General features: G+C 72.0%; 52 protein-coding genes, 2 tRNA genes, 1 other RNA gene and 1 riboswitch (1 of these 56 cut by a window edge). Of the genes, 27 read left to right on the top strand and 28 right to left on the bottom strand.

Annotation, left to right across the window (positions count from 1 at the left end; translation table 11 throughout):
- The 12 genes from IG84_RS0100270 to IG84_RS37570 all read right to left on the bottom strand — a co-directional run.
- Nucleotides 1–4,165 carry the 5' portion of a putative T7SS-secreted protein gene (locus IG84_RS0100270; RefSeq protein WP_031049629.1) on the bottom strand. Its footprint begins 764 nt before the window's first position, so the window shows 4,165 of its 4,929 coding nt (coding positions 1–4,165); its start codon is at nt 4,163–4,165; its stop codon lies off the left edge, out of view.
- Complete coding sequence (locus IG84_RS37575) at nt 4,165–4,878, bottom strand: hypothetical protein (protein ID WP_051861195.1); 714 nt, start codon at nt 4,876–4,878, stop codon at nt 4,165–4,167. The genes IG84_RS0100270 and IG84_RS37575 overlap by 1 nt, the downstream gene beginning before the upstream one ends.
- The gene (locus IG84_RS41755) at nt 4,875–5,561 is read right to left on the bottom strand and encodes a hypothetical protein (protein ID WP_063761723.1); all 687 of its coding nucleotides are present in this window, start codon (nt 5,559–5,561) and stop codon (nt 4,875–4,877) included. The genes IG84_RS37575 and IG84_RS41755 overlap by 4 nt, the downstream gene beginning before the upstream one ends.
- Nucleotides 5,562–5,629: 68 nt before the next feature.
- Nucleotides 5,630–5,866, bottom strand: coding sequence for a hypothetical protein (locus tag IG84_RS40400; protein WP_031049620.1), 237 nt, complete (start codon nt 5,864–5,866; stop codon nt 5,630–5,632).
- Between the two features lie 575 nt (nt 5,867–6,441).
- Nucleotides 6,442–7,269: an RNA polymerase sigma factor SigF gene (locus tag IG84_RS0100250; RefSeq protein WP_031049617.1), complete on the bottom strand. Its 828-nt coding sequence runs from the start codon at nt 7,267–7,269 to the stop codon at nt 6,442–6,444.
- Between the two features lie 212 nt (nt 7,270–7,481).
- Nucleotides 7,482–8,285 carry an RNA polymerase sigma factor SigF gene (locus tag IG84_RS0100245; RefSeq protein ID WP_030259822.1) on the bottom strand — a complete coding sequence of 268 codons (804 nt, stop codon included), beginning with the start codon at nt 8,283–8,285 and terminating at the stop codon, nt 7,482–7,484.
- A gap of 383 nt (nt 8,286–8,668) precedes the next feature.
- Entirely contained in the window at nt 8,669–8,962 is a 294-nt protein-coding gene (locus IG84_RS0100240) for a Dabb family protein (protein ID WP_031049615.1), read from the bottom strand.
- A 194-nt stretch (nt 8,963–9,156) separates the two neighbouring features.
- Nucleotides 9,157–9,321 carry a hypothetical protein gene (locus IG84_RS41445; RefSeq protein WP_169749849.1) on the bottom strand — a complete coding sequence of 55 codons (165 nt, stop codon included), beginning with the start codon at nt 9,319–9,321 and terminating at the stop codon, nt 9,157–9,159.
- A 380-nt stretch (nt 9,322–9,701) separates the two neighbouring features.
- Nucleotides 9,702–9,788 (bottom strand) — tRNA-Ser (locus IG84_RS0100230).
- Nucleotides 9,789–9,968: 180 nt separating this feature from the next.
- Nucleotides 9,969–10,526, bottom strand: a complete 558-nt coding sequence (locus IG84_RS0100225) for a nucleoside deaminase (protein ID WP_051861192.1) — start codon at nt 10,524–10,526, stop codon at nt 9,969–9,971.
- Nucleotides 10,527–10,608: 82 nt separating this feature from the next.
- On the bottom strand, nt 10,609–11,142 hold the full coding sequence (locus IG84_RS0100220; RefSeq protein WP_031049606.1) for a tRNA adenosine deaminase-associated protein: 534 nt from the start codon (nt 11,140–11,142) through the stop codon (nt 10,609–10,611).
- 243 nt (nt 11,143–11,385) lie between these two features.
- Entirely contained in the window at nt 11,386–11,763 is a 378-nt protein-coding gene (locus IG84_RS37570) for a hypothetical protein (protein ID WP_157848796.1), read from the bottom strand.
- A 242-nt stretch (nt 11,764–12,005) separates the two neighbouring features.
- On the opposite strand from IG84_RS37570, the gene upp reads away from it, so the two are divergent.
- Nucleotides 12,006–12,641 (top strand): uracil phosphoribosyltransferase, encoded by a 636-nt coding sequence (gene upp, locus IG84_RS0100210; protein ID WP_030259840.1) that lies wholly within the window; start codon nt 12,006–12,008, stop codon nt 12,639–12,641.
- Nucleotides 12,642–12,749: 108 nt separating this feature from the next.
- Here upp and IG84_RS0100205 read toward each other — a convergent pair whose 3' ends face one another.
- The 4 genes from IG84_RS0100205 to IG84_RS0100190 all read right to left on the bottom strand — a co-directional run bounded on the left by IG84_RS0100205 (nt 12,750) and on the right by IG84_RS0100190 (nt 15,879).
- On the bottom strand, nt 12,750–13,394 hold the full coding sequence (locus IG84_RS0100205) for a LytR C-terminal domain-containing protein (RefSeq protein ID WP_078648513.1): 645 nt from the start codon (nt 13,392–13,394) through the stop codon (nt 12,750–12,752).
- Between the two features lie 170 nt (nt 13,395–13,564).
- Nucleotides 13,565–13,861 carry a type II toxin-antitoxin system VapB family antitoxin gene (locus IG84_RS0100200; RefSeq protein WP_004943146.1) on the bottom strand — a complete coding sequence of 99 codons (297 nt, stop codon included), beginning with the start codon at nt 13,859–13,861 and terminating at the stop codon, nt 13,565–13,567.
- 206 nt (nt 13,862–14,067) lie between these two features.
- Nucleotides 14,068–14,598, bottom strand: a complete 531-nt coding sequence (locus IG84_RS0100195) for a DUF4232 domain-containing protein (RefSeq protein WP_031049597.1) — start codon at nt 14,596–14,598, stop codon at nt 14,068–14,070.
- Nucleotides 14,599–14,829: 231 nt separating this feature from the next.
- Nucleotides 14,830–15,879, bottom strand: coding sequence for an NAD(P)-dependent alcohol dehydrogenase (locus tag IG84_RS0100190; protein WP_031049595.1), 1,050 nt, complete (start codon nt 15,877–15,879; stop codon nt 14,830–14,832).
- Between the two features lie 176 nt (nt 15,880–16,055).
- Between IG84_RS0100190 and IG84_RS0100185 the strand changes: the two genes are divergently transcribed.
- Both IG84_RS0100185 and nicT read left to right on the top strand, forming a co-directional pair.
- Nucleotides 16,056–16,949: a helix-turn-helix domain-containing protein gene (locus IG84_RS0100185; protein ID WP_031049592.1), complete on the top strand. Its 894-nt coding sequence runs from the start codon at nt 16,056–16,058 to the stop codon at nt 16,947–16,949.
- Nucleotides 16,946–17,161: riboswitch (cobalamin riboswitch) on the top strand. It overlaps the preceding gene by 4 nt.
- A 32-nt stretch (nt 17,162–17,193) precedes the next feature.
- Nucleotides 17,194–18,309, top strand: coding sequence for a Nickel transporter NicT (nicT, locus tag IG84_RS0100180; protein ID WP_031049587.1), 1,116 nt, complete (start codon nt 17,194–17,196; stop codon nt 18,307–18,309).
- A 46-nt stretch (nt 18,310–18,355) separates the two neighbouring features.
- On the opposite strand, the gene IG84_RS0100175 is transcribed toward nicT, so the two are convergent.
- Nucleotides 18,356–18,943, bottom strand: coding sequence for an HhH-GPD-type base excision DNA repair protein (locus IG84_RS0100175; RefSeq protein WP_031049584.1), 588 nt, complete (start codon nt 18,941–18,943; stop codon nt 18,356–18,358).
- Between the two features lie 71 nt (nt 18,944–19,014).
- Between IG84_RS0100175 and IG84_RS0100170 the strand changes: the two genes are divergently transcribed.
- Complete coding sequence (locus IG84_RS0100170; protein WP_031049581.1) at nt 19,015–19,812, top strand: PTS sugar transporter subunit IIAB; 798 nt, start codon at nt 19,015–19,017, stop codon at nt 19,810–19,812.
- 18 nt (nt 19,813–19,830) lie between these two features.
- Nucleotides 19,831–21,408: a PTS ascorbate transporter subunit IIC gene (locus IG84_RS0100165; protein WP_031049577.1), complete on the top strand. Its 1,578-nt coding sequence runs from the start codon at nt 19,831–19,833 to the stop codon at nt 21,406–21,408.
- Between the two features lies 1 nt (nt 21,409).
- Here the strand turns inward: IG84_RS0100165 and IG84_RS37565 are convergent, their stop codons facing one another.
- From IG84_RS37565 to IG84_RS0100145, 4 genes are all read right to left on the bottom strand, one after another.
- A complete protein-coding gene (locus IG84_RS37565; protein ID WP_157848795.1) occupies nt 21,410–22,450 on the bottom strand; it encodes a PP2C family protein-serine/threonine phosphatase in 1,041 nt (346 codons plus the stop codon).
- 185 nt (nt 22,451–22,635) lie between these two features.
- Nucleotides 22,636–23,682: an ATP-binding protein gene (locus IG84_RS37560; RefSeq protein ID WP_051861189.1), complete on the bottom strand. Its 1,047-nt coding sequence runs from the start codon at nt 23,680–23,682 to the stop codon at nt 22,636–22,638.
- Nucleotides 23,683–23,814: 132 nt separating this feature from the next.
- Nucleotides 23,815–24,408, bottom strand: coding sequence for a GNAT family N-acetyltransferase (locus tag IG84_RS0100150; protein ID WP_031049568.1), 594 nt, complete (start codon nt 24,406–24,408; stop codon nt 23,815–23,817).
- A gap of 20 nt (nt 24,409–24,428) precedes the next feature.
- Nucleotides 24,429–25,922 carry an alpha/beta fold hydrolase gene (locus IG84_RS0100145; protein WP_245659177.1) on the bottom strand — a complete coding sequence of 498 codons (1,494 nt, stop codon included), beginning with the start codon at nt 25,920–25,922 and terminating at the stop codon, nt 24,429–24,431.
- A 157-nt stretch (nt 25,923–26,079) separates the two neighbouring features.
- Between IG84_RS0100145 and IG84_RS0100140 the strand changes: the two genes are divergently transcribed.
- From IG84_RS0100140 to IG84_RS42535, 10 genes are read left to right on the top strand one after another with little or no spacing between them, the layout of a single operon-like run.
- Entirely contained in the window at nt 26,080–27,336 is a 1,257-nt protein-coding gene (locus tag IG84_RS0100140; RefSeq protein ID WP_031049561.1) for an ATP-grasp domain-containing protein, read from the top strand.
- Entirely contained in the window at nt 27,333–28,199 is an 867-nt protein-coding gene (locus tag IG84_RS0100135) for a Rossmann-like domain-containing protein (protein WP_037798905.1), read from the top strand. The genes IG84_RS0100140 and IG84_RS0100135 overlap by 4 nt, the downstream gene beginning before the upstream one ends.
- Nucleotides 28,196–29,281, top strand: a complete 1,086-nt coding sequence (locus IG84_RS0100130; protein WP_031049557.1) for a PLP-dependent cysteine synthase family protein — start codon at nt 28,196–28,198, stop codon at nt 29,279–29,281. Before IG84_RS0100135 ends, IG84_RS0100130 begins: the two co-directional genes overlap by 4 nt.
- Entirely contained in the window at nt 29,278–30,378 is a 1,101-nt protein-coding gene (locus IG84_RS0100125) for a dipeptide epimerase (protein ID WP_031049555.1), read from the top strand. Before IG84_RS0100130 ends, IG84_RS0100125 begins: the two co-directional genes overlap by 4 nt.
- The gene (locus tag IG84_RS0100120; RefSeq protein ID WP_031049553.1) at nt 30,375–31,640 is read left to right on the top strand and encodes an MFS transporter; all 1,266 of its coding nucleotides are present in this window, start codon (nt 30,375–30,377) and stop codon (nt 31,638–31,640) included. Before IG84_RS0100125 ends, IG84_RS0100120 begins: the two co-directional genes overlap by 4 nt.
- Before the next feature lie 20 nt (nt 31,641–31,660).
- The gene (locus tag IG84_RS0100115) at nt 31,661–32,452 is read left to right on the top strand and encodes a class I SAM-dependent DNA methyltransferase (protein WP_031049549.1); all 792 of its coding nucleotides are present in this window, start codon (nt 31,661–31,663) and stop codon (nt 32,450–32,452) included.
- A gap of 60 nt (nt 32,453–32,512) precedes the next feature.
- Complete coding sequence (locus IG84_RS0100110; protein WP_031049543.1) at nt 32,513–34,105, top strand: ABC transporter substrate-binding protein; 1,593 nt, start codon at nt 32,513–32,515, stop codon at nt 34,103–34,105.
- A gap of 32 nt (nt 34,106–34,137) precedes the next feature.
- On the top strand, nt 34,138–35,115 hold the full coding sequence (locus IG84_RS0100105) for an ABC transporter permease (protein ID WP_031049538.1): 978 nt from the start codon (nt 34,138–34,140) through the stop codon (nt 35,113–35,115).
- Entirely contained in the window at nt 35,112–35,975 is an 864-nt protein-coding gene (locus IG84_RS0100100) for an ABC transporter permease subunit (RefSeq protein WP_031049534.1), read from the top strand. Before IG84_RS0100105 ends, IG84_RS0100100 begins: the two co-directional genes overlap by 4 nt.
- Nucleotides 35,972–37,603, top strand: a complete 1,632-nt coding sequence (locus IG84_RS42535) for an ABC transporter ATP-binding protein (RefSeq protein ID WP_063761721.1) — start codon at nt 35,972–35,974, stop codon at nt 37,601–37,603. Before IG84_RS0100100 ends, IG84_RS42535 begins: the two co-directional genes overlap by 4 nt.
- Here IG84_RS42535 and IG84_RS0100090 read toward each other — a convergent pair.
- Both IG84_RS0100090 and IG84_RS0100085 read right to left on the bottom strand, forming a co-directional pair.
- Nucleotides 37,527–38,408 carry a DUF72 domain-containing protein gene (locus tag IG84_RS0100090; protein WP_031049526.1) on the bottom strand — a complete coding sequence of 294 codons (882 nt, stop codon included), beginning with the start codon at nt 38,406–38,408 and terminating at the stop codon, nt 37,527–37,529. The two genes, IG84_RS42535 and IG84_RS0100090, sit on opposite strands and share 77 nt — an antisense overlap.
- An 18-nt stretch (nt 38,409–38,426) precedes the next feature.
- A complete protein-coding gene (locus IG84_RS0100085) occupies nt 38,427–40,373 on the bottom strand; it encodes an elongation factor G (protein ID WP_051861185.1) in 1,947 nt (648 codons plus the stop codon).
- A 214-nt stretch (nt 40,374–40,587) separates the two neighbouring features.
- On the opposite strand from IG84_RS0100085, the gene IG84_RS0100080 reads away from it, so the two are divergent.
- On the top strand, nt 40,588–40,797 hold the full coding sequence (locus tag IG84_RS0100080) for a hypothetical protein (RefSeq protein WP_157848794.1): 210 nt from the start codon (nt 40,588–40,590) through the stop codon (nt 40,795–40,797).
- Nucleotides 40,798–41,096: 299 nt separating this feature from the next.
- Here the strand turns inward: IG84_RS0100080 and IG84_RS0100075 are convergent, their stop codons facing one another.
- Nucleotides 41,097–41,435 carry a MerR family transcriptional regulator gene (locus tag IG84_RS0100075; protein ID WP_031049520.1) on the bottom strand — a complete coding sequence of 113 codons (339 nt, stop codon included), beginning with the start codon at nt 41,433–41,435 and terminating at the stop codon, nt 41,097–41,099.
- 228 nt (nt 41,436–41,663) lie between these two features.
- On the opposite strand from IG84_RS0100075, the gene IG84_RS0100070 reads away from it, so the two are divergent.
- Nucleotides 41,664–42,038, top strand: coding sequence for a hypothetical protein (locus tag IG84_RS0100070; RefSeq protein ID WP_031049515.1), 375 nt, complete (start codon nt 41,664–41,666; stop codon nt 42,036–42,038).
- A gap of 143 nt (nt 42,039–42,181) precedes the next feature.
- Here the strand turns inward: IG84_RS0100070 and IG84_RS0100065 are convergent, their stop codons facing one another.
- The 4 genes from IG84_RS0100065 to IG84_RS0100050 form a co-directional block, all read right to left on the bottom strand.
- Nucleotides 42,182–42,490: an SCO5918 family protein gene (locus IG84_RS0100065; protein ID WP_031049511.1), complete on the bottom strand. Its 309-nt coding sequence runs from the start codon at nt 42,488–42,490 to the stop codon at nt 42,182–42,184.
- Between the two features lie 50 nt (nt 42,491–42,540).
- Nucleotides 42,541–44,094 carry a DEAD/DEAH box helicase gene (locus IG84_RS0100060; RefSeq protein ID WP_031049508.1) on the bottom strand — a complete coding sequence of 518 codons (1,554 nt, stop codon included), beginning with the start codon at nt 44,092–44,094 and terminating at the stop codon, nt 42,541–42,543.
- 310 nt (nt 44,095–44,404) lie between these two features.
- Nucleotides 44,405–44,608 carry a cold-shock protein gene (locus IG84_RS0100055; protein WP_031049505.1) on the bottom strand — a complete coding sequence of 68 codons (204 nt, stop codon included), beginning with the start codon at nt 44,606–44,608 and terminating at the stop codon, nt 44,405–44,407.
- A 512-nt stretch (nt 44,609–45,120) separates the two neighbouring features.
- Nucleotides 45,121–45,208 (bottom strand) — tRNA-Ser (locus tag IG84_RS0100050).
- Between the two features lie 130 nt (nt 45,209–45,338).
- Between IG84_RS0100050 and ffs the strand changes: the two genes are divergently transcribed.
- From ffs to IG84_RS0100005, 10 genes are all read left to right on the top strand, one after another.
- An RNA gene (gene ffs, locus IG84_RS39215) (signal recognition particle sRNA small type) lies at nt 45,339–45,437 on the top strand.
- Between the two features lie 90 nt (nt 45,438–45,527).
- The gene (locus IG84_RS0100045; RefSeq protein ID WP_037798903.1) at nt 45,528–48,236 is read left to right on the top strand and encodes a DNA polymerase III subunit gamma and tau; all 2,709 of its coding nucleotides are present in this window, start codon (nt 45,528–45,530) and stop codon (nt 48,234–48,236) included.
- Nucleotides 48,237–48,431: 195 nt separating this feature from the next.
- A complete protein-coding gene (locus IG84_RS0100040) occupies nt 48,432–48,791 on the top strand; it encodes a YbaB/EbfC family nucleoid-associated protein (protein ID WP_078600555.1) in 360 nt (119 codons plus the stop codon).
- Nucleotides 48,792–48,957: 166 nt separating this feature from the next.
- Nucleotides 48,958–49,557, top strand: coding sequence for a recombination mediator RecR (recR, locus tag IG84_RS0100035; RefSeq protein WP_030259945.1), 600 nt, complete (start codon nt 48,958–48,960; stop codon nt 49,555–49,557).
- Complete coding sequence (locus tag IG84_RS0100030) at nt 49,550–50,209, top strand: DUF5063 domain-containing protein (protein ID WP_031049499.1); 660 nt, start codon at nt 49,550–49,552, stop codon at nt 50,207–50,209. Before recR ends, IG84_RS0100030 begins: the two co-directional genes overlap by 8 nt.
- Nucleotides 50,210–50,704: 495 nt before the next feature.
- Nucleotides 50,705–51,976: an aspartate kinase gene (locus tag IG84_RS0100025; RefSeq protein ID WP_030259949.1), complete on the top strand. Its 1,272-nt coding sequence runs from the start codon at nt 50,705–50,707 to the stop codon at nt 51,974–51,976.
- Complete coding sequence (locus tag IG84_RS0100020; RefSeq protein WP_078648512.1) at nt 51,973–53,154, top strand: aspartate-semialdehyde dehydrogenase; 1,182 nt, start codon at nt 51,973–51,975, stop codon at nt 53,152–53,154. The genes IG84_RS0100025 and IG84_RS0100020 overlap by 4 nt, the downstream gene beginning before the upstream one ends.
- A gap of 520 nt (nt 53,155–53,674) precedes the next feature.
- A complete protein-coding gene (locus IG84_RS0100015) occupies nt 53,675–54,250 on the top strand; it encodes a SigE family RNA polymerase sigma factor (protein ID WP_031049491.1) in 576 nt (191 codons plus the stop codon).
- On the top strand, nt 54,247–55,659 hold the full coding sequence (locus IG84_RS41955; protein WP_245659176.1) for a DUF4232 domain-containing protein: 1,413 nt from the start codon (nt 54,247–54,249) through the stop codon (nt 55,657–55,659). The genes IG84_RS0100015 and IG84_RS41955 overlap by 4 nt, the downstream gene beginning before the upstream one ends.
- A gap of 145 nt (nt 55,660–55,804) precedes the next feature.
- The gene (locus IG84_RS0100005) at nt 55,805–56,698 is read left to right on the top strand and encodes an SURF1 family protein (protein WP_078648510.1); all 894 of its coding nucleotides are present in this window, start codon (nt 55,805–55,807) and stop codon (nt 56,696–56,698) included.
- The last annotated feature ends 63 nt before the right edge of the window (nt 56,699–56,761 follow it).

Raw genomic sequence — 56,761 nt, 5'->3', positions numbered from 1 at the left:
TTTCGGATTGGGGGGCATCGGATGCGGAGATGCGTTCGGTTTGAGTGATAGGGGCCAGGCCGTTGTGGTCCCAGGTGAGGGTGATGGAAGGGGCAGGCCCGTCACCTGAGGTGGTTTGTTCGGTGAGGGTGGTGCCGTCCCAGGTGAAGTCGATCTGTTCCAGGACGGCAGTACCGTCCGGGGAAACGCGCTGCTTGGATGTGCGGCGGCCCAGGGGGTCGTAGCGGTAGTGCCAGACCGTGCCGTCGGGGGTGGTGACCGAGGTCAGGCGGTCTTCGGTGTCCCAGGTGTAGTGCCAGGATTCGCGTTTGCCGGAGAGGTGGCGTTTCTGGCGCAGGGTCAGGCGGCCGGCGGGGTCGTGTTCGTAGCGGATGCGGCCGGCCTGGGTGAGGCGGGTGCCGTTGTAGGTGCGGGTGCCGGTGGCTTCCGAGTTGGCGTGGGCGCCGGGCCATTCCGCGGAAGTCTGGTTGCCGGCCTCGTCGTAGGCGTAGGTCTCGGTCCAGTTGTGGGCGGAGACCGCAGTGACGCGGCCGACGGGGTCGAGGGCGAAGCGGCGGGGGCCGCTCAGGAGGTCGTCGATGCCGGTGAGGTAGCCGTCGGGGCGGTAGGTGTACGACCGGTGCTGAAGCGGGGTCGTGTGTGTGGTCGCGCCTTCCGCGGAGGTCTCCGATGCCGTCGTCGCGCCGTACAGAGCCTGGGACGACAGGCGGCCCGCCGGGTCGTATGACTGGTGGAGGGTGATCAGGCCGTCCGTGAGGGAGCGGGTGATCTCCTGGCCCGTGGCGTCGTGGGTGAAGTCGAGGGTGCGGCCGGACGTGGTGAGGGACGTGCGGCGGCCGGCGGCGTCGTAGGCGTACGACGCTTCGGCGCCGGTGGGCGTACGACGGTGGGTGCGGCGGCCGAGCGTGTCGTACGCATAGGAGATGGTGCGGCCGTTGACCGTCTCGGCGGTGATACGACCCAGGGGATCGCGGGTCCACGCCACCTCGCTGTCCGGCGCTGTGGCGCGGAGGAGGCGGCCGCTCGGGTCGTGGGTGTAGCGGGTGGTCACGCCGTCGGCGGTGCGCTTGGCCGTCGTACGACCGAGCTTGTCGTACTGGTAGACGGTCGTGTGGCCCAGCGGGCTGGTGCGGGCGGCGAGGCGGCCTGCAAGGTCCCGTTCGTACGTCACCTGGCGGCCGTCGAAGTCCGTCTCGGCGGACAGCAGGCCGGCCGGGTCGTATGCGTACGACCACTCCAGGCCCTGCGGGTTGGTGACCTTGGTCAGCTGGAGCTTTGTGTCATACGTGAAGGTGTAGCGGACGCCGTTCGGCTCGATTCGTGCGACCAACTGGTCGAAGTGGGTGTACTCGTACTGCGTCACGCCGCCGGCGGCGTCCGTGTGCGTGAGGCAGTTGCCTTCGCCGTCGTACGTCCAGGTCTCGGTCGCGCCGTCGGGTGCGACGCGGCGGGCGAGGTGGCCCTCGACGGTCCAGGTGTAATGGGTGGTGGCGCCGAGAGGGTCGGTATGGGCCACGACGCGGCCGAAGGCGTCGCGTACGTACTTCGTCACGCCGCCCAATGGGTCGGTGATCTCGGTGGGCAGTCCGGCCGCGTTGCAGCGCATGCGGGTTGTCTGGCCGAGCGCGTTGGTCACCGCGGACAGGTGCCCGCGGGCGTCGTAGGCGAAGGTCGTCGTCGCCCCCGACGGGTCGGTGGCGGAGATGCGGCGGCCGTCTTCGTCGTAGGTCTGCCGCCAGACCGCACCGTCCGGTTCGGTGACCTCGGTCGGCAGGCCGAGGGCGTTGTACGTCGCGGTGACGCGGGTGTCGTCGGGGCGGATCACCGCCGTGATGCGGCCGACCGCGTCGTACTCGAAGGCCGTGGTGTGCCCCAGCGGATCGACGGCGGTCATGACGCGGCCGAGGTGGTCCCGTTCGGTACGGGCAACCGCGCCGGTCGGTCCGATCGTGGCGACGATCTTGTACGCGTCGTTGACCAGGTGGCGGGTGGTGTGCCCGAGAGAGTCGGTGAGCGCGGTGATGCGGTGGCCGGTGGCGGGGTCGGTCTCGTCGTAACTGATGCGGACCGCCATGTGACCTTCGGTCCCGCCCTCGGCGATGCAGCGGTTCCGGTCGTCGTAGACGTAGTCGTACCGGCGGTCGTTGGTGTCGGTCCAGCAGACGACGCGGTACCGGTCGTCGTACTCGAAGCGCAACGGCAGGTCGGAGGAGTTGGTCACCGAGGTGAGGTTGCCGTCGGTGTAGCCGTAACGGAGGAGTACCTGATCGGTGCCGTCCTCGGCCCCGCCCGCCAGGTGGAGGGCGGTGATGCGGCCTTCCTCGGTGGTGAACGTGAGGTGGTAGCCGCTGGAGTGGACGATCCCGGTCGGTGTGCCGTCCGGATCGTGGTCGAAGGTGATCCAGTGGTCGCCGTTGCGATCGGTTATCTGCTCCAGGCGGGCGATGCCGTCCCCGGTCTCGTCGTCACCGGCGGGCGGTGGTGAGAAGTGGCGTATATGCCCGGTGCCGGGATCGGTGAGGGTGTAGCCGCCGTCGGGGGTGCGTTCGAGCGGGTGGCGGGGGCCGGACTCCGGGAGTGTGGGCACGCCCGGGGCTGGGTGGGGGTAGGACAGCAGCAGGCCGTCCTCGCCGACGAAGACGACGCCTTCGACGTCGATCTCCAGCCGCTGGTCCGCCGTGCTCGCCCAGGAAGGCCCGAACCACTGGCCTGTTGTACGGCCTGACTCCAGCTGTCGGGTAAAGGCCAGCGGCAACGCACCGGGGAGCACGATGTCGGTCTGCGGCAGGTACATCCTGCCGGTGGCGAGGTCCACCGGGTCCGAGCCCTCGGACTCTCGTTCCGAATTCTTCGTGTCCGACTGATGGTGACCGTCCTCGTGCAGATGGCGGCGCGCGGAGCCTTCGCCTGCCTCCTCCATCCCCTCGCGCAGCGCGCGGTTGCCGGCGTGTTCCATGGCGTCCTCGCCGAGGCGGGCCACCCTGAACGTCCGGGTCCCCGCGCTAGCCGCCGCCCCCGCGCCGCCCGTGGCGACGTCCAGGACAACGTCGAAAAGCAGGCGGCCCTTGGCCTCCGACGCGTCGTGGCTCCAGCCGGTGCCGACGACGGCCGCGGGGAGGCGCTCCGGGTGGTTCGCCATGCCGACCAGCCCCGCGGCCGTGGAGTTCAGCGTCATCGCGTACTCGGCCGGGTGGGAGACGTTGTACGAGTCCATGGGGCTGACCGAGCGGGCGAAGGACATCACGCCGAATGCGCCCTTCGTGAAGCCGCCCACCGTGTGCAGGAGCTCCGTCGGCGCTCCCTGGATCTTGTCGTACGCCTCCATGCCGAGCCGGTCGGTGAACTCCGGCTTGGCGGGGGCGTGGGCCAGGGCGGCGTCCACGTGGGTCACTGCGTGGGCGCCGGACGTGTTGCGCTGCTTGCGGGCGTGCTTCAGCTTGTCTCTGGCGCCGTTGCGCAGCGCCTCGCCGGGATCATGAGTGAAGTCGCCCGGGTCGGTGGGGCGCTTGCCCGGGTCCTTGCCCGCGTCCTGGGCGTCCTTGTAGGTCTGGAGGTCCTTCGCGTACGCGGTCACCTCCTTCGCGTGTGCGGCCCGCGCCTTGTCGGTCGCCTCCTGGCCCTTCTTGTACTCGTTGATCGCCACCTGGGCCTGCTGCTGCGCCCAGTCCACGGTCTCGGCGAAGTCGGACAGGGCCTTCGACGCCTTTTCGCAGGCGTCGGCGGCGTGCGCCCACTTCGTCGGGTGCATGGCGAATTTCTTGCGGAAGGCGTCAGCGGCCTGGCCGCGCCACTCGCCCGAGTCGAGCTGCCGCATCCCGGAGGCGACCTTGTCGAACGCCTTCTGGAAGTCGCTGAGGTTCTTGGCCGTGGCGCGGATCTTGTCGGGGCTGCCGTGCACCAGCTTCTTGGGGTCCTCGGTCTCGCCCAGCTCCCACTCCTCGACCTCGGCGCCGAGATGGTTGGCGACCGAGTCGCCCTTGCTGCGGACCCAGTCGGCGCCGCTGTCCCAGCCGGCGCCGTCCATGGCGTCCGCCAGCCGGCCGCTGTAGTGATCGATGCCCTGGCCGATCGCCTTCTGGCCGTCCTCGTACGCGTCACCGACCTTGTCGGCGACATCGTTGACACCGTCCTTGACGCCGTCCGGTATCCAGTCGTCCCAGCCCATCAGCCCTTGCTTCCCCCGTGCTCGGTGCGGCCCTCGCCGCGCTTGCCGCTCTCCCCGTGTGCGCCGCCGTCATCGGCCTTCTGGTCAGGGCCGAAGGCGTCGTCCATCGCTGCGTCGTACTCGTCCCCGTAACCGGCGACCTTGGCGTACGAGCTGTACTGGCCGCCGATCATCCCGTCCGTGGTGAGGTCGTGCGCCGTCGCCTTCCAGAGGTCCTCGGCGTCCTGGCCGGCCTGCAGCATGGACTTGGCGCTGTAGTCGGGGTTGGCGAGGTTGTGGATCGGGTTGTCCTCGAGGGTCCGGCCCCAACTGCGCTTCTCGACGTCCTCCTCGGACAGGTGGGGGTTGCCCATCGCCGCCGTCCAGCCGACCTTCATCGTGCCCTGGACATAGCCGTCCGCCTCGTGCATCAGGCCCGCCGAGAGGCCCGCCCCCTCGGCGAAGTCGAGGGCCTCCTTCACGAGGGAGCGGACGCCCCACTCCCAGCGCTCGCAGAACGTCTCGAACTTCGCGGTGAGGTCCGCGTAGCCGGTTTCCATGCCGGTCAGGGCGAGTTCGGAGAAGCCGCGGCCGACCTCGGCGCCGCCCGCCTGGCCGATGGCCTGCAGCTCGTCGATGGCACCGTTGATGCCACTGGTGATCTTCTTGATGGCCGACGGCGAGACATGGAGGTCCTTGAGCTCGTCGCTCATCTCGGGCTGCTCGCCGCTCACGCCGTCGCCTCCCCCGGGGCCGGGCCTGTGCCCGGGGCCCGATCCTCTGCTGGGCTCTCTTCCGTCGCCCTGTCCGCCGCTGCCGTCGCGAGTGCCTCACCGTTGGCGCCGTCCACGGCCGCCTCGTCGGGGACGATGCCGAGTACGGGTGGGAACATCACGCAGCCGCCCGTCTCCGCGTCCGCGACGTCCAGGGCCACGCCCGTCGGCTCGCCGGCCGCCGGGACCACCACGTCCAGCAGCCGGGCGCCGTACACGGTCAGGAATTCCAGGCCGTCCGCGGGCGGCGGCTCCCATCCGGCGGCGACGGCGAAGCGGGCGAGGGCGGGCCTGTCGCTGAAGGCGTAGATCCAGCGGATGCCGCCGTAGGTCGCGGTCATCAGGTCGCCGTCGAGCGTTGGGACGATCACGGCCGTACGGCGGAACTCGCCCAGCCGAGCGGCGAACGCCCGCTTCTCACGGGCGATTACGTCCTCGGGGGCAGGGGTGATGGCAGGGGGCGTGTCAGGGTCGGCCGGTGTCGCCGCCGGCGGCGTCTCGTCCGCACGGTCCGCTCGCCGTTCGCTCGCCTGCCGCTCCCGTGCTGCCGCCTCGGCGTCGGCCTGCCGCAGCAGGTCCTCCAGGCGCGGACGGCCGTCCGCACGCGCAGCACCCGAAGATTCCCCCGCCCCACTGGTACTCATGCCTCACATATTCGCACTCGCGTCTGACAGCAAGCCAGGAGTACCTGGACAGGGCGGGCTTGGGGCCTTCACTTCCAGGTGGCGGCGGCGCCCTTTGTGGTGATGTGCATGCCCAGCGGCACCCGCCAAGCGTCCACGCACACCTTCCACGTGTGCGTCTTCGTCTCGCCGCCGGCGATCGGGACGGGTAGCTCGCGGGTCGACTTCCGTGTGTCCCAGTCGATTCCGAGCCCGCCGATGATGTGGGTGGCGAAGGTGATGGTGCCGTCCGTCACCGGTCGGCCGCCGGTGTTGTGGAGCTTCACGGTTACTTGTTCGCACCAGCGCACGTCGGTCTTGGTGAGGAGCGGGGCGCCGACTTTCAGGAGGGCGGGGGTGTTGTCGGTGGGAGTGGGTGTGGGGGAGGGGGCTGGGGCGCTGTCGGCCGGTGTGGCTGGGGCGGTTCTGGAGGGCGGCTGAGGGCTACCCGAGGCATCTGGCGTGCCAGCAGGGGAGAGGGGGCTGGATGTCGCGTCGCCAGAGCGTTCGCCGGTGTTGGCGGCGGGGGTGCTGGGGCCGGCGGAGGAGTGAGAGCCGTCCAGCGGGGTCAGGGTGACATCGTCCGTAGGGGCGACGAGCTTGTCCGGAGCGCGGTCGTTCGCTGGGCCCGACGCGAGGTAGCCCGGGGCCTCAGTGGTGCCGCAGGACGCCAGAAGGGTGGCCAGTAACGCCAGTACACCCGCCGATGCGCCAACCGTCGTCCGTCGCATGGGGGCAGTGTGGGTGACGGGGCGTCAGGTGTACAGGGCGTACGACGGGGAACCGGGCGGGAGTGCGCATGTCGAAGCCCCGGGCCAGGTGATCGCTGGTGGCGCCTGGGGCCCGGGGGTGCGTCGCGTCGTCAGTCCGTGGTGAGGCCGTCGCGGAGTTGGGCGAGCGTGCGGGTGAGGAGGCGGGAGACGTGCATCTGGGAGATGCCGACCTCCTCGCCGATCTGGGACTGGGTCATGTTCGCGAAGAAGCGGAGCATGATGATCTGCCGTTCGCGCGGCGGGAGTTTGGCGAGCAGGGGCTTGAGGGACTCGCGGTACTCCACGCCCTCCAGCGCGGTGTCCTCGTAGCCGAGGCGGTCCGCGAGGGAACCCTCGCCGCCGTCGTCCTCGGGGGAGGGGGAGTCGAGGGAGGAGGCGGTGTAGGCGTTGCCGACGGCGAGGCCGTCGACGACGTCCTCCTCCGATACGCCGAGGCACGCGGCGAGTTCGGCGACGGTGGGGGAGCGGTCGAGCTTCTGGGACAGGTCGTCGCTGGCCTTCGTGAGGGCCAGCCGCAGCTCCTGGAGGCGGCGCGGGACCCGTACGGACCAGGACGTGTCGCGGAAGAAGCGTTTGATCTCGCCGACGACGGTGGGCATGGCGAACGTCGGGAATTCGACGCCTCGTTCGCAGTCGAACCGGTCGATCGCCTTGATCAGACCGATCGTGCCGACCTGGACGATGTCCTCCATCGGCTCGTTACGGCTGCGGAATCGGGCAGCGGCGTAGCGCACCAGCGGGAGGTTCAGTTCGATGAGCGTGTCGCGGACGTACGTACGCTCCACGCTGTCCTTGTCGAGTGTGGCCAGCCGCAGGAACAGGGAGCGGGAGAGCGTACGGGTGTTGAGGGCGTCGTCGTCGTGCACGTGCGGTGCTGGTGCGGGAAGCACCTTCGAGCTGCCCAGTTCTACGGACATGCCACCCCCTTGAGGTCGCGGTCGGGTCGCCGCTGCGTCTCTTGCGCCCCATGCGGAGCGAAGAGTTCAGCCTCCACCTGAATACCGGAGGCGGCGCCACGGCAAACGCGGTTCCTGCAGAATGTCACATGTCGGCAACACGCTGTAGCGCCATGTCGACATATCCCTGCAGGAAGGAGTGGTGGGCCCTTGGTGGCCGTACCTCGTCCTGGTTAGGCGTCGATCCTGTTTGCGGATCTGAGCCTGGCGAAACTCCGCGAGAGCAGCCGGGAGACGTGCATCTGGGACACGCCGAGCTCCGCACTGATCTGGGACTGCGTCAGGTTGCTGTAGTAACGGAGCAACAGGATGCGCTGCTCGCGTTCGGGCAACTGTACGAGCAGATGGCGGACGAGGTCGCGGTGTTCGACGCCGGCCAGCTCCGGGTCCTCGTACCCCAGGCGGTCCAGGAGGCCGGGCAGGCCGTCACCCTCCTGGGCGGCTTCGAGGGACGTCGCGTGGTACGAGCGGCCGGCCTCCAGACAGGCGAGCACCTCCTCCTCGCCGATCTTCAGGCGCTCGGCGATCTCCGCGGTGGTGGGGGACCGGCCGTGCAGCACGGTCAGGTCCTCGGTGGCGCCGTTGACCTGTACCCAGAGCTCGTGGAGGCGGCGCGGGACGTGGACCGTTCGCACGTTGTCGCGGAAGTACCGTTTGATCTCGCCGACGACGGTCGGCATCGCGAAGGTGGGGAACTGCACGCCGCGGTCCGGGTCGAACCGGTCGATCGCGTTGATCAGCCCGATCGTGCCGACCTGAATGACGTCCTCCATGGGCTCGTTACGGCTGCGGAAACGTGCCGCCGCGTACCGGACCAGGGGGAGGTTCGCCTCGATCAGCGCGTCCCGCACGCGGCCGTGCTGGGGGGTGCCCGGCTCCAGGCCGGCCAGCTCGGCGAAGAGGACTTGTGTGAGCGCCCGGGTGTCCGCACTCCTGCTCTGGCGGGATGGCGCCTTCGGCGCAGTACGGGCCGTCACGGTTCACGCCTCCCCTTCACAGCGCTCCAGTGCGTCAGCGAGTAAGTCAGGACTTCGGTTGGTGCTTCGATGCTTCGGTGGTGGGCGGTAACGGATAGATCGGGCAAAAGCGGTCATAGCATCACAAGACATGTGCACTGTGTGCAAGCACCGCATATTGCCGTGTTGAAGGGCAGTTGGCGGCAGTGAGCGGGCGAGGAAGGGGTGGTGAGGGGGCAGTACGGAGGGCCCTCGCCGGGCCGCCGGAGGGTGGCGGACATGAGGAAACCCCCCGCCCGCAGGGGCGAGGGGCTGTTCGGCCCGGAGGGGCCGAGGGCGGCGCCGCCGGGTGTCCGGTCACGCGGCGACCGCCGTATCGCCGTCCGGTCGAGGCCGGACCGCGCTCAGATCTCGTAGTCGGCGATCACCCAGGTGGCGAACTCCGCCCACTGCTGGACGCCCGCCTGGTGGGCGGGGTGCTCCAGGTAGCGCGTGAGGGCGGCCTTGTCGGCGACGGCCGAGTTGATCGCGAAGTCGTAGGCGATCGGGCGGTCGGTGACGTTCCAGCCGCACTCCCAGAACTGCAGCTCGGGGATGAGGTCACCGAGCTCCTGGAACGCCTTCACGCCGGCCGCGACGCGCGGCTCGTCGCGCTCGACACCGTCGTTGAGCTTGAAAAGGACCAGGTGGCGGATCACGGGGCGGCCTCCAGGACGCGGGGTACGGGTAAATCGTTTCTGCTGGCGGGGCCACGCGCGACCCGTGGAGGGGCAACCGGGGCGGCGGCGAGGCGCTGGGCCGGTGGAGCGGTGGCCGTGCGCTGAAGCGGTGGAGCGGTGATCGTGCGGTGAAGCGGCGGTGCAGTGGTGCGATGGTCGTGCGGCGGTGCCGGTTACTTGATCAGTGAGGTCATGAACTGGCCCACGCCCTGCGCGGCGTCCGATATGCCCTCGAACCCTATTTGCACGAGGTCGGCGGCCCGCGTCGGGGACGTGACGATCGTGTACAGGACGAAGACAACGACCACGTACAGCGCGATCTTCTTCGTTTCCACCATTCGTCCCCGTCTCCCCTACGGCCCTATCCGGCGGCTCCTGCCCGGTGCAGTCGGGCGAGTTTAACCACACCGGCCCCACGGCAGCAGACGTGGCCGGGTCGGTACCGCTGCGTTCCGGCGCCCGCGCGTCTCCGCCGTCCCGGGCCCTACGCCGCCCTTATGGACGAAAGTCCCGCCAATCCGGGTCGTTCGGCGCCCCGTTGAGCCGGGGGTACGGCTGCACGCTGGAGAGTGAGCCGGCGGATCTGGCAGGAGTCCGCGGGTTCGGGGACCGGGACCTCGCTGCGGGGTCCGTGCCGCGTTCCTCCCGGCCGCGGTGCGGGCCATGAGGCCCGGAAAGACGAAGGGCCCGACTCTGAGAGTCGGGCCCTTCGTGCGAGCGGTAGCGGTGGGATTTGAACCCACGGAGGAGTTGCCCCCTCACGCGCTTTCGAGGCGCGCTCCTTCGGCCGCTCGGACACGCTACCGAGATAGAGCTTAGCCCAAGGGGGGCCGTGCGCCGAAATCGGTTCCCGGGGGGCGGGGGTCCGAGCCGTACGAAAGGGGGCTCGGATCGTACGAATGGGAGGTCCGGGGCGTACGAATGGGCGGTCCGGGTCGTACGAAAGGGAACCGGCGCGGGCGCCCGGCGAGGCCCGTACGCCCGCTCAGCGGGCGCGGAAGAAGTCCGTGAGGAGCGTCGCGCAGTCGTCGGCCAGGACGTCGGTGATGACCTCGGGGCGGTGATTGAGGCGTCGGTCACGTACGACGTCCCAGAGGGAGCCGGCCGCGCCCGCCTTCTCGTCCCGGGCGCCGTAGACGACCCGGTCCACCCGGGAGAGCACGATCGCGCCCGCGCACATCGTGCAGGGTTCGAGCGTGACGACGAGGGTGCAGCCGGTGAGCCGCCATTCGCCCGCCCGTCGCCCGCCACCGCCCCGGCCGGAATCGCTGCGCGATGCTTCCTTTTGGATTGCGTCGGCGGCCGCCCGGATGGCGAGGACCTCGGCATGCGCCGTCGGGTCGCCGGTGGCCTCGCGTGCGTTGTGGCCGGTACCGATCACCCGGCCGTCAGCGGACAGCACGACGGCACCCACCGGGACGTCACCGGTCCCGGGGGCGAGTGCGGCCTCGGCCAGGGCCTGCCGCATGGGCGCGGCCCACGGGTCGCGCAGTGGATCGGGTGCGGGGTCCGCCGGGGCCGCGGCGGGCTGTGCGTCGGTCATGGGAACAGTGTCCGGGACCGGCGGCCGCCGGTCCGCGGCGGGCGGTCGGGGGAGCGGCCCGCGGGGCGCCGCTCCCCGGCCGTCACCGCACCGCCTCCAGGACCTCCGTGCAGCCGAGCGCGTCGGCGATCTCGCTCAGCGCGTCACCGTGGCCGTCGAAGGACAGCAGCTCCTTGCCGGTGACGCCGAGGTCGTCGAGGAGCTCGACATCGCCGAGGGGGCCGGCCGGCACCGGGTCGTCACCGGCGGCCTCCGGCTCGTCCTCAGCGCCCTCGGGCTCACCGTCCTCGGTACCGTCCAGGTTGGTCAGACCGTCGAGATCCTCCTGCTTCTCGTCGTCGCGGCCGAGCAGCTCGTCGGTCAGCATGGCGCCGTACGAGCTACGGGACGCGACGGCGGCGTTCGAGATGAAGACGCGCGGGTCTTCCTCGCCGTCCACCCGGACGACGCCGAACCACGCGTCCTCCTGCTCGATGAACGCCACCACCGTGTCGTCGTCGACCGCGGCCTGCCGGGCCAGGTCGGCCAGGTCGGCAAGCGTCTCCACATCGTCGAGCTCTGTATCGCTCGCTTCCCACCCGTCTGAGGTGCGCGCGAGCAGTGCGGCGAAGTACACCGTGACTCTCCCACTGGTCAGAGGCGTATCCGGGCCGGGCGAGGGCGGACGCGCGTGCGCCCGGAGTCCCCGCCCCATCGGAATCGTGGCAGAAACAACGCGTTCGCGCGGGGTCTTCGGCGCTGCGTCGTGCGCGGGTTCTGCGAGATGGGGTCCTCGTGGGGGCCGGACGGGGGTCGGATACCTCCGCTTCGTCGGCGGGAGAGCCCCTTCACCAGCGTGAGCGCTGCGAGGGCAGCCGCGTCACCAGCGGAACGTCCGCATGCGCATCGCCTGCCGCATCCGGGCGGCGCGTGCGCGGCGCGGCTGTACGCGGTCGCGCAGTTCCTTGGCCTCGTTCAGCTCACGGAGGAACTGCGCCCGCCGCCGTCGGCGCGCCACGTCCGACTCGGTGGCCCGGCCGGCCGCCGGCTCCTCCACTTCCCGGTCCGCCGGGCGGTCGGGTCTGGGGCCGCCGCCGTCGCCTCTGGCCGCGCCGTGCGCGGCGCCGGGTCTGCGGGCGTCCGGGCGGTTCTGGCGTGCGTCCGGCCTGTTCTGCCGGTTGTCCTGCCGGTTCTGCCGGGCGTCCTGCCGGTTCTGACGGTTCTGTCGTGCGTCCTGACGGTTCTTCTGGTCGGGCATGAGCGACACCGCCTCGGGCCGAGGTCCTCGCCCGGAGGCCGGCCGGCGGTCCGGGCGTCTGTGCCCACTTTCCCCCGAAGTGTTGGGTTGATGCGAGTTGGTTGACGTTGGCCGAGGGGCCGTCCGTAGATGGCCGATCTTCGTACCGTGCTCCGCGCGAGGGGCCGTACGGGGCGTGGCGGACCGGGGGTCGGCCCACCGGCGGGCGCTCGGGGGCCCCGGCCTCGGTTACTGTCGATGTCATGCGGATCCACGTCGTCGACCACCCGCTGGTGGCGCACAAACTCACCACTCTGCGCGACAAGCGCACCGATTCCCCCACTTTCCGGCGTCTCGCCGACGAGCTGGTCACCCTGCTCGCGTACGAGGCGACCCGCGATGTGCGCACCGAGCAGGTCGACATCGAGACCCCGGTGACGGCGACCACCGGCGTCCGGCTCTCCCACCCCCGCCCGATGGTCGTGCCGATCCTGCGGGCCGGTCTGGGCATGCTGGACGGCATGGTGCGGCTGCTGCCGACCGCCGAGGTCGGCTTCATGGGCATGGTCCGCAATGAGGAGACGTACGAGGCGCAGACGTACGCCACCCGGATGCCGGAGGACCTCTCCGGGCGGCAGGTCTACGTCGTGGACCCGATGCTCGCCACGGGCGGCACGCTGGTCGCGGCGATCAAGGAACTGATCAAGCGCGGCGCCGACGACGTGACCGCGCTGTGCCTGCTGGCCGCGCCCGAGGGCGTGGAGGTCATGGAGCGGGAGCTGGCGGGGACGCCGGTCACGCTGGTCACCGCGGCGGTCGACGAGCGGCTGAACGCGGACCGCTACATCGTCCCCGGGCTGGGCGACGCGGGCGACCGCATGTACGGGACGGCCGGCTGAGCGTACGAACAGCCCGGGCGGTGCAGCGTACGAACGGGCTGAGCGTACGACCCGGCCGAGCCTACGAACGGGCCGAGCGTACGAGGGCCGGGCGCGCTTCGGTGGTGCTCAGCACCCCGGCGTGTCCGGCTTCTCCTTCGGCGGGGCGGTCAGCGCGGCGAGTGCGGCCTTGGCGTCCTTCTCCTTGGCCAGGTCCTTGAACTTGTCGCCGATGATCAGGTCGACGTCGCCGCCCTTGCGGGTGTCGGTCTTCCGCTGGGCCCCGGCCACCTGCGTGCCCAGCACCTTGAAGGAGCCGTCCGCCGCGGCGGGCGCGCCGAGCAGTACGCCGGTGCCCTTGACCTTCTTGTCGTAGGCGGCGGGCGCGTTGCCCACCTCGCCGATCGTGAAGCCGCGCTTCTTGAGCGCGTCGGCGGTGTCCTTGGCGAGCCCGCTGCGGGTGGTCGCGTTGAACACGTTGACCTTGATCGTCTTCGGCTTGGGCAGCGGTTTCGCCGTGTGCTGCGGCTTGCCGCCGTCCTCCCGGGACGGGCACTTCGGCTTCTCCTGCGCGGCCTGCGCGGTGCCGGACTGCCCGGTGAAGACATCGATGAGCTGTACGGCGCCCCAGGCGCCCACGCCCAGTACGCAGGCCGAGGCCACGACTGCCACAACGATCCTGCGATCACGACGGGGACGGCGCATCCGCGGATACCTGTCGCCCGTGATGCGGTACTTCTTACCGCCCATGCCGGGGGGCGTCAGCATGCTCATGTCCGCAGCGTAGTGCGGCTGCGGCGCTCTGCCTATTAAATGATCTGTTCGTGGCGCGAGACCTGACCCGAAAGGGCCAATACCGGGCGTCGCTGCCACGCTCCGTGAAGCTCAGGCCCTCGATCAGCGCTTATCGATGCTTACCGATCAGCCCTTACCGGCGGGCGGCCTCAGTCCAGTTCCAGGACGCGGGCGTGCAGGACCTGGCGCTGCTGGAGCGCGGCCCGCACCGCGCGGTGCAGTCCGTCCTCCAGGTACAGGTCGCCCTGCCACTTCACGACGTGCGCGAACAGGTCGCCGTAGAAGGTCGAGTCCTCCGCGAGCAGCGTCTCCAGATCGAGCTGCTGCTTGGTGGTCACCAACTGGTCAAGGCGTACCGGGCGCGGGGCCACATCCGCCCACTGGCGGGTGCTCTCCCGGCCGTGATCGGGGTACGGCCGCCCATTTCCGATGCGCTTGAAGATCACACGGAAAGCCTACCGGTCACCCGGGCTCGGGCGCAGCCATGTCGCACGGGTACGAACGGGGTGTATACGGCGTACAGGGAGCAATGCCCCGGCGCTGCCCGAGTACGGCGGGCCGGTCTCCGAAGAGGACCGGCCCGCGCGTGCGGGGGAACGGGGCCCGGCCGGGGATCGGCCGGGGATCGGGGGACGCCCCCGGCCGGAGCGCATCACCAGACGAGGGCGTCGGCGGGGTTGTCCTGCCAGTACGTCACCTGGGCGACGCCGGGCTGGACGTACACCGGGCCACCCTTGACGGTGACGTTCTTCAGGGTGGTGTCCCTGGACACGGCCACGCCGAACTTGCTGGTCCTGAAGCCCTTCTCCGGCGAGTCGGCGGCGGAGAGCATGACGCCCGCGTAGGCCGTCTCGCCGGGGGCAAGGGTGACCACGGCCTGCGGCTCCGAGCCATCGATGACCGGCGTGACCGCCTGCTGGTCCTTGTGGAGCCGCAGGAGCGGGTAGGTCTCGGCCGAGAAGTCGCAGGTCTTCTTCGAGGTGTTGGTGGCCTTGAGCAGGACGTGGTTGATCGGCCGGTTGACGGTGCCGGCCTCGAACGTCAGCGCCGACGCCGTGCAGGGCGCCACCTTGGCGGCGGCCGCCGGGCGGGCGGTCTGGGCCAGGGCCGGGCCGGCGGTCGCTGCCAGGGCGCCGACGGCGATGAGCGAGGCGACGGCGGCCTTGACGGTCTTCTTCGGCATGATGCGTTCCCCCGTGACTGGTGAGTCCGATGGTGGTGGCTGTTGCGGCCGGCTGGTCCGTCCGGCACGACATCCACTCTGTCCGAGGGTGCTGTTGGTCCGCTAACGTCCGGCTAACGCCGTCTTTCCGCCCCCAAATGCGACGAAGCCGGGCGGCCGTCGAGCGGCCACCCGGCTCCGTGAGGGGCGGACCGGCCGCGGAGCACGCGGTCCACGGCCCGTCCCCGGGAATCAGATCGTCGAGGCGTCGATCACGAAGCGGTAGCGGACGTCGCTCGCCTGCACCCGCCGGTACGCGTCGTTGATCTGCTCGGCCGGGATCACCTCGATCTCCGCGCCGAGGCCGTGCGTCGCGCAGAAGTCGAGCATCTCCTGGGTCTCGGGGATGCCGCCGATCATCGAACCGGCCACCGCCCGGCTGCCGCCGATCACCGAGAACGGCGAGAGGCCGAGCCGGTCCTCCGGCGCGCCGACCTGCACCAGCGTGCCGTGGGCACGCAGCAGCGAGAGGTAGGCGTCCACGTCCAGGTTGGCGGAGACGGTGTTGATGATCAGGTCGAAGCGGCCCGCCAGCTCCTCGAAGGTGGCCGGGTCGGAGGTGGCGCGGTAGTCGGAGGCGCCCAGCTTCAGGCCGTCCTCCTTCTTGCGCAGCGACTGGCTGAGGACGGTGACCTCGGCGCCCATCGCGTGCGCGATCTTCACGGCCATGTGGCCGAGGCCGCCCAGGCCGACGACCGCGACCTTCTTGCCGGGGCCCGCGCCCCAGCGCGAGAGCGGAGAGTAGACGGTGATGCCGGCGCAGAGCAGCGGCGCGGCGGCATCCAGGGAGATGCCCTCGGGGATACGGAGGGCGAAGTCCTCGGAGACCACGACGTGGGTGGAGTAGCCGCCGTAGGTCGGCTCGCCGTCCCGGCCGATGGCGTTGTACGTCTGTACGTTGCCGGTTCCGGTGCAGTGCTGCTCCAGGCCGGCCTTGCAGTTGTCGCACTCCCGGCAGGAGTCGACCATGCAGCCGACGCCGACCCGGTCGCCGACCTGGTGGCGGGTGACTTCGGAGCCCACCGCGGCGACCACGCCGGCGATCTCGTGGCCCGGGACCATCGGGAAGATGCCCTCGCCCCAGCCGTTGTCGACCTGGTGGATGTCGGAGTGGCAGATCCCCGCGTACTTGATCTCGATTTCGATGTCGTGCGCGCCGAGCTCACGGCGCGGAATGGTGGTGCGCTCCAGGGGTGCCTTGGGCGCGGGTGCTGCATACGCGGCGACAGAGGTGTGTGTCATGCCGTCCAGCCTGCTTCGCGCGCGGAAGTGGAGCCAGACCCCCCGTTTACGTACGAACGGCGTTCCTACCAATGGCAGTGACACCCTCGGGCGCCGTCGCCCGTCTCCCGGGGCCGCCCCCGCGGAGTTATCCACAGGCCCCCGCGGCGTTCCGCGAAGACCCGGATACTTGCCTTATGGACCAGCGCACAGAATTGAGCGAGTTTCTGCGCACCCGCCGCGCGCGTCTGCAGCCCGAGGACGTCGGACTGCCGCGGCACAGCGGGCGGCGCAGGGTGCCGGGCCTGCGGCGGGAGGAGCTCGCGCAGCTCGCCGGGGTGAGCGTGGCGTACTACGTCAGGCTGGAGCAGGGCCACGGGCAGAACGTCTCCACGGCGGTCCTCGACGCGATAGCCGGCGCGCTGCGGCTCAATGCCGCGGAGCGGGCGCATCTGAGCCATCTGGTCAAGCCGAAGGCCAAGCGCTCGCGCGGCGCGGGGCGGCCGCAGCGGGTGCGGCCCGCGCTGCAGCAGTTGCTGGACGCGATGGAGGGGATACCGGCGTATGTGGCGGGCCGCCGCCTGGACGTCATCGGCTGGAACCGCATGGCGTGCGCGCTGCTCGGCGACTACGCCGCGCTCCCGCTCGAGCAGCGGAACATCGCCTGGCAGGTCTTCCTGGACCCGGCCGCCCGCGAGCTCTACGTCGACTGGGAGAGCAAGGCCGCCGACATCGTCGCCTACCTCCGCCTGGACGCGGGCTGCCATCCCGACGACCCGCTGCTCGCCTCGCTGATCGGGGAGCTGTCGGTCAAGAGCGAGGAGTTCCGGCAGCTGTGGGCCACGCACGACGTGCAGGACAAGGGCTTCGGCGTGAAGCGGCTGCAGCACCCCGTCGTCGGGCCGCTGACCCTGTCGTACGAGACGCTGCGGCTGCCCGCCGACCCTGACCAGCAGCTGATCGTCTATCACGCGGAGCCGGGCTCGGCCTCGGAGGAGTCGCTGCGGCTGCTGGGGAGCTGGGCGGCGGACCCGGTCGCCGTCGAGCCGGTGACGAAGGACACCGCCCGGCAGCGGGACGCGGGGGGTTAGAGTGGCCGGGCCGTGGTGCTCGGGAAGACCGGTGAAGACCTTCGGGTCCGATTCCGGAGCGGCCCTCGCCACTGTGATCGGGGAGCTACCGACCCTCGCCTTGTACGCAGCGCCGCGTGCAGGGGGCCACTGACCGCGTACCGCGGACGGGAAGGCCGGGACGGGAGCGTGTACCCGTAAGCCAGGAGACCGGCCACGGCATCTCACGAATTGATTCCACGAGGTGCTGGAGCGTGACCGCCGGATGGCCCTGCCCACCGATGCCCCTGGTTCTTCCGTGCTGCCCGATTTCCGCTGGCAGCGCCGCGACACCGTACGGACCGCCGGTCTGCTGGCGGTCATAGCCGCTCTGCACATCGTCGCGTTCGGTGTGCTGTTCCTGCTCGTCGTGCCCGGTCACTACACCGTCGGCACCCAGGTGTTCGGCGTGGGCCTCGGCGTCACCGCGTACACCCTCGGCATGCGGCACGCGTTCGACGCGGACCACATCGCCGCCATCGACAACACCACCCGCAAGCTCATGGCCGACGGGAAGCGCCCGGTCTCGGTGGGCTTCTGGTTCGCGCTCGGCCACTCCAGCATGGTCGTGATCATGGCCGCGCTGGTCTCGGGCGGCGCGGCGCTCGCCGGGACCCTGATGGACGAGGACTCCCGTACGCACCAGGTGCTCGGCACGGTCGGCACCACCGTCTCCGGTGCCTTCCTCTATCTCATCGCCGCCCTCAACCTGGTCGCGCTGGCCGGCATCTGGCGCGTCTTCCGTGCCATGCGGGCCGGGGAGTACGACGAGTCGGAGCTGGAACGGCAGCTCGACTCGCGCGGTTTCATGAACCGGGTGCTGGGCCGGTTCACCAAGGCCATCACGCGGCCGGGCCAGATGTTCCCGATCGGGCTGCTCCTCGGCCTCGGCTTCGACACCGCGACCGAGGTGACGCTGATGGTGATGGCGGGCAGCGGCGCCGCGTCCGGGCTGCCCTGGTACGCGGTCCTGTGCCTGCCGCTGCTGTTCGCGGCCGGGATGAGCCTCTTCGACACGCTCGACGGCACGTTCATGAACTTCGCGTACCAGTGGGCGTTCTCCAACCCGGTGCGCAAGGTCTACTACAACCTCACGATCACCGGCCTGTCGATCGCCGTGGCCCTCTTCATCGGCACCATCGAGCTGGTCAGCGTGTTGCACGACAAGCTCGGCCTGAAGGACGCGGTCACCGGCTGGATCTCCGGCCTGGACCTGGACAACGTCGGTTACCTCATCGTCGGCCTCTTCGTCGTCGTCTGGGCGGCGGCGATCGCCTACTGGCGGCTGTCGGACGTCGAAAAGCGCTGGGCGGCACGGGTGGCCGCCTCTCCGGAGAGCTGAGCGCGCAGAAGAAGGAGAGGGGCGGCGGGCCGGGTGCCCGCCGCGTCTACTTGCCGGCCGCCTTCTTCGCCGCCCGCTTCATCTGCTGCTTGTACGCGCGGACCTCGGCCAGCGACTCGGGGCCCGTGATGTCGGCGACCGAACGGTGGGAGCCCTCCTCGCCGTACGGGCCGGCGGCCTCGCGCCAGCCCTCGGGGCGCACGCCGAACTGCTTGCCGAGCAGCGCCAGGAAGATCTGCGCCTTCTGCTTGCCGAAGCCGGGCAGGTCGTTGAGGCGCTTCAGCAGCTCGGCGCCGGTGGGTGCGTCCCGCCACACGGCCTCCGCGTCCCCGTCGTAGTGCGTGACGAGGTACTGGCAGAGCTGCTGCACCCGCTTGGCCATCGACCGCGGATAGCGGTGCACGGCCGGCTTGCGGGCCAGCAGCTCCTCGAACGCCTCCGGGTCCTGCGCCGCGATGGCCTGCGCGTCCAGGTCCTCGCCGTTCATCCGCCGGGCGATGGTGTACGGACCGGTGAACGCCCACTCCATCGGCACCTGCTGGTCCAGCAGCATGCCCACCAGCGCGGCGAGCGGACTGCGGCCGAGCAGTTCGTCGGCTTCCTCCTGCTGGGCGACCCGCATCCTCACGTTCATGTTTCTGATGATCCCTTCCGGCGCCGCACCCCGCATATCCAGGCAAGCGTTTTCGTGCGACGATCCCGTCCATGCCGACACTGAGCGAACTGATTCCCGCCGAGGCCGTGCGGCTGGACGTGGCGGCGGCGGACTGGCGGGAGGCGGTACGGGCCGCCGGCGACCTGATGGTCGCGACCGGTACCAGTACCGGCGAGTACACCACGGAAATGATCGAGAACGTCGAGGGGAACGGGCCTTACATCGTCATCGCGCCCGGCTTCGCCTTCGCGCACGCCCGCCCCTCGCCCGCGGTCCTGAAGACCGGCATGTCCTGGGTGCGGCTGGCCGAGCCGGTGGAGTTCGGGCACGAGTCGAACGACCCGGTGAGCCTGGTCGTCGGGCTCGCGGCGCGCGACTCCGGGGCGCATACGGAGGCGATGGCGGCGCTCGCGAGATTGCTCGGTGACCCGGAGACCGAGCGGGCGCTGCGCGAGGCCCGGACGCCGGAGGCGGTGCACGCGGTACTGGCGGGCCTGGACGCGTCGCAGGAGCAGGAGGAACGGCAGGAGCCGGAAGAGCGGCAGGCCGGCGGCGGGTCCGCGCACAAGATCCTCACCGTCTGCGGCAACGGCCTGGGCACCAGCCTCTTCCTGAAGAACACCCTGGAGCAGGTGCTCGACCGCTGGGGCTGGACGAAGTACGTCACCGTCGAGGCGACCGACACCATCTCCGCCAAGGGCAAGGCCGGCGAGGCCGTCGCCATCCTCACCTCGGGCGAGATCGCCAGGACGCTCGGCGACGTCGGCGTCCCGGTGAAGGTCGTCGAGAACTTCACCAGTACGGGTGAGGTCGACCGCATCCTCCGCGACACCTACGACGTCCAGTAACGAAGGGCGCGCTTTTTCATGCACTGGCTCGTATCGATCGCCGAATTCCTGGTCAACGAGGTCCTCAGCCAGCCGGCGTACCTGGTCGGCCTGATCACGGCCACCGGGCTGATCGCCCTGCGGAGATCCGCCGGACAGATCATCGGCGGCGCCATCAAGGCGACGCTGGGCTTCCTGCTGATCGGGGCCGGCGCCGATCTGGTCGTCGCGGCCCTCGCGCCGCTGGGCGAGATGATCCAGGGCGCGACCGGCGCGCACGGCGTCATCCCGACCAACGAGGCGATCGTCGGCATCGCGCAGGCGCAGTTCGGCGCCCGGGTCGCCTGGCTGATGATCGTCGGCTTCGGGGTCAGCCTGCTGCTGGCCCGCTTCACGCCGCTGCGGTACGTCTTCCTGACCGGCCACCACATGCTGTTCATGGCCACGCTGCTGACCGTGGTGCTGGCCACCGCCGGCCAGTCCTCGGCCGTCGTGGTGCTGGTCGGCGGCGTGCTGCTGGGCATCCTGCTGGTCTCCATGCCGGCCTTCGCGCACCCGTGGACCAAGCGGATCACCGGTGACAACACCATCGCCATCGGCCACTTCGGCACCGCCGGATACGTCGCGGCGGGCGCGACCGGGCAACTGGTCGGCAAGCGCAGCCGCAGTACGGAGGACATGAAGCTGCCCGAGGGGCTGCGCTTTCTGCGCGACTCGATGGTGGCCACCGCGCTGTCCATGGTCCTGATCTACGTGATCATGTCGGTCCTCTTCCTGGCCAGGGCCGGCCGGGGGACCGCGTTCAAGGCGTTCGCCGGCGACGGCGGCACGGCCGCCACCGGTATCGGCAACTACCTCATGCAGTCCGTCATGCAGGGTCTGCAGTTCGGCATCGCCGTCGCGATCATCCTGTTCGGCGTGCGGACGATCCTGGGCGAGCTGGTCCCGGCCTTCCAGGGCATCGCCAAGAAGGTGGTGCCCGGCGCGGTGCCCTCCCTGGACGCGCCGATCGTCTTCCCGTACGCGCAGAACGCCGTCCTCATCGGCTTCCTCTGCAGCTTCCTCGGCGGCCTGGTCAGCCTCGGGCTGCTCTCCGCGCTCTTCCACCCGTGGTTCGGCCTCGCGCTGGTCCTGCCGGGGCTGGTCCCGCACTTCTTCACCGGCGGCGCGGCCGGCGTCTACGGCAACGCGACGGGCGGCCGGCGCGGCGCGGCCCTCGGCGCCTTCGTCAACGGCGTCCTCATCACCTTCCTGCCCGCGCTGCTCCTGAAGGTGCTCGGCGCGTTCGGCGAGGAGAACACCACCTTCGGCGACGCGGACTTCGGCTGGTTCGGCTCGCTGATCGGCAACGCGGCCAAGACGGGCGGCGCGGGCGCCGTCGTACTGATGCTGGCCATCGGCGCGGTCGTACTGGGCGGCGCCGTGCTCGTGCAGAAGCGGGTGGTGGAGACCGGCTGGGACCCGGGAGCGCGCCGGGACGCCGTACTGCCCCGTACGGAAGCCCCGGCGGCCGCGGCCCCGACGGGCGGCACGGCTGCCACGACCGCCCACGCGAAGATCGCCCCGCCGGCCGGCGCGCCCACGCCGCCCCCGCCCCCGCCGCCGGAATCCCGCTGAGTCAGCTGGAGTGCTGCCGGGACGGCGGGCGGATGAGGAGCATCATCGCGTCGTCCCGGGAACCGCCGTCGCGGTAACGGTCCAGGTCGACTTCGAGCGCGTCCAGGACGACGGTCGGCTCGTGGCCGCAGAAGGCCGTGAGGCGCTCGGCGAGCGGGTAGAACTCGCCCGCGCCGTTGCGGCATTCGGCCACCCCGTCCGTGCACAGCAGCAGCCAGTCGTCCGGCGCCGGCCGCACGACCGCGGTCGGGCACCGGTCCTGCACCATCCGCATCAGCCCGAGCGGGGCCGTCGCGTCCAGCCCGGCGAGCCAGGAGGCCCGGCCGCCGCGCACCAGCAGCGGCGGCGGATGGCCGCAGCTCAGCAGTTCGACCCGGCCGTCGTCGTACACATTGATCAGCAGCGCGGTGACGAAGCCGTCGTGGTGGTGGATGCGGGTGACGGCGGTGTCCATGCGCAGCGCGATGCCCGCCAGGCTGCTCTCGTGGTGCGCGAGCTCCCGCCAGATGTGCAGCGTCTCGGCGGCCGTCCCGACCACGTCCAGGCCCTTGCCCGACACGTCACCGATGAGCAGCCGCACGCCGAAGGGGGTGCGCTCGGCGCCGCAGATGTCGCCGCCGACCGTGGCGCCGGGGGTGGCCGCGAGATACCGCGCGTCCAGCCGTACTCCGCCCACCGACTCGGGCGGCCGGGGCAGCACCGCCGCCTGGGTCACCTGGGCCAGTCGGCCGAGGCGGGCGAGCTTGGACTCCTGGCGGCGGCTGCGGCGGGCGGCGGCGCGGATCAGCGCGGTCACGGTCAGCACGCCCGCCAGCGCCGCGACCACGTTCACCGGGCGGGCGCCCCAGCCCAGTAACGCCACCCCGCCGAGCGCCGCGGCGCCCGCGCCCAGCACGTCGCGTCCGCCCGACCGCCCCATCGCGGGCAGCGCCGCGACGGCGGGCATCAGGGGAAGGAAGAGCTGCGGGAGATGGAGGGACCGCCCGAGGAGGGCGCAGACCGCGACCACCGCCAGCGGAAACGTTCCTCGGATCAGCCTCACGGAATTGCCGGACGTCGGTGCGGCCGGGACGGTACTGATACGTCCGGCCGGAGGAAGCTTCGGCATGGCGGACCTGCCCGCTGAGCGGCGGCTGGAACGGAACAGCCTAGTGAGCATTCGATGCACTAGGTGTGCATATGGCGAATTCCCTCGGATAGAAGCTGGTCAAACCCGTGCGTCGGATATCAAGATGCGCGCAGCGTCCAGACCAGGAAGCGGTTCACCAGCTCTCGCTCCTCTCCCGACAGGCTCAGCCGTTGCCGCCCGTAGGCCCGGGTGGCACGCGGCATCCGGAAGGCCGTGCCCTCCTCCTCGTCCGGCTGCGGCTCGATCAGCGACTGCCAGGCCAGCCCCGTGAACGCCGCGACGAGCGGGCCGGGCGGCAACAGCTCATCGCCGCAGATCTCCAGTACCTGTGCCAGCTCGAAGCTGCCGGGGAAGACGCTGAGCCGCGCCCAGAGCAGCCGCTCCTCGGCCGTGCACAGCCGCAGGCTCCAGCCGAGGGAGTCGCGCAGCGAACGCTGGCGGGCGGGCAGGCCGGGCAGTCCGGGCGCGGTGGCCGGCAGGTCGAGCGCGGCCTCGGCCCGGGTGAGACCGGCGAGCACGTCGGCGGCGGAGCGGTGCGCGAGCTGGCCCGCCGCGATCCGCACGGCGAGCGGCAGGCCGTCCAGCAGCGCGCAGATCCGCCGGACCGCGTCGGGCGCCGCCTCCTCGGCATCGAGCTGCCGGGCGTACTCCGTGAACAGCCCGGCCGCGACGTCGAGCGGTACGGGGGGAAGCGGATACAGGCCGGGGGTGCGCAGCGGGGTGCGGCTGGTGGCCAGTACGTGCAGGCGGGGGCAGGCGTCGACCAGGGCGGTGAGGACCTCGGTGCACCGCTCGGCCAGGTATTCGCAGGTGTCCACGACCAGCAGCGCCGGGGTGTCGCCCAACGCCTCGGCGAGCGCGGCGAGCTGGGGTTTGCCCGCCGGCCCGTCCATGCCGAACGCGCGGGCCAGCCAGTGCGGCACGAGCCCGGGGTCGAGGAGCGGCGCGAGGTCGGTACGGGCCACGACCGCGTCCGGGCCGAGCCCCGGCCGGCGTGCCAGCGCCCCGGCGAGCGCGCTCTTGCCGACGCCGCCGGGGCCCGTCACCGTCACCAGACGCTGGCGCCGCAGCAGGTCCTCGACCTCCGTCAGGGCTCCGTCCCGCCCGGCCAGGGTGACCTGGTCGCAGTTCTTCGACTCCAGCATGTTCCCGCCTCCGAGTGCACCTCCGGCCGGGCCAGCTCCGGAAGAGGTGACCAGCCTGCCGGGTGGGCGGGGTGCCGGCATCGGTGATCGGCCGCGATAGGTATACCTAACTCTCGCGGTGCACCAGGTCGTTCACGGGTAGTGGACGCTCTCTCGGACCCGGGGCGGCATCGGGATCTCGAAGTGCACCGTCTCGACGCCCGGCCCGTGCTCGCCCGACGCGCGCGCGTCGAAGACCTCGTCGGCGAGGCTGCGCCAGAAGGCGCCGCTGCCCTCGACCTTGACGTTGGTGTGCAGGTAGATCCGCTCGTAGCCGGGGGTGACGGCCGCGAAGTCGCAGGCCCGGTGGACCATCGTGCGGGCCAGGCCGTGCCGCCGGTGTGCGGGGTCGACGTAGACGCGTACGAGCTGGGCGGTGGAGCCGGACGGGTAGCGCTCGGCGAGCCATCGGGGGTGCGGCGGATGGGCGGGACCCGCGGAGCGCACGCCGGTCGTGCCCACCACCTCGCCCTCGTGCACGGCCACCAGCAGCAGATGGCGGGGATCGTCGAGATAGGTACCGGGGATGTCGATCACGTCGCGGTGCCACCGCGGCACGTAGCCGTAGCGGAATTCCCGGTAGAGGGTGTCGAGCATGATGCGGCGGGCGCCGTCGATGTCGGCGGGGGTGGCGGGCCGCACGGTGTAGGCGGAGGCGGCGAGCCGCGCGGTGTCGGTGACAGTCATGGTGTTCCGTGCTTTCGGGGTCAGGGTGTCGGCAGGCCGGGGCCGGCGCAGTGCACGTCGGCAGCCGGGACGGCCCCGTGCACCAGGTAGGCCGCCGCCGCGCCGTCGACGCAGCCGTTGCCGCGGCTGGCGAACACGCCGTGGGAGTAGTCGTCGTGCAGGGTGACCAGGCGGGAGCCGGGCAGCCGCCGCTGCAGGGCGCGGGCGCCGGCGATCGGCGTGACCGGGTCGTGGTCGGAGGCGATCAGCAGGACCGGGGGCGCGGCGGGGTTGCCGAGCGCGGTGCGGTGGGCGGGCCTGTGGTGCCAGTACGCGCACACCGAAGCCTCCATCCCGGTGAGCACCGGCTGCGGGTCCAGCCGCCGTATTCGCCGGATGTCGGCGGTCACCCGGGCGGGCGTGGGGCCGGGCCCGTCCGCGCACTTGACGGTGCGGTTCGCGGCCTCGTACGTCCGGGACGCCGCGCCGTCGAAGGGGTCGGCCGGGCGCAGCGGCGCGACGGTCCCGTCCTGTAGGTATGTACGGATGCCGTCGGCCAGGCCGGCCCAGCGCTCGGTGCGGCCGAGCGTCCGGTAGACGGTGCGGTCGAACTCCGCGGCGCCGAAGCCGTCGACGGGACGGTCCGCGAGGCCGTCGCGGGCGCGCTGGTAGGCGGCGCGGACGGCCGCGGCGCTGCCGCCCAGTCCGAAGCGCTTCCCGTGCGCGGCGGCCCAGCCGAAGAAGGTGTCGCGCTGGCGCAGCAGCGCCCGGCTCTGCCGGAGGTCGAAGTCGTACCAGTCCTCGGGCCCGACGACGCTGTCGAGCACCATCCTGCTTATGCGGTGCGGGAATTGCGCGGCGTAGGCGGCGCCGAGGTAGGTGCCGTAGGAGACGCCCAGGTAACCGATCTTCCGCTCGCCGAGGGCCGCGCGTATGGCGTCCATGTCGCGGGCCGTCTCGGTGGTCGAGAGGTGCGGGAGGGCGGCGCCGACGCCGGTGGCGCAGTCGTCGGCCGTGCGGCGCAGGGAGTCCAGGTAGGCGCGCTCGGCGGCGGGGTCCTTCGGTACCGGGTCCTGGCCAGGGGCGTCGAAGAGGCCGCCCATGGGGCCGCAGTCCGCGGGCGCGCTGCGTCCCGTGCCGCGCGGGTCGAAGCCGATCACGTCGTACGCACGCCGCACGCTCTCGGGGAGTTTGGCGCGCTTGGTGACGGCATACGGGAGCCCGGAGCCGCCGGGGCCGCCCGGGTTCACCAGCAGGACGCCGCGCCGCTCCTCCCGCGTGCCGGAGGCCGGTACGCGGGAGACGGCGATGTCGATATGCCGGCCCTCCGGGTGGCTCCGGTCCAGCGGGACGCTCAGCTCGCCGCACTCGACGCGGTCGGGCGCGGGCGGGTCCGGTACGGAGCCGGGGCAGGCGCCGAAGCGCAGCGCGGGGGCCGGGGGAGCGGCGGCGTGCGCGGGCGGCGCGGGGAGCAGCGCGGCGGCGGTGGCCGCGAGGGCGCAGAGCAGGGCGGGGCGACGGGCGGCGGTGATCACAGAGCTCGCATTCGGGGCAGTGGCGGGAACACCGTGCAAAGAGGTGACTTGAAAATGATTATCGTTTACAGTGTGGCTCGGTCAAGCCGGACGACTCCCTCGGGACGCGATTCCGGCCGGGCCGACGACCGCAACTCACCGCTGGCGAAGGGGAATCGTGGCTCATCTGCTGATGGTCGAGAGCTGGGTCGGAGCGATGAGCAGGCTGCTGCCACGCGCGATCCGCGAGGGCGGGCACGAGTTCACGTTCCTCACCCGCGACCTGCACCACTACCTGCGCAGCGCGCCCGAGGGCACGGCGCACCCGCTGCTCGGCGCCCGCAACGTGCTGAGCGCCGACACCAACGACCTGGACACGCTGCTGCCGTACGCCGAGCGGCTGCATGCCGCGCTCGGCTTCGACGGCGTGATCACGTCCTGCGACTACTACCTGCCGACCGTCGCCCGGATCGCCGGCCACCTCGGCCTCCCCGGGCCGGCGCCCGAAGCGGTCGAGAACGCCTGCCGCAAGGACGCCACCCGCCGCGTGCTCGCGGACGCCGGGCTGCCGCAGCCGCGGTTCGCGGTCTGCGCCGACCGGTCCGAAGCGGCCGCGGCCGCCGCGGAGATCGGCTACCCGCTGGTGCTCAAGCCGGTGGACCTGTGCGCCGGGATGTTCGTACGCAAGGTCGCGGACGAGGCGGAGCTGCAGCGCGCCTACCGCGCCATCGAGGACTTCCCCGTCAACGCGCGCGGCCAGCGCCGGGCCCCCGTCGTCCTCCTCGAAGAGCTGCTGCACGGGCCCGAGGTCAGCGTGGAGACCGTGACGCACGGCGGTGCCACGCGGGTCGTCGGGGTGACGGACAAGAGCGTGGGCGGGGCGCCGGCCTTCATCGAGACCGGGCACATGTTCCCCGCCGCGCTCTCCGCCGCCGACGCGGCGGCCGCTGCCGACACCGCCGTACAGGCTCTCAAGGCGCTCGGTCTGGACGGCGTCGTCGGGCACACCGAGATCAAGCTGACACCCGACGGGCCGCGCGTCGTCGAGGTCAACCCGCGCCCCGCCGGCAACCGCATCACCGAGCTGATCCGCCATGTCACCGGCATCGACGTGGCCGCCGCCTGCGTGGACGTCGCACTCGGCCACCGGCCCGATCTGACCGTCCGCGACACCGGACTGGCCAGCGCCGCGATCGGCTTCCTCGTGCCGCGGGAGGCCGGCGTGCTCGCGGACATCGACGGCGGCGACGCCGTGCGCGAGGCGGACGGCGTACTGGAGCTCCAGCTCGCCGAGCCGGGGAAGACCGTGAAGGCGGCGGGCAGCAACAACGAGTACCTGGGCCATGTCATGGCCGGCGACCCGGACGGGCCGGGCGCCCGGGCCCGCGTCGAGGAGCTGCTGTCCGGACTGCGCCCGCGGGTGGTGGGCCGATGAGCCCGGCCGCCGACGGCCCCTGTACCGCCGTCACCTCCTACGACGACCTGGTGGCCGGCGTCCTGGCCGGCGCGTACGGACCCGATCCCGCCGAGCGGCGGATCTCCACGGCCTTCAGCACCCGGCAGGCCGTCCGCCATGCCGGGCGCGCCGGCGGCTACCGCAACGAAGTACTCAGCCTGCGGCTGGGCGCGGCGGTCGGCTCCTGCGCGGTCGAGCCCGGCGCGCTGACCGATGAGGCCGTCGAGGCGTGCGTCGGCGCCGACATCGCCACTCTGCTGGCGCACGAACTGCTGCCGGTGCGGGTGGCGGCGCTGGACGCGTACCTGATGGACGTCGCGCCGCACGGGACGGCGAGCGGCTCCCGGTCCTTCCCGCTGCCCGCCGGCAGCTCGCTGGAGAAGTCCCGCGCCCGGGCGCGCGCCGTCGTGGAGCTGATCGACGCGCCGCCCGGCGCGCGGGTGCTCGTCGTCGGCGTCGTCAACTCGCTGCTGGAGGCGCTGCGCGAGCGCGATCTGGCGTACGTGCCGTGCGACCTCAAGGGCGGTACGACGGAGTGGGGCGAGCCGGTCGTCACCGACGCGCTCGCCGAGCTGGACCGCTGCGACGCGGTGCTCGCCTCCGGCATGACGCTGGGCAACGGCACCTTCGAGACGCTGCGCGCGTACGCGGCCGCGCAGGGCACACCGCTGGTGATGTTCGCGCAGACCGGCAGCGCGGTGCTGCCGCGATTCCTCGGGGCCGGGGTGAGCGCGGTGTGCGCCGAGCCCTACCCGTTCTTCTGGCTGGACGGCGGGCCGGGGATCATCCACCGGTACCGCGCCGCCGGGGCCGTGTCCGCCCTCTCCGGAGCCGCCGCATGACCACGGCCGTCCTGCCCGCCACCGCCAATCCGCAGCTCCTCGCCCTGCTCGGCCGCACCCCGCTCGCCCGGATCACCGCCGGGCTGCCCTGCCCGCACCCCGGCTTCTGGGCCAAGCTCGAAGGGCTCGGCGCGGGCGGCATGAAGGCGCGGGCCGCGGTGTCGATGCTGCTGGGCGCGAAGGAGCGCGGCGAACTCCGGCCCGGCGCACCGGTGGTGGAGTCCACCTCCGGCACCCTCGGCGTCGGCCTGGCCTTCGCGGGCCAGGCCCTCGGCCACCCCGTCGTGCTGGTCGGCGACACCGAACTGGAGCCGTCCATGCGGCAGTTGCTGCGCACGTACGGCGTCCGGCTGGAGCTGGTGGACCGCCCGCCGGCCGAGGGCGGCTGGCAGGCCGCGCGGCTGGCCCGGCTGCGCGCCCTGCGCGCCGAACTCCCGGACGCCTACTGGCCCGACCAGTACAACAACCCCGACAACATCGCCGGTTACGCCTCGCTCGCCGCCGAGATCGCCGCCGACCTGGACCATCTCGACGTCCTGGTGTGCAGCGTCGGCACCGGCGGGCACAGCGCGGGCATCGTCGGCCCGCTGCGCCGGCACTGGCCGGGCCTGCGGCTGATCGGCGTGGACGCCACCGGCTCCACGATCTTCGGGCAGCCCGCCAGGCCCCGCCTGATGCGCGGCCTCGGCAGCAGCATCCACCCGCGCAACGTCGCCTACGACGCGTTCGACGAGGTGCACTGGGTCGGCCCGGCCGAGTCCGCCGACGCCTGCCGCCGGCTGGCCGCAGGCAACTTCGTCAGCGGCGGCTGGAGCACCGGCGCGGTCGCGCTGGTCGCCGCCTGGGCGGCCCGTATCCACCCGGGCGCCGTCGTCGCCACCGTCTTCCCCGACGGGCCGCAGCGCTACCTCGGCACCGTCTACGACGACGACTTCGCCACCGCGCACGGGCTGGACCTGGCCACCGCCGCCACCCGCCCCGTCGAGATCCCGCACCCCCGGGCCGCGGAGGCCACCGGCTGGACGCGCTGCCGGACGGTCGCCGACCCGCTCGCCCCCACACCCCCGGAAGGGACCCCGTGAAGCTCAGCCAGCGCACCGTACGGCTCCGGCTCACCGAGCCGCTGCGCATCTCCCGCTCGACCATGGCGGCCCGCGACGCCGTCTGGCTCGCCATCGAGCACCAAGGACAGCGCGGTTACGGCGAGGCCGTGGCCAGTACGTACTACAACCTCGACGCCGACACCATCGGGCGGCTGCTCAGCGAGACCGCGCTCGAACTCGCCCGTTTCAGCGGGCCGGAGGCGGCGCTCGACGCCGTGCGCGAAGGCGCGCTGCCCGGGCCGGCCACCCCGCCCGCCGTGACCGCCGCCGTCGAGTCGGCCCTGCTCGACCTCGTCGGCAAGCGCGCCGACACCCCCGTGCACCGGCTCCTCGGGGCCCAGGAGGCGCCGCGGGCCGCGACCGCGCGCACCATCGGTATCGGCTCGCGCCGCGCCGCCGGGGAGGAGGCCGGCCGGCTGACCCGGCACGGCTTCTCCGTCATCAAGGTCAAGGCCGGCTCGCCCGACCCCGAGGACGACCTGGAACGCGTCCTCGCGGTACGTGAGGCGGCGCCGTACGCCCGGCTGCTGCTGGACCCCAACGGCGCCTGGACCACCGCACAGGCCGCGGCCCTGCTGCCCCGGTACGCCGACCTCGGTGTCGAGGCCGTCGAACAGCCCATCGCGCCCGGCCGCCCCGAGGCGCTGGCCCGGCTCGCCGAACGCTCGCCGCTGCCCGTCATCGCCGACGAGGACGCGGTCGGCTTCGAGGACGCCCGGCGGCTCGTCGGCCGGGTGCACGGCATCAACGTCAAGCTCGCCAAGTGCGGCGGCGTGCACGCGGCGCTGCGCATCGCCGCCCTGCTCGCGGGCAGCGGCACCGAGCTGATGCTCGGCTGCCTGACCGCCAGCTCGCTCGGCCTTGCCCCCGCCGTCCACCTCGCCGACCGCGCCCGCTGGGCCGACCTCGACGGCCATCTGCTGCTCGCGCACGACCCGTGGACCGGCATCGGCGGCACCGACGGCACCGTACGGGCCGGACGGCAGCCGGGCCTCGGCGTGCGGCCGGTCCGCCACACCGACCTGCCCGACGGCACGGCCGCACCGGCCGGCCTCGTCCAGGAAGTGCCGCGATGAAGAAGACCTGGCACGAGATACGCGGCTTCCCGCTCGCCGTCCGCCTGCTGCTGGTCAACCAGCTCGGTGTCAACACCGGCTTCTACCTGCTCATCCCGTACCTCGCCGTCCACCTGGGGGAGGACCTGGGCATGTCGGCCGCGGTCGTCGGCATCGTGCTCGGCGTCCGCAACCTCAGCCAGCAGGGCCTGTTCCTCATCGGCGGCTCGGCCGCCGACCGGCTCGGCGCGCGCGGCGTCATCATCGCGGGCTGCGCCCTGCGCACCGTCGGCTTCGCGCTCTTCGCGCTCGGCGACGGCCTGGCCGTCCTGCTCGCCGCCTCGGTCCTCAGCGGACTGGCCGGCGCGCTGTTCAACCCGGCCGTGCGCGCCTACCTCGCGCAGGAGGCGGGCGACCGCAAGGCCGAGGCGTTCGCGCTGTTCAACGTCTTCGCGACCACCGGCGCGCTGGTCGGCCCGCTGCTCGGCAGCGCCCTGCTGCTGGTCGACTTCCGGGCCTCCGCGCTCACCGCCGCCGCGATCTTCGCCGTACTGACCGCGGCCCAGGCCGCCGTGCTGCCCGCCCGTACCGCCGTCCCCACCAGGAACTCCGTCCTCGGCGACTGGCGCGAGGTCGTCGGCAACCGCGTCTTCCTGGCCTTCTCGCTCGCCATGGTCGGCATGTTCACCATGGAGAACCAGCTCTACCTGCTGCTGCCGGACGGCGCCCGGCGGGCCACCGGCTGGGACGGCGCGGCCGGCATCGTCTTCCTCGTCGGCACCGTCACCAACCTCACCCTCCAGCTGCGGGTGACTCGCGCCCTGAAGAACCGCGGCAGCCGCTCCCGGTGGATCACCGCCGGACTCGGCCTGATGGGCCTGGCGTTCGTCCCGCCGATGGCCGTCGCGGGGCTGACCGGGCCGCCCGGCAGCCTGGGCGCCGCCGCGCTGCGCGCCCTGCCTGTACTGGCCGGGGCCCTGCTGCTCTACCTCGGCGTGATGATCGCCCAGCCGTTCGTGATGGAGCTGATCCCCGACTTCGGCCGCGCCGAGCTGACCGGTACCTACTTCGGCCTGTTCTACGTCGTCTCCGGCATCGCCGCCGCCGTCGGCAACACCGTCGTCGGCTGGGCCATGGACGCCGGGCAGGACGGCGCCGGCCGGCTGCCGTGGGCCTGCTGCCTGGCGTTCGGGCTGCTGTCCGCCGCGGGAGTGGGCTGGCTGCACCGGCTGCGCGCACTGCCGGACCGGGCGCCCGCCGAACCGATGGCGGTGGCCGCGTGACGAGACCGAAGGGACCCGCCGTGAGCAGCGGAAACCTGCTGACCGACAACCCGGAGCTGTACGAGGCCCGGTTCCCCGACACCGACCGGCTGGCCGGGCGCTGGGCCGCGGACTGCCTGCGCCGGTACGGCTCAGGTCCGCGCGTCCTGGACATCGGCTGCGGGACCGGGCGCGACGCGGCTTACCTGCACGACACCGGCCGCTCCGTCGTCGGCGCCGACCTCTCCGAGGCGATGCTGACGTACGCCCGCACCCATCACCCCGGACCTGCGTACGTACGCGCCGACCTGCGCGGCTTCCGCTTTCCCGAGCACTCCTTCGACGCCGTCGTCTGCCTGGACAGCGCGCTGCTGTACTGCCACACCAACGACGACCTCGACGGTTTCCTCGCCTCCTGCCGGCGAAGCCTGGTGCCGGGCGGGCTGCTCGTCGCCGAGATGCGCAACGGCGCGTTCTTCCTGGGCCGTACCGAGCTGCTGGATGCCCCCGTGGTGCGCAGCTTCGACTGGCAGGGCGTGGCTTACGCATCCACCACGACCCTGCACGTCGACCGTGCGGCGCAGTTGCTGCGCCGCACCCGCGTCTGGACCGCCGACGACGGCTCCGCGCCGGTCGAGCAGCGCTCCGCGTGGCGGCTGCTGCTCCCGCAGGAGCTGCGGTACGTGCTCGCCGCGCACGGCTTCGAGGTGCTGGCCCTGTACGACGGTCCGGGGCCGCGCACCGAGCCCGCCTGGCAGGAGGGGGACGCGCCGGGCGCGCGCCTGGACGGCGACCGCCTGCACCTCGTCGCCCGCCTGACGCCGCCCACCTGACCTCAACCGGCCGACTCCGCCCACCGCTTGACGACCCACTCGTATCCGGAGGACACCGCCATGCCCCATGCCCCTCTCGACGACTCCCGCTTCCCCGGCCTGCGCCGCCGGGGATTCCTCGCAGCCGCCGGCGGCGTGGCCGGGCTCGGCGCGCTCGCCCTCGCCGGCTGCGGTGGCCCCGGTACCACCGGTGACGCCGCGGGCGGGGGGAGCAGACCGCGGCGCGGCGGCACGCTGCGCGCCGCGTTCGCCGGCGGTGGCGCGAGCGAGACCCTCGACCCGCACCGCACCAACCTCTTCGCCGACGCGGCCCGCGCCAAGGCCCTCTTCGACAAGCTCGCCGACCAGGGCGCCGACCTCTCCGCGCAGCCGCGCCTCGCCGCTTCCTGGGAGCCCAATGACGGCCTGGACCGCTGGCGGGTGAAGCTGCGCAAGGCCACCTTCCACGACGGCAAGCCGGTGACCGCCGCCGACGTCCTCTACAGCTACCGCCGCATCGCCGACCCGAAGGAGGCGTTCCGCGCCAAGGCGTCCCTGGAGCCCATCGACCTCAAGGCGAGCCGGGCCGTCGACGACCGCACGGTCGAATTCGTCCTGAAGCGCCCCACCGCCGAATTCCCCAATGTGCTGGCCGCGTTCGGCGCGTACATCGTTCCCGAGGGCGCCCGCCACTTCGACGACAAGCCGGTCGGCAGCGGCCCGTTCCGCTTCGTCTCCTTCACGCCCGGCCGTTCCGCCGTCGTCGAGCGGTACGACGAGTACTGGGACGGCGCGCCGCACCTGGAGCGGCTGGAGTTCGTGATCGCCAACGAGGAGTCGGCCCGCGTCAACGCCCTCCTCGGCGGCCAGGTCGAGTACGCCCACGAGCTGAACCCGACCACCGCCCGCGCGCATGAGGGCAAGGGGCAGGTGGAGATCGTCCGGCTGCGCAACAGCGCCATGCAGGCGTTCGCGATGAAGACCGACCGGGCGCCGTTCGACGACAAGCGGGTGCGCGAGGCGTTCTTCCTGATCGCCGACCGCGAGGAGCTGGTCAAGGGCGCGCTGTCCGGCGCCGGCGAGATCGGCAACGACCTCTTCGGCAAGGGATACGAGTACTACGCCGACGGCCTGCCGCAGCGCACCCAGGACCTGGACAAGGCCCGCCACCTGCTGAAAAAGGCGGGCGCCGACGGTCTGAAGGTCACCCTGGACACCTCTCCCGTCGCCGCCGGCTTCACCGAGGCCGCCTCCATCTTCCGCGACCAGGCAGCCAAGGCCGGCGTGCACGTGAAGGTCAAGGTGGGCAGCAAGGACACATTCTGGACCGACACTCTGGACTCCGGGACGCTGGCCAGTTACCGCTCCGGCGCCATGCCCATCGAGTCGCACATCTCCCAGCGCCTGCTCACCGACTCCACCACCAACGCCACCCAGTGGCACCACAAGGACTTCGACGCGCTCTACCAGCAGGCCCAGTCGACCAAGGACAAGAAGGACCGGGCGGCCGTCTACGAGCGGATGCAGCGCCGGCTGTACGCCGAGGGCGGCTTCCTGGTCTGGGGCTTCGCCGACTGGATCCTCGGCACGGCGCGCAATGTCCGCGGCGTCGCGCGCGACGCACCCGCCAACACCCTGGACTGGGCGCGGTTCGACAAGGTGTGGCTGGCGTGAGCGGCACCGAAGCGGTGCGCGGTACGGGCGCTGTGCGCGGTACCGGTACCGCGCACAGCACCGGCCTGCGGGCCTGGGTGGCCCGCAGGCTGCTGCTCGGGGCCGGCCAGACCGTGGCCGTCGTCCTGCTGGTCTTCGCCCTGACCGAGGCGCTGCCCGGGGACGCGGCCGTGGCTCTCGCGGGCGACCAGCCCGACCCGGCCCGCATCGCGGCCATCCGCGAGGCCCTCCACCTGGACCGGCCGGCGCACGAACGCCTCGCCGCGTGGGCGGCCGGCCTCCTCCACGGCGACCTCGGTACCTCCCTGACCTCCGGCCGCCCGGTCGCCACCTACCTCGCGGGCGGTTTCGGCCCGACCGTGCTGCTCGCGGCCCTGACGGTGGCGCTCCTGATACCGGTCTCCGTCGGCCTCGGCGTGCTCGCCGCGCGCCGCGAGGGCCGGCTCGCCGACCGCCTCATCAGCTCCGCGACCCTGGGCGTCTACGCCGTACCGGAATTCGCCCTCGGCGTCCTCCTCGTCACGGTCTTCGCGCTCCGCCTGGGCTGGCTGCCGCCGACCGCCGTGGGCTACGGCACCGACCTGCTCGCGCACCCCGCCGCGCTCGTCCTCCCGGTCCTCGTCCTGCTCGCCCGGCCGGTGTGCTCGCTGGCCCGCCTGGTCCGGGCCGGGATGATCGACGCGCTGGCGTCGCCGTACGTCGCGCAGGCCCGCCGGTACGGCATCGCGGGCGCGCGCGTCCGGTACACGCACGCCCTCCCCAACGCCCTCGCGCCCGCGGCGCAGCAGTTGGCGCGCACGATCGACTGGCTGCTGTGCGGCGTCATCGTCGTCGAGGCGCTGTTCGTGATCCCCGGCCTCGGCACGGTCCTGATGAACGCCGTCGCCGAGCGGGACATCCCCGTCATCCAGGGCCTGGCGGTGGTCTTCGGGCTCACCGCTGTCGTCCTGAACCTCGGCGCGGACCTGGTGGCGCGCCGGTTCACACCCCGAGCGGCGGTGGCCGCGTGACGCCCCGTACGAGCACGGCCCGCCGCAGGCCGGGCCGCTTCGCGCTCGCCCTCCTGATCACCGCCGTACCGCTCCTGATCGCGCTCCTCGGCCCGCTGCTCGCGGGCGAGCCCGGCCCCCGCGCCGCCTCCTTCACCCTCGGGGGCGGGCACTGGGCCGGCACCGACTTCGTCGGCCGGGACGTCTGGCGGCAGGTGCTGCTCGGCGGCCGTACGGTCGTCCTGACCGCGCTCGCCGCCACCGCACTGGCCTACGCGGTGTCCCTTCCGCTCGGCCTGATCAGCGCGCTCACCCACCGCGGCTGGCTCGAAGAGCTCCTGATGCGCCCGCTGGACGTCCTCCTCGCGGTCCCGTCCCTGCTCCTGATCCTCCTCGCCGCGGCGGTGTTCTCGCCGGGTACGACGGGCCTCGCGCTCCTCGTCGCCCTGGTCAACATCCCGGACGCGGCCCGCATCATCCGCGCCACCGCGGCCGAGGCGGCCGCCCGCTCCGCCGTCGAAGCGCTGCGGATGCAGGGCGAGACGTGGTGGCGGATGGCCGTGGGCTACGTCGGCCGCTCGGCCCTGCGCACCCTCGCCGCCGACGCCGGCACCCGGCTGACCGGCGTCCTGTACCTCGTCGCCACCGCCGCCTTCCTGGGTGTCGGCGTGGCCCCGGACGCCGCCGACTGGGCGGTGATGGTCGACCGCAACCGCACGGGCCTCTTCGTCCAGCCGTGGGCCGTCGTCCTGCCCGCGGTACTGATCGTCGCGCTGACCATGGGCGCGAACCTGCTCTTCGACGCGGCACTGACGGGACCGGGGCGACGCCGGACACCGCTCCGAGAGCCATCGCCGGTACGGAAGGAGACCCGCCCGTGAACGGGGCCACGCACACCTCCCCCTCCCTGCTGCCCACCGGCGACCCGGTCGCCGAGATCGAGGACCTGCGAGTCGTGCTCGACTCCGCAACGGGACCCGATCGCGCAATCGTCGACGGGGTGTCCCTGGGGCTCTACCCCGGGCGGATCACCGCGCTCGTCGGCGCGTCCGGCAGCGGCAAGACGACCACGGGGCTGGCGCTGCTGGGCGAGTACCCGCCCGGCGCCCGCGTCACCGGCGACGTCCGCGTACCGGACGGCCTCATCGGTTACGTCCCCCAGCACCCGGCCGCCGCCCTCAACCCCGCCCGCCGCGTCGACGCCCTCCTCCGCGACATCGCCCGCGCCCAGGTACGCGACCTGCCCCGCCGCGACCGCCGCACGGCCGTCACCGAACGCGTCCTGCGCGCCTGCGCCGAGGCCCAACTGCCCGACGCCGAAGCACTGTTGCGCCGCTACCCGCACCAGCTCTCCGGCGGTCAGCAGCAGCGCTTCGTCCTCGCCCAGGCCCTGCTGACCGGCGCCCGTGCGGTGATCGCCGACGAGCCGACCACCGGCCAGGACGACCTGACCAAGCGCCGCATCGTCGAACAACTCGCCGGCCTGGCCCGCCAGGGCATCGCCGTCCTCCTCCTCAGCCACGACCTGGACGTCGTACGCGCCCTCGCCGACAACCTGTACGTCATGCGCGCGGGCCGCGTCGTGGAATCGGGCCCGGCGGCCGAGCTGTGGCAGTCACCCCAACACGAATGGACACGCGAACTGTTGTCGGCCGCGGAACCCCCCTCCGCCGTACGTCCTCCCTCCGCCCCAGCCACCCACTCCGGCCGTGAGGCCGAGCCCCCCGCCACCTCCGACACCGTCCCCCTCCTCCACGTCCGCGACCTGACCGCCCGCCACCACCGCACCCCCGTCCTGCACGTCCCCGACCTCACCCTCCGCCCGGGCGAGTGCCTGGCCGTCGTCGGCCGGTCCGGGAGCGGCAAGACGACCCTCGGCCGCTGCCTGGCCGGCCTCCACCGCACCCACGACGGCGAGATCCTGCTCGACGGCACCCCGCTCCCGCGCAGCCTGCGCTCCCGCACCCGCGCGGAGCTCGCGGCGGTCCAGTACGTCTTCCAGGACGCCCGCGCCGCCTTCGACGAACACCGCCCGGTCCTGGACCAGGTGGCCCGTACGGCCGTCCGGCTGCGGCACGTCCCCGCCGCCGCGGCCCGGACCGAGGCCGAGGACACCCTGGCCGATCTCGGCCTCCCCGCCGACCTCGTACGCCGCCGTCCCCAGCAGCTCTCCGGCGGCGAACTCCAGCGCGCGGCCCTGGCCCGCGCCCTCCTGGCCCGCCCCCGCGTCCTGATCTGCGACGAGATCACCTCCGGCCTGGACACCGTGACCCGCCGCGCCCTCCTCACCCTCCTCACCGACCTCCTCCACACCCGCCCCGACCTGTCCCTGATCCTGATCACCCACGACCGCGACACCGCAGCGGCGGCCACCCACACCGCGGTCATCGAGAGCGGACGCCTCTCGGACCACGGCCCCACCCGCCAGATCCTCAGCGCACCGCCTCGGGCAGGAGTTCCTGCATCGTCTCCGCCGCCCGTATCGCCGCATCCCCGCAGCAGTTGTTGAAGAGGACGTGGACGGTGTCGGCCCGGTCGGCCATGGACCGGATGCGCGGTAGCCATTCGGCGAGTTCGGGCGTCGAGTAGGTGTGCCGGTACTTGTCCTCCTTGCTGCCCGTTCCCCATGCGTCGCTCCGGCCGTGGAAGCGGACCACCGCCGTGCCGGGTGCGGTCACCGGGGTGACGGGCGGTACGGAGGCCGGCAAGGTCTGCGTCATGTCCACGGCCACGGCCGCCATGCCCAGCCCCGAGAGCAGCGCCGCGGTCCGGTCGGCCGCCTCCGGCCGCCACCAGCCGGGGTGCCGGAACTCGACGGCGACGGGCCAGCCGTCCGTACGTTTCGCGCACTGTTCGAGGAACTCCTCGGCCCGCGCGCCGGGCGCGTACCACGGCGGGAACTGGAACAGCAGCGTGCCGAGCCGGTCGGCGCTCCGCAGGGGTTCGAGTGCTCCGGTGAACCGCGTCCACACCTCGTCGAGCAGCCCCGGGTCTGCGTCGCGCGGATTTCGGGGACCGCGTGCGAATGCCGGGCGCAGCTCGGCAGGGAGCGCCGCGGCCCGGGTGGGGTGGCCGGTGAGGAGCGAGAACGCCTTCACGTCGAAGCGGAAGCCGGGCGGCGTGCGGGCCGCCCACAGTTCGCTGTTCCGGGCGCTGGGCAGCGCGTAGTACGTCGCGTCGGTCTCCACCACAGGAAACCGCCCGGCGTAGTACCGCAGCCGCCCCTCCGCGCCCCGGCTCCCCGCCGGGTACCAGCCACTGCGTACCAGCGCCGGATCCGTCCATCCACACACGCCCACGGCAATTGCACCCATAGCGCCCGGCTACCCGTGTTACCGGGCACTCACCGCCCGGGCCGGGCGATAGCCGGAGAAGGTGGACTCCAGTACGCCCTCGCCGCGCGTCAAGGAGGGGAGGGCGCGCTGGAGTTCGCGTACGCCGGCCGCGGGGATCGTGCCTTCCAGGCGGCAGGCGGAGTTCCGCAGCAGGGGAGTGTCCGGTACGGCGCCCAGCCGGGCCAGTACGGGCAGTACCGGGCCGAGTGCGTCGGCCGGCAGGTCCAGCAGGAAGCGGTGCACCGGCTCGTGGACCTCCGTGCCGGCCTGTCGCAACGCGCGCATCAGGACCAGCGGGGTCAGATCGCGGAAGTCCCCGGCCGTGCTCGACATGCTCTTGTCGAAGACGGCGTGTGCGTGGCTCTGCCGTGCCGCGTACCCGGAATGCGTCAGGGTGACTGAGCAGTCGGGGACGCGCCAGCCGTGCGGGCCTCCCCGGCGCAGCGTCTCGCGCACGGTCTCCTCGACCGCCTTGATGAACGCGTACGGCATCGAGCCCAGTTCGCCCGCCAGCCGGAAGTCCACACCGTCGCCCGGCGGTGCCGGCTCGACGCGCAGCCCGACGGTGGCGAGGAACGGATTGCCGTCCTTGTGCATGATCTCGAAGGCCGCCCCCGTGCCGACGAGCCGCTCGATGCAGATCACCGTGGTGCTGCGGAACGCGACCTCGATACCGAAGTCCTGCGCCAGCGTCGCCTGGACGATCTCCTTCTGCACTTCCCCGTAGAGCGATACGGACAGCTCCTGCCGGACACCGTCCTGGCGCAGACCGATCAGCGGGTCCTGCTCGGCGAGCCGGGAGAGCGCGACGTGCAGGGCGGCCTTGTCGGACGGGTGGGAGGGGACGACGACGGTTTCGAGTGTGGGTGGCGCGAAGTGCCGGGAGGCAGCAGCACCACGGCCGTTGGGGCTCGCCCCGCGGCCGGTTACCGTGTCACCGATCCGTACCTTCTCCAGGCCCCACAGCACCCCGATCTCCCCGGCGGCGACCACCCCGCTCCGCCGCACGACCACGCCCCGCTCGACGACCCCGACCGCGGTGACCTTGCCCTCCGTACCGCCCAGGGCCACCCGGTCCCGCGTCCGTACCGCCCCCGAGAACATCCGGACGTACGCGAGCTTCTCCCCGGCCGGTCCGCGCTCCACCTTGAAGACGGTGCCCGACAGCGGTCCGCCCGCCGCGCCCGCGGCCGCCGGCAGCAGCTCCTTGATGCCGGTGGTCAGCGCGTTCACGCCCGCGCCCGTGATGGCCGAGCCGAAGAACACCGGGTGTACGAGGGCCTGTTGCGTCTGCGCGGCCAGTCCGGCCCGGAGCCGGTCGTACGGCACCGCCGTCTCGTCCGCCACGTACGCGGCCAGCAGCGCGTCGTCGTGGTCGGCGAGCACCTCGGTCAGCCGCGCCGCGAAGTCCTCGTCGGCGTCCGCGTACGGGACCCACGCGGCCCCCGGCGTGCCCGCCGCACCGCCGACGGTGCCCAGGGCCACGACCGCGGCGTCCAGCTTTTCGCCCAGCTCGCGGACCACGGACGCGCAGCGCGCTCCGCGCCGGTCGATCTTGTTGACGAAAATGAGCGTGGGGATACCGAGCCGCCGCAGCGTCCGCATCAGAATGCGGGTCTGCGGCTGCACCCCTTCCACCGCCGAGACGACCAGCACCGCGCCGTCGAGCACGTGCAGCACCCGCTCGACCTCGGCGATGAAGTCCGGATGCCCGGGCGTATCGATCAGGTTGACCGTCAGTTCGTCGTCGACGACGAACGACACGACCGCGGACTTGATCGTGATCCCCCGCTGCCGCTCCAGCTCCAGCGAATCCGTCCGCGTACTTCCGTCATCGACGCTGCCGACCTCGTCGATGACCCCGGCGGCCTGCAGCAGCCGCTCGGTCAGGCTCGTCTTACCGGCGTCGACGTGCGCCAGAATTCCTAGATTCACATACTGCACCGAGCGTCATGTCCTCCGAATGGGCGGCGATTACCTGCTGCTGGGACATGAACGTCTTCGGCATTTCCGTCTCCTTCTCCGGTGGCTTCCGGCAGTGCAGCAGACCCCCGCCCCTTCGGCAACGTATTTATTCGGGGATCTCCGCGGAACGCGGCGCTGCCTCGCCCCGGGCGTGGCCCGGGACGAGGCAGCGGTGGTTCCGTTCCTATGTGCGTTGGCCGGATTCTTCGGGCTGTTCCTGGCGCTGTTCCTGGGGCTGCTCCTGGGCGCGGATCATCTGCGCCATTGCCTCGAGGCTCCTGGCTGCGGCCGCGCCGCCGCCGCAGGTCAGGGACGCGATGAGGTTGCCGAGCAGACCCGCCCGGTCAGCGACTATCCGTACCCGGCCGACTTCGACGACGAGACCCAGGAGGTCCAGCCGTAATCCCTCCGGAATATCGAGTACGACACACTCTTGAGCCGGTGTGGTCATTCTGAATCCCCCCTTGAAGGGCACTGACCGTGCTCTGATACCCCCTCGACGCACAGCCCATACTCGACCCGCGGATTGCCGCTCATGCCCGGCCGGAGTGGCCCGAACGAACGCAACTGACGTATACCCAGCACCATTTACCGAGCCCGGCAACGGGCGTCACGGAGGAATCGCCGAACACCCCACAGGAATGCGTCAACGAAAGAGACGTATGAGCTTCCGGACCACCGCCGCCGTCCGTTCCGCGCGGCTCAGTGCGTGCCGTCGTCCGGCTTGCCCTCGGCGCGGCGGTACTCGGCATTGATGCGCTGGGCCTCTTCGAGCTGGTCCTCGAGGATGACGATGCGGCACGCGGCCTCGACGGGGGTGCCCTGGTCCACGATCTCGCGGGCGCGGGCGGCGATCCTGAGCTGGTAGCGGGAGTACCGGCGGTGCCCGCCCTCCGACCGGAGCGGCGTGATCAGCCCGGCCTCGCCGATGGCGCGCAGGAACCCGGGAGTGGTGCCGAGCATCTCGGCGGCCCGTCCCATGGTGTACGCGGGGTAGTCGTCGTCGTCCAGCCGACCACTGAGCGGGTTCTCTGCTGTCATTTCACCTCGTTGAGCCGACCGTCGAGGGCCTTGGTGCCGTGCGGCATCAGGGCCCCGGCATCAGGGCCCCGCGGGAAATTCAACACCATCCGTCCGGGCTGCCGCCGCGCCGACCTCGTAGCCTTCACCGTGCGGCTGTTCAATGTCTACTCCGGCGAGGAGAGATTTCAGCCCGTTCGGCGGGCAGGCGTGAGCCGCTGATCGAGCCGCTGAATAGAATCGGCTCCCATGTCGAACCCTGACGTGCTGCTCGTCGACATCGCCGCCATGGTGGAGTCCGAGCAAAGCAATCAGATGCCCCTGACCGTCGTCACCAGCAGCGCCGTCATCACCGGCCGGCTGGCCCCCGAAGCCGTGTGGCGGCAGCGGGTGTCGGAGGTCCTGTCGGACTCGGCCCGCCTGGGCCCGTTCTCCGGCATCTTCACCACCGACCGGACACAGAACGGACACGGGGGCGTCGAAGCCCCCACGCACCTGCACTTCCATGTCGCCCGCATCCTGCAGGGCAGCATCGGTATCCCCGAGACGGGCGGGATGTACCGCGTCGCGATCCAGGACGTGAGCGCCTGGACCGTGGGCGACTTCAGCTACTCCGACCACTGAGAAGACGTATGCGTACCTGAGGCGTACGCGTCCCTGAGACGCACCCCTGAGACGTACGCGTCCCTGAGACGTACGAGAGGAGGGCCCTGCCGGTGTGCGCCGGCAGGGCCCTCCTCGTTGTGCTGATGCCGCTTCTCTCCCGCCTACTGCTCGGGGGTGGGGTTCCCGAGCAGCGCCGACGCGGTCTCCAGCGGGGAGAGAGCCTCCGTGGGTGCGGCCTCGGCCGTGTGGCACGTGAAGCCGAGCCGCGTCATGGCCCGGACGACCTCGCCCGCGGTGAAGTCCCGGCGGTCCTGCCGGGTGACGACCGCGCCCACCTGCTTGACGGGGAACTGACGGCGGCCGATCACCACCGAGTCACCCGTGACGGGCTCCGGCTTGACGCCCTTCATGGCGGCCAGCACCCCTTCCTTGGTCAGATCGAACGGGAAACGAGCGATGATGCAGCGCATGATGCCTCACAGACAGGGGGAGAGGGGCCGGCTGGCAGGGAGAGGGACGATCAGCGGGAGCCGGCCCCCGAGGCGGGGGCGGACTGCCGCTGGCCGGGGCCGCGCCGCGTGCGGTCGGTGCGCCGGTTCTGGGCGCTGCGGCTGCGACGGCCACGGGACGAGGAGGGGCTGCCGCTGCGGGGGCGCTCGGCGGCCGCCGGCTTGGGGATGGTGACCGGGACACCCGACGGGGCCTGCGCACCCGTGATGCGGCTCAGCTCCTCGTCACCGGAGCGGACCTGGGTGATCTGCGGGGTGATGCCCGCCGTGGCCATCAGGCGGCTCATGTCGCGGCGCTGGTTGGACGTCACCAGGGTGACGACGCTGCCGGACTCGCCGGCGCGGGCCGTGCGGCCGCCGCGGTGGAGGTAGTCCTTGTGGTCCTGGGGCGGGTCGACGTTCACGACCAGGTCGAGGTTGTCGACGTGGATACCGCGCGCCGCGACGTTGGTCGCGATCAGCGCCGTCACATCACCGGTCTTGAACTGGGACAGCGTGCGGGTGCGCTGCGGCTGGGACTTGCCACCGTGCAGGGCGGCGGCGCGTACGCCGTTGTTCAGCAGGTGCTGGGTCAGCTTGTCGACGGCGTGCTTGGTGTCCAGGAACATGATGAGCCGGCCGTCGCGGGCCGCGATCTCGGTGGTCAGCCGGTGCTTGTCCGTGCCGTGCACGTGGAGCACGTGGTGGTCCATCGTGGTCACCGCGCCCGCGGACGGGTCGACGGAGTGGACCACCGGGTCCGTCAGGTAGCGGCGGACCAGCCGGTCGACGTTGCGGTCCAGCGTGGCCGAGAACAGCATCCGCTGGCCCTCGGGGCGCACCTGGTCGAGCAGCGCGGTGACCTGCGGCATGAAGCCCATGTCGGCCATCTGGTCGGCCTCGTCGAGGACGGTGATGCCGACCTGGTTGAGCTGGCAGTCGCCGCGGTCGATGAGGTCCTTGAGCCGGCCCGGCGTCGCGACGACGACCTCCGCGCCGCCGCGGAGCGCACCGGCCTGGCGGCCGATCGACATCCCGCCGACCACCGTGGCCAGCCGCAGCTTCAGGGCGCGGGCGTACGGAGTGAGCGCGTCGGTGACCTGCTGGGCCAGCTCGCGCGTGGGCACGAGTACGAGGGCCAGCGGGCGGCGCGGCTCGGCGCGCTGACCGGCCGTACGGGCCAGCAGCGCGAGGCCGAAGGCGAGGGTCTTGCCCGAACCGGTGCGGCCGCGGCCGAGTACGTCCCGGCCGGCGAGGGAGTTCGGCAGGGTCGCCGCCTGGATCGGGAACGGCGTGGTGACGCCCTGCGAGCCGAGCTCGGCCAGCAGCGGCGCCGGCATGTCGAGATCGGCGAACTTCTCGACGGCGGGCAGCCCGGGGGTGACCGTCACCGGCAGCGCGAACTCGCCCTGGGGAGCGGCCTGCCGGCGTCCGTTACCGCCCGAGCGGCGCGGGGCGCCGGAACGGCCGGAGGACGGGGAGCCGAAACGGCCGCCGCCCCTGCCGGCGCCGGAACCGGAACCGCCGGAACCGGAGCCACCGTTACGAGAGCGGGTGTAGCGATCATTTCCGCGCGTGCGCTTCAATGGGAAACCTTCCTCGATGCGGCACGTATCAAGGAATACCCGCAGCGAATGCACAGCGCGGAGAATTGCGAGAACGAGCCGGATGAAATATGAAAGCGGGCCTGGCCGGTAATGAGCGGCCGCGGCGCCGTTACGCCCGGACGCGCGGCGCGGTCCGAGCAGGCGATCCGAAGAAACGCAGGCCCGTCGGCGAAGCGGATGAATTGCATCCGATTCCCTGAACGGGGCGTGCATCGGGTACGCCGGGAAAAGCAACGAGCTGGGGCCCGCACCCCAAGGTGCGGGCCCCAGCTGCGGTGATGCGTCAGCTTCAGGCGGGAACGATGTTCTCGGCCGTCGGGCCCTTCTGGCCCTGCGCGATGTCGAAGGTCACCTTCTGGCCTTCCTGGAGCTCACGGAAGCCCTGGGTGGCGATGTTCGAGTAGTGGGCGAAGACGTCGGGGCCGCCGCCGTCCTGCTCGATGAAGCCGAAGCCCTTTTCCGAGTTGAACCACTTCACGGTGCCAGCAGCCATGTCAATTTCTCCTTCGGGGCAGTTCCTGGAGCCCACACCTTGCGGGCTCCATGTCGCCGCGATGATCACCCCGCCGGAAAAAGACCGGAAACACAAAAAGCGCTCCCACCGGTACGGAAAACACGGTGGGGGCACTTGAAGTTTTGGGAACCACAACTGCAACTGGGATCGACAGTAGCACGGTACGGTCGGCACTGGGCGGTGAGTAATTCCACTTCACCTGCCGCGCAAGAAACCCTCCAGGCGCGTCACGCTGATTTCTCTCTCCGCGGTCACAGATATTTGCTCGCACGGGCGCAGCGTTTTTGGCCGCAAGGGCGCGGGGCCCGGGGTGCGGCCCGTGCCCGGGATGCGGGGCGCGGTCCGTGGAGCAGGAGGCTCGCCCGAGCTATGTCCGAGGACAGCCGGCCGCCCGTCCTCGGACGCAGCTCGTCGGTCGTCGGCCGCCGCGGAACGTCGAAGGGCCCCACCGCAAGCGGTGGGGCCCTTCGACGTAGTGCCCGGTGAGGCACTGGCGGAGGATACGAGATTCGAACTCGTGAGGGGTTGCCCCCAACACGCTTTCCAAGCGTGCGCCCTAGGCCACTAGGCGAATCCTCCGAGGAAGACATTACATGACGTGGAGGAGTGCTCGCGAACTCGATCCCCGGCCGACTCGTGTGACGTGAACAACCCTGCCCGGGGAGGGGGGTGAGGGTCGTTTCGGGGGCGCTGGATCAGGTACTGTGGGCGCAGCCCCTCACGTGGCGCTATCTGACTGAACTCCCCCAGGGCCGGAAGGCAGCAAGGGTAGGTCGGCTCTGGCGGGTGCGTGGGGGGCGTTTGCGTTCCCGGGGCGACGGCGCCGCGTCCCGGTGCGGTGACTGCGGGAAGCCGCGGGCGGGGCCGGTTGTCAGTGCGGGCCGATATCGTCGTATGCGTGTCATCCCTTGCGCTGTACCGCCGCTACCGCCCCGAGACCTTCGCCGAGGTCATCGGGCAAGAGCACGTGACCGACCCGCTGCAGCAGGCCCTGCGGAACAACCGCGTCAACCACGCGTATCTCTTCAGCGGACCGCGCGGCTGCGGCAAGACGACCAGCGCGCGGATCCTGGCGCGCTGCCTCAACTGTGAGCAAGGTCCCACTCCGACGCCGTGCGGGGAGTGCCAGAGCTGCATCGATCTCGCCCGTAACGGGCGGGGATCGATCGACGTCATCGAGATCGACGCCGCTTCGCACGGTGGTGTGGACGACGCGCGTGAGCTGCGCGAGAAGGCGTTCTTCGGCCCGGCCAGCAGCCGGTACAAGATCTACATCATCGACGAGGCCCACATGGTCACCTCGGCGGGGTTCAACGCCCTGCTGAAGGTGGTCGAGGAGCCGCCGGAGCACCTCAAGTTCATCTTCGCGACGACCGAGCCCGAGAAGGTCATCGGGACGATCCGGTCGCGTACGCACCACTATCCGTTCCGGCTGGTGCCGCCCGGGACGCTGCGCGAGTACCTCGGTGAGGTGTGCGGCCGGGAGGACATCCCCGTCGAGGACGGGGTGCTGCCGCTCGTCGTACGGGCGGGTGCCGGATCCGTGCGTGACTCGATGTCCGTGATGGACCAGCTCCTGGCCGGCGCCGGTGCCGACGGTGTGACATACGCCATGGCGACGGCGCTGCTCGGTTATACGGACGGGTCGCTGCTGGACTCGATCGTGGAGGCGTTCGCCTCGGGGGACGGCGCCGCGGCCTTCGAGGTCGTGGACCGGGTGATCGAGGGCGGGAACGATCCGCGGCGGTTCGTCGCCGACCTGCTGGAGCGGCTGCGGGACCTGGTGATCCTGGCGGCTGTCCCGGACGCGGCGGAGAAGGGGCTGATCGACGCACCGGCGGATGTGGTGGAGCGGATGCAGGCGCAGGCGTCCGTGTTCGGCGCCGCGGAGCTGAGCCGGGCCGCGGATCTGGTCAACTCCGGCCTGACGGAGATGCGCGGCGCCACCTCGCCGCGGCTGCAGCTCGAGCTGATCTGTGCACGGGTCCTCCTGCCCGCGGCGTACGACGACGAGCGCTCGGTCCAGGCGCGGCTGGACCGCCTGGAGCGCGGGGTCGGCGCGGCTGGGCTCGGCGGCGGCCTGCCCGCCGGAGCGGGCGGTGCGCCCGGCCCCGGTGGGATGCCGGTGATGCAGCCCGGTGGCGAGGTCCCGGCGGGATACGTGCCCGGGCCGGGTGCGCACGCGGCGCCGGCTGCCCCGGCGGGTCCCGCCGGTCCAGCGGCCGCGCGGGCCGCGGTCCGCGGGGCGACGAGCGGCCCGGCGGGCCCCGCGCCCACCGGCGGCGGCGCTCCGGCGGCCGGGGCGGATGTGCCGTCGGCCGGTGGCCCGGCGGGCGCCGGGCCGGGCGATGCTTCCGTGCCGGCGGCGGGCCCCGCGCCCGCCGCCGGCGGTGGTGCTCCGGCGGGCGCGTGGCCCTCGGGGGCGCAGCAGCCGGGCGGTGCGCCGGGTGAGAGTGGACAGGCGGCCGGCTCCGGTGCGGAGGGCGGCGCGGCAGCGCGCCGTCCGGGCGCCTGGCCCGGCGCCGCGAGCGGACCCGGCGGAGCCGGTGGGCCCGGCGAGCAGGCCGGTCAGCGGCCCGGAGCCTGGCCGACGAGCGGCGGTACGGGACCTCAGGGCGGCCCCGCGGCCGGTGCGGCCGACGGCGGTGCAGCCGGTGGGCGGCAGCCGGGCGGCTGGCCGACCGCGGCCGCGCCCGGAAGCCAGGGCGGCCAGAGCGGCGCGCCAGTACAGCAGTCGCAGGGGCAGCAGCCGCCCGCCCAGCAGACACCCGCCCAACAGGCTCCCGCCGCGCAGGCACCCGCCCCGCAGCCGTCCGCGCCCGCGTCACCGGCGCCGCAGCAGCCCGCGGGGCAGGGCCAGCAGTACGGCTCGGGCCGGCCCGCCGCTCAGGGGCCGGGGGCCGGTGCGCAGGGCGCTGTTCAGACACAGCAAGTACGGCAGATGTGGCCGGACATCCTGGAGGCGGTGAAGGGGAAGCGCCGCTTCACCTGGATCCTGCTCAGCCAGAACGCCCAGGTCGCCGGGTTCGACGGCACGACCCTGCAGGTCGGCTTCCCCAATGCCGGTGCGCGCGACAGCTTCGCGAACGGCGGCAGTGAGGACGTGCTGCGCGAGGCGCTGGCCGAGCGCTTCGGCGTGCAGTGGCGGGTCGAGGCGATCATCGACCCGTCGGGCGGCGCCAATCCGCCGGGCGGCGGCGCGGCCCCGCGCGGCGGAGGCTTCGGCGGCAGCGGCTCCGGTGCGCCCGGCGGTGGCGGCTTCGGCGGCGGTGGTGGTTACGGCGGTGGCGGTGCCCCGGCCGGGCCCCCGCAGCAGCCCGCGGCGCCCGCCCCGCCCCCGCAGGGCACGCCCGACCAGTCCGGAAGCGCGGGCGGCGGCCAGGGCGCGCAGCGCGCCCGGCAGGCCGTGGCCTCGGCCGGGGCGCAGCAGGCCCAGGCGCCGGCCGCCGAGCCCGCGTACCGCGAGCCGGAGCCCCCGTCGTACTCGATCGAGGAGGACATGCCGGCCGAGGACGACCCCGATCTCGTCGACACCGCCCTCAGCGGGTACGACCTGATCGTCCGCGAGCTCGGGGCGACGGTCATAGAGGAGTACAACAACGAGTGAGGCCCCGCCGGAAGACGGCGGAACGGAAAGTGAAGATCAAGCCCTGTATGTCGCTTTCCGTAATCGCCGCAGGCTCGGGGCCGCCAGGAGGAGACGTACATCCGTACTCCTTCCTGCGGTGTAGGGCGCGGCGGCCACGGAGCACGTAGGCTCGGGCTACCGCAAACATGTGTAGTCGTACGGCAGGAGTCCGCAGTGATCCCCGGTGGTCAGCCCGATATGCAGCAGCTGCTTCAGCAGGCCCAGAAGATGCAGCAGGACCTCGCGGCGGCCCAGCAGGAGCTGGCGCAGACGCCCGTGTCGGGGTCGGCGGGCGGTGGTCTCGTCAAGGCGACCGTGACCGGCGCCGGCGAGCTGAAGGGCCTGGAGATCGACCCGAAGGCGGTGGACCCGGAGGCGGCGACGCCCGAGGAGACGGCCGAGACCCTCGCGGATCTCGTCATCGCCGCCGTTCAGGACGCCAACGCCGCGGCCGCGAAGCTCCAGCAGGACAAGCTCGGCCCGCTCGCGCAGGGCCTCGGCGGCGGCAGTGGCATCCCCGGCCTGCCCTTCTGATTCCGGGCGGCGCCTGGCCATCCGGTCAGCGGCCGACCAGGAGACTCCGAACGATGGACTCCCCTTCGGCGGGGCGGCCAACTAGCGTACGGAGCAGGCGGGCAGGGCGACCGGAGACCAGAACCGGCGCCGGGGCCAGGGACAAGGACCAGGGAGAGAGCGTTCCGTGTACGAAGGCGTGGTTCAGGATCTGATCGACGAGCTGGGGCGGCTCCCCGGCGTCGGTCCCAAGAGCGCGCAGCGGATCGCCTTCCACATCCTCCAGGCCGAGCCGACCGACGTCCGCCGGCTGGCGAACGCGCTGATGGAGGTCAAGGCGAAGGTCCGGTTCTGCAGCGTGTGCGGCAATGTCGCGCAGGACGAGCAGTGCCAGGTCTGCCGTGACCCGCGCCGCGACCCCGCGGTCATCTGCGTGGTCGAGGAGCCCAAGGACGTCGTCGCGATCGAGCGGACGCGGGAGTTCCGCGGCCGGTACCACGTACTGGGCGGGGCGATCAGCCCCATCGAGGGCGTGGGCCCGGACGATCTGCGGATACGAGAGCTGCTGGCCCGGCTCGCCGACGGCACGGTCGGCGAGCTGATCCTGGCCACCGATCCGAACCTCGAGGGCGAGGCGACCGCCACGTACCTCGCGCGCATGATCAAGCCCATGGGGCTGAAGGTGACGCGTCTGGCCAGCGGACTGCCGGTCGGGGGCGATCTGGAGTATGCCGACGAGGTCACGCTCGGGCGGGCCTTCGAAGGACGGAGACTTCTCGATGTCTGATCCCACGTTGCACAACGTCACGCAGAATCCGGACGACTTCGCCGTACAGATCTCCGACTCGGTCGAAAGCTTCATCGTGGCGGTCACGGAAGTGGCACGCGGTGACGAGCCGGACAGCGCCGTGCCCTTCCTGCTGCTGGAGATCTCGCAGCTCCTGCTCACCGGCGGCCGGCTGGGCGCGCACGAGGACATCGTCCCGCAGGACCGGTACGAGCCGGACATCGGCCCGGAGCCGGACGTGGACGAGCTGCGTGAGCGGTTCGCGACGCTGCTGGACCCGGTGGACGTGTACAACGAGCTGTTCGACCCGTACGTACCGCGCAGTGCGCCCGTGGCCTGCCGGATCTCCGACGACCTCGCCGACATCGTGACCGACCTGCGGCACGGCCTCGCGCACTACCGGGCCGGGCGGATCAGCGAGGCCCTGTGGTGGTGGCAGTTCTCGTACCTGTCGAACTGGGGGCCCACCGCGAGCGCCGCGCTGCGCGCCCTGCAGTCGCTGGTCGCGCACGTCCGGCTGGACCAGCCGCTGGACGAGCTGGACGGCCTGGACACCGACAGCGGTGCCGACGGCGAGGAGAACCTGGAGGAAGAGGCCGGGAAGGTCATGGCGGCGGAGATCGCCGGACCGCTCGGCCTGCACCAGGCGTGAGGGCGGGTTTCGGTCTGCGCCGGGCGTGCGGGCGCGTACGGCGGGTTTCCCGGTGGCGCGAGCGTTCCTGCGTGCCCCTGCACGCCCCGGCGTAACACCGCACCCCCTGTGACCTGGCTTACGTTTCCGTACAGTTTCCGTGTGCTCTCCTCCGGAACGGGCAGGTGGCATGCCGAGCGGGCGCGACGATGCGCCACGCCGACCGTTTCGGGAGATACTCGGTAGCAGGACGCGAGTCGGCTCGCGCCGGTCACGGCGGAGGGCGCTTCGGTCGCGTACGGCCTCGCAGGAGGTCGCGTACGACCGGCACGCCGACCGTTTTGATCGCGTAGCGAGCAATGTGTCTCACGATGTGGTATTGGCGAGGCGGATTCCGCCTGCTCGATAGACTGAGCCGACCGCATGGCCCCTGAACAGGGGTCCGGAACGCCCGCAGACCTGCGGAACCCGCAGGCAGCCGGGGATCCGACAGACAGTTGCGAGGAGCGAGCACACGTGGGCCTTGTCGTGCAGAAGTACGGCGGCTCATCCGTTGCGGATGCCGAGGGCATCAAGCGCGTTGCCAAGCGAGTCGTCGAAGCCAAGAAGAACGGCAACCAGGTTGTCGTGGTGGTTTCGGCGATGGGCGACACGACGGACGAGCTGATCGATCTCGCGGGGGAGGTCTCCCCCATGCCTTCGGGCCGCGAGTTCGACATGCTGCTGACCGCCGGAGAGCGGATCTCCATGGCCCTGCTGGCGATGGCGATCAAAAACCTCGGACACGAGGCGCAGTCCTTCACGGGCAGCCAGGCAGGCGTCATAACGGACTCCGTGCACAACAAGGCACGGATCATCGACGTCACGCCGGGCCGGATCAAGACCTCCGTCGACGAGGGCAACATCGCCATCGTCGCCGGCTTCCAGGGTGTGTCCCAGGACAAGAAGGACATCACCACGCTGGGCCGCGGCGGCTCGGACACGACCGCCGTCGCGCTGGCCGCAGCCCTGGATGCGGATGTCTGTGAGATCTACACCGACGTCGACGGCGTCTTCACCGCCGACCCGCGGGTCGTGAAGAAGGCCCGCAAGATCGACTGGATCTCGTTCGAGGACATGCTGGAGCTGGCCAGCTCCGGTTCCAAGGTGCTGCTGCACCGCTGCGTCGAGTACGCACGCCGTTACAACATCCCGATCCACGTCCGGTCCTCGTTCTCGGGGCTGCGGGGTACGTGGGTCAGCAACGAACCGCAAGGGGACCAGCCGATGGAGCAGGCGATCATCTCGGGCGTCGCGCACGACACCTCCGAGGCGAAGGTCACGGTCGTCGGCGTACCGGACAAGCCGGGCGAGGCCGCGACGATCTTCCGTGCGATCGCGGACGCCGAGATCAACATCGACATGGTCGTGCAGAACGTCTCGGCCGCGTCCACGGGCCTGACCGACATCTCCTTCACGCTGCCGAAGACCGAGGGCCGCAAGGCCATCGCGGCGCTGGAGAAGACCAAGCCGTCGGTGGGCTTCGACTCGCTGCGCTACGACGACCAGATCGCGAAGATTTCGCTTGTCGGCGCCGGTATGAAGACCAACCCGGGCGTCACGGCGGGCTTCTTCGAGGCGCTGTCGAACGCGGGCGTGAACATCGAGCTCATCTCGACCTCCGAGATCCGCATCTCGGTCGTCACGCGTGCCGATGACGTCAACGAGGCTGTGCAGGCCGTCCACAGCGCGTTCGGTCTCGACACCGATTCCGACGAGGCCGTGGTCTATGGCGGCACCGGCCGATGATCACACCTGATGGGCTGACGCCGGCGGCCGACGGGCTGCCGGCACCGGCCCATGGGGCGTCGCTCCCGGACAGTGGTCCGGTGGCGACGGCCCGGGCGGGCCGCGCGGAGGACCGTGCGGCCCGCAAGCCGAACCTCGCCGTCGTCGGCGCGACCGGCGCGGTGGGCGGCGTACTGCTCGGCATCCTCTCCGAGCGCGCCGACATCTGGGGCGAGGTACGGCTGATCGCCTCCCCGCGCTCGGCAGGGCGCAAGCTGACCGTACGGGGCGCGGAGACCGAGGTCCTCGCGCTCGCCGAAGAGGTCTTCGACGACATCGACATCGCGCTCTTCGACGTGCCGGACGAGGTCTCGGCGACGTGGGCGCCGATCGCGGCCGCCAAGGGCGTGGTGGTCGTCGACAACTCCGCCGCCTTCCGGATGGACCCGGACGTCCCGCTGGTCGTACCGGAGGTCAACGCGCGCGCCGCCCGCGTACGGCCGCGCGGCATCATCGCCAACCCGAACTGCACGACGCTCTCGATGATCGTCGCGCTGGGCGCGCTGCACGCCGAGTACGGCCTGAGCGAGCTGATCGTCTCCTCGTACCAAGCCGTCTCCGGCGCCGGGAAGGCCGGCGTCGACGCGCTGCGCGGCCAGCTCTCCGCGGTGTCCGGTACGGAGCTGGGCACGGCGCCCGGTGACGTGCGGCGGGCCGTCGGCGACGACCTCGGCCCGTTCCCCGCGCCGATGGCGCTCAACGTCGTGCCGTGGGCCGGTTCCCTGCAGGAGGACGGCTGGTCCTCCGAGGAGCTGAAGGTCCGCAACGAGTCCCGCAAGATCCTCGGACTGCCGGAGCTGCGGGTCACCGCGACCTGCGTCCGTGTACCGGTGATCACCACGCACTCGCTGACCGTGCACGCGCGCTTCGAGCGCGAGGTCACGGTGGCCGGGGCACACGAGATCCTGGCCGCGGCGCCCGCCGTCGTCCTGTGCGACGACCCGGGGGAGGGCGAGTTCCCCACGCCCGCCGATGTGGTCGGCACGGATCCGACCTGGGTCGGGCGGGTACGCCGGTCCCTGGACGACCCGCAGGCGCTCGAACTCTTCGTGTGCGGCGACAACCTCCGCAAGGGCGCGGCGCTGAACACGGCACAGATCGCCGAAGTGGTCGCGGCGGAGCTCACGGGCCGGAGCTGACCGGCCGGCTCGGTTCCCCTCGAGTACTTGAAGTTCGAAGAACCCACTCCCCAAGAACTTCCCCCGTGGGTAATAATTCGCTGACTACTTGTGAAGGTCCTGTGAGCGGACCGTCTGTTCCGGTCCCTTGATCAGGGCCGATGGCCCGCTCGGTCATTCGCTCCCCGTCGTGCTGCAACCGCAGCCGCGCGGGGAGCGTCTTTGTCGCCGCCCCTCCTGGGCGTTCGGCACGGCACAGTTCGGCGACGCGCACGCACGGCGTACGGCGAAGGTCCCACGAGGGCCGCGGCAAGTACGTAAGACCGCCCTTACGGGCACGGGCAATATGGGGCATCGGGGAAGAGCTGGTACGCATGAGGGCATTCAACGCATCGCCAAAAACGGTGCCTTGCGCGTACAACCCTGACGGGGGGAAGCGTGTCCAACAGGCGTGGCAGAGGTACTCGGCATTGCAATCGGCCCTGGGAGCGCGGGCGGCGCGGCTGTGGCGCGGCCGTCCCGTACTCGCATCCCCGGTGGCATGCCGGTGATCGCCCCCTGGCCCGCCGCGCGTCCCACGCAGGCCCCGTCCCAGCACGGGAACGCTGACGACGCGATGGCAGCGGGCACGACAGTCGACCACCTCACCGAGACCTACAGAGCGCACTACCGCTCCCTGCTCGGTCTCGCCGCGCTGCTCCTGGACGACACCGCCTCCTGCGAGGACGTCGTCCAGGAAGCGTTCATCCGCGTGCACTCGGCGCGCGGACGCGTACGCGACCCCGAGAAGACCCTCGCCTATCTGCGGCAGACGGTCGTCAACCTCTCCCGCTCCGCGCTGCGCCGCCGCATCCTCGGACTGAAGCTGCTCTCCAAGCCGATGCCCGACATGGCGAGCGCCGAAGAGGGCGCGTACGAGCAGCTCGAGCGGGACCAATTGATCAAGGCGATGCGCGGTCTGCAGCGGCGCCAGCGCGAAGTCCTCGTGCTGCGCTACTTCGCCGACATGACCGAAGCGCAGGTCGCCGAGACGCTGGGCATATCGCTCGGCTCGGTGAAGGCGTACGGCTCACGGGGTATCGCGGCGCTGCGCGTCGCCATGGAGGCTCCGGCATGACCAGCAAGCAGCACGGCCCGCACGAGCCCGACGCGGAGGGTTCGGTGGGCCCGCACGGAACGGCGCGCCCGGAGGATGGGCACTCGGAGGACGGGCAGCCGGAGAACGGGCGGCCGGAGCGGGAAGCGGACGGCGAGGACGGGCAGCCGCAGCGGGAGACGCGCGGCGAGGACGGGCAGCCGCACGGTACGGAGCGTGGGGCCTCGGGGGCGGCATCGGCATCGGCGGGGGAATCGGGGTCGGCATCGGCGGGGGCATCGGTGCCGGATGACAACGGTGCCATGGGAGACGGCGGGCGCGAGGCGGACGCCGACGGCGGTCTCGGCGGGGCCGGGTTCGGTGGGTCCGGGTTCGATGGGATCGAATTCGGTGGCGGCAGTGGCTCCGGGGGCGGTGGCGAGGAGGAGCTGCGGAATCTCCTGCAGTCCGCCGTCCAGGACCTGGAACCGTCCCCCGACTCCCTCGACACCCTCCGCCGCGCGGTACCGGCCCGGCGCAGGCGCCGCCGGCACGCCGTGGTCGGCGCCGCCGCCGTACTGCTCCTCGGCGGTACGGCCATGCCCGCCATGCTGCACGTCGCGAACGGCGGGGACGACGCCGACGACCGCCGCGCCAACGCCGCCAGCAGCTCCGAGGCGCACGTCACCACCGGCGGCACCAAGGGCGGTACAAGCAGCCGGCACAGCGACCGCCCGGCCGGCAAGGACGGCAAGACGTCCGACAAGGACGGCGAGAAGACCGGCGAGGACAAGGGCACGGCGAAGGACGGCAGGACCGACGAGCCCGGCGGCCCCGCCGCCGACCCGGCCGCGACGATGGACGTCACCTCGCCCACCTGCCTGCGCGCCCAGCTCGGCAGCGGCAGCGGCAGCCTCGGCACGCCCGACGCCGAAGGCCGCGTCTACGGCTCCCTGCGGATCGTCAACACCTCCGCCGCGACCTGCTCGGTCGACGGCGGCGGCAGCGTGATCGCCGTCGCCCAGGGCAGCGCGGACCCGACCCGCGTCCAGGTCGTCGACCACACGGCGGGCGACGCCGCGCCGGGCCTGCCGGACCCGTCTGCCGCACCCGACCAGATCGTGCTGAAGCCCGGCCAGGCGTACGAGGTGAAGTTCGCCTGGATCCCGGCGGAGGGCGGCGGGCCTTCGGGCTGCGCGGCGCCCGGTACGCCGACGCCCGGCAGCTCCGAGGGGGCGGGCTCCGGCGAGCCGGCGAACTCCTCCTCGGCCGACGGCAGCGGCGACCAGGCGGGCAGCGGCAGCGACGGGCCGGCGGACGACGGTACGCAGGCGGCCAGCGTGGCGGTCAGCCACACCCCGGAGGCCGGCGAACCGTCGGCCGCGGCCACCACGATCAACGACGCCTGCGCGGGAACGGTGTACCGCACGGACCCGCTGCCGGGGCAGTAGCTCCCGGGCCTTGGGTGCCTTGGGCCTCGGACCTTGGACCTTGTGCGTGTAGAGCTGAGGGCCGGTGCCCGGAGGGCGGGGCGGGGCCGGGGCAGATACGGGCCCGCCGTCCGGGTACGAGGCACGTGCCCGTACCTTTGATGGTGTGTACCGGTTCCTGCTCACCCCGCGATGGTGGGGAATCAACGTCTTCGTCCTGCTGGCGATCCCCGTGTGCGTCTTCATGGGGAGCTGGCAGCTGAGCCGCTTCGAGGATCGCGTCGACACGCACCAGCAGCAGGAACACCAGGCGGCCGACGCCAAGACCGCGGCCGCCCGCCCGCTGACCGAGCTGCTGCCCGTCGACAAGAACACCTCGGGCCGGCGCGCCACCGCCACCGGGCACTACGACACCGGCCACCAGTTGCTCGTCCCCGGCCGGCAGCTCGGCGAGCGGACCGGCTTCTACGTGCTGACGCTGCTGCGCACCGACGGTGGCAAGGCGCTGCCCGTCGTACGCGGCTGGCTGCCGGGCGACGCGGACGCCAAGGCCGATGCGGCGAAGGTACCGGCGCCGCCGCGCGGCGAGGTGACCGTCACCGGCGCGCTGCAGGCGTCGGAGAACCAGGGCACGCAGGGCGTACAGACCGGCGGCGGCCTGCCGCAGGGGCAGCTCGGCATGATCAGCGCGGCGTCGCTGGTCAACATCGTGCCGTACGACGTGTACGACGCCTGGATCACGGTCTCGCACGCCCAGGCGCCGATGAAGGCCGTGCCGCCGGCCGCGGCCGAGGGCAGCGGACTCGACCTCAAGGCGTTCCAAAACCTCGGCTACACCGGCGAGTGGTTCGTCTTCGCGGGCTTCGTGCTCTTCATGTGGTTCCGCCTCTTCCGCCGCGAGTCCGAAGCAGCCCGCGACGCGGCGCTGGGTATTCCGGCGGAGGGGTTGGGGCCGGAGCGGGGGACGGGGGCTGGGCCGGAGACCGAGCCCGGGTCGGGGGCCGAGTCGGGCAGCGTTCCTGAGGCCGGGCCCGAGCGGAAGGTCTCTTCCGGCTCTTGAGGGGGCCTGGCCGGCTCGGCCGGGGGCTTGCCCGATGAGCTCCCCGGGGGGCCTCCCCCCTCC

Origin of the sequence: Streptomyces ochraceiscleroticus (assembly GCF_000720485.1) — a bacterium.
Classification (GTDB): domain Bacteria; phylum Actinomycetota; class Actinomycetes; order Streptomycetales; family Streptomycetaceae; genus Streptomyces; species Streptomyces ochraceiscleroticus.
This window is presented reverse-complemented; position numbering and strand designations above follow the sequence as displayed.

Bases quoted from the DNA above. Each gene is read 5' to 3' on its own strand.
- IG84_RS41755 (WP_063761723.1), bottom strand. From the start codon at position 5,561: ATGAGTACCAGTGGGGCGGGGGAATCTTCGGGTGCTGCGCGTGCGGAC.
- IG84_RS0100250 (WP_031049617.1), bottom strand. From the start codon at position 7,269: ATGTCCGTAGAACTGGGCAGCTCGAAGGTGCTTCCCGCACCAGCACCG.
- IG84_RS41445 (WP_169749849.1), bottom strand. From the start codon at position 9,321: ATGGTGGAAACGAAGAAGATCGCGCTGTACGTGGTCGTTGTCTTCGTC.
- IG84_RS0100225 (WP_051861192.1), bottom strand. From the start codon at position 10,526: ATGACCGACGCACAGCCCGCCGCGGCCCCGGCGGACCCCGCACCCGAT.
- IG84_RS37570 (WP_157848796.1), bottom strand. From the start codon at position 11,763: ATGCCCGACCAGAAGAACCGTCAGGACGCACGACAGAACCGTCAGAAC.
- upp (WP_030259840.1), top strand. From the start codon at position 12,006: ATGCGGATCCACGTCGTCGACCACCCGCTGGTGGCGCACAAACTCACC.
- IG84_RS0100205 (WP_078648513.1), bottom strand. From the start codon at position 13,394: ATGAGCATGCTGACGCCCCCCGGCATGGGCGGTAAGAAGTACCGCATC.
- IG84_RS0100195 (WP_031049597.1), bottom strand. From the start codon at position 14,598: ATGCCGAAGAAGACCGTCAAGGCCGCCGTCGCCTCGCTCATCGCCGTC.
- IG84_RS0100190 (WP_031049595.1), bottom strand. From the start codon at position 15,879: ATGACACACACCTCTGTCGCCGCGTATGCAGCACCCGCGCCCAAGGCA.
- IG84_RS0100185 (WP_031049592.1), top strand. From the start codon at position 16,056: ATGGACCAGCGCACAGAATTGAGCGAGTTTCTGCGCACCCGCCGCGCG.
- nicT (WP_031049587.1), top strand. From the start codon at position 17,194: ATGGCCCTGCCCACCGATGCCCCTGGTTCTTCCGTGCTGCCCGATTTC.
- IG84_RS0100175 (WP_031049584.1), bottom strand. From the start codon at position 18,943: ATGAACGTGAGGATGCGGGTCGCCCAGCAGGAGGAAGCCGACGAACTG.
- IG84_RS0100170 (WP_031049581.1), top strand. From the start codon at position 19,015: ATGCCGACACTGAGCGAACTGATTCCCGCCGAGGCCGTGCGGCTGGAC.
- IG84_RS0100165 (WP_031049577.1), top strand. From the start codon at position 19,831: ATGCACTGGCTCGTATCGATCGCCGAATTCCTGGTCAACGAGGTCCTC.
- IG84_RS37560 (WP_051861189.1), bottom strand. From the start codon at position 23,682: ATGCTGGAGTCGAAGAACTGCGACCAGGTCACCCTGGCCGGGCGGGAC.
- IG84_RS0100150 (WP_031049568.1), bottom strand. From the start codon at position 24,408: ATGACTGTCACCGACACCGCGCGGCTCGCCGCCTCCGCCTACACCGTG.
- IG84_RS0100135 (WP_037798905.1), top strand. From the start codon at position 27,333: ATGAGCCCGGCCGCCGACGGCCCCTGTACCGCCGTCACCTCCTACGAC.
- IG84_RS0100130 (WP_031049557.1), top strand. From the start codon at position 28,196: ATGACCACGGCCGTCCTGCCCGCCACCGCCAATCCGCAGCTCCTCGCC.
- IG84_RS0100120 (WP_031049553.1), top strand. From the start codon at position 30,375: ATGAAGAAGACCTGGCACGAGATACGCGGCTTCCCGCTCGCCGTCCGC.
- IG84_RS0100110 (WP_031049543.1), top strand. From the start codon at position 32,513: ATGCCCCATGCCCCTCTCGACGACTCCCGCTTCCCCGGCCTGCGCCGC.
- IG84_RS0100090 (WP_031049526.1), bottom strand. From the start codon at position 38,408: ATGGGTGCAATTGCCGTGGGCGTGTGTGGATGGACGGATCCGGCGCTG.
- IG84_RS0100075 (WP_031049520.1), bottom strand. From the start codon at position 41,435: ATGACAGCAGAGAACCCGCTCAGTGGTCGGCTGGACGACGACGACTAC.
- IG84_RS0100070 (WP_031049515.1), top strand. From the start codon at position 41,664: ATGTCGAACCCTGACGTGCTGCTCGTCGACATCGCCGCCATGGTGGAG.
- IG84_RS0100065 (WP_031049511.1), bottom strand. From the start codon at position 42,490: ATGCGCTGCATCATCGCTCGTTTCCCGTTCGATCTGACCAAGGAAGGG.
- IG84_RS0100055 (WP_031049505.1), bottom strand. From the start codon at position 44,608: ATGGCTGCTGGCACCGTGAAGTGGTTCAACTCGGAAAAGGGCTTCGGC.
- IG84_RS0100030 (WP_031049499.1), top strand. From the start codon at position 49,550: ATGTCTGATCCCACGTTGCACAACGTCACGCAGAATCCGGACGACTTC.
- IG84_RS0100020 (WP_078648512.1), top strand. From the start codon at position 51,973: ATGATCACACCTGATGGGCTGACGCCGGCGGCCGACGGGCTGCCGGCA.
- IG84_RS0100015 (WP_031049491.1), top strand. From the start codon at position 53,675: ATGCCGGTGATCGCCCCCTGGCCCGCCGCGCGTCCCACGCAGGCCCCG.
- IG84_RS41955 (WP_245659176.1), top strand. From the start codon at position 54,247: ATGACCAGCAAGCAGCACGGCCCGCACGAGCCCGACGCGGAGGGTTCG.